The organism is Chromobacterium sp. IRSSSOUMB001 (assembly GCF_023507765.1).
GTDB classification, from domain to species: Bacteria; Pseudomonadota; Gammaproteobacteria; order Burkholderiales; family Chromobacteriaceae; genus Chromobacterium; species Chromobacterium haemolyticum.
The window spans coordinates 57,672-115,194 of sequence record NZ_JALCYU010000011.1 but is presented as its reverse complement, the minus strand read 5'-3'; the positions used below and the strand labels follow the sequence as shown (position 1 = coordinate 115,194).

Sequence of the window (57,523 nt, the reverse complement as noted above, 5' to 3'; positions counted from 1 at the left end):
CTGAACGGCGAGAAATTCCGCCGCCAACAAATAATCGCCCCCTACATCGTCGATTTCGACCACTTCGGGGCGCGGCTGATCATAGAGGCGGACGGCGGCCAACATCATGAAAGCCGCAGCGACGCCGCGCGCGACGCTTGGCTGCAAGCGCAGGGCTTCAGAATCATGCGCTTCTGGAACCACGATATTCTGCGAAATCGAGACACCGTTCTTGAAAGCATATGGCAAGCCCTGAACGCCCGGGCTAAATGAACACAGCGGCAAACACAGGAAAACAAACACATGAACCACCCAGCCCAGATCCGCATCCCCGCCACCTATATGCGCGGCGGCACCAGCAAGGGCGTGTTCTTCCGGCTGCAGGACCTGCCGGAGGCCGCGCGCCAGCCGGGCGCGGCGCGCGACGCGCTGCTGCTGCGGGTGATTGGCAGTCCGGACCCTTACGGCAAGCAGATAGACGGCATGGGCGGCGCCACTTCCAGCACCAGCAAGACCGTGATCGTGTCCTCCTCCTCGCGTCCCGGCCACGACGTCGACTACCTGTTCGGCCAGGTCGGCATAGACAAGGCCTTCGTTGACTGGAGCGGCAACTGCGGCAATCTGTCCGCGGCGGTCGGCCCCTTCGCCATTGCCGGCGGCCTGATCGATCCGGCGCGCATTCCCGCCGACGGCGTATGCGCGGTGCGCATCTGGCAAGCCAATATCGGCAAGACCATCGTAGCCCATGTCCCCATCGTCAACGGTCAAGTGCAGGAGACCGGCGGCTTCGAACTGGACGGCGTCACCTTCCCCGCCGCCGAGGTGCCGCTGGAATTCCTGGATCCGGCCGATGAGGGCGACGGCGATGGCGGCGCGATGTTCCCCACCGGCCAGCTGGTGGACACGCTGGACGTGCCCGGCGTCGGCGTGTTTCCGGCCACGCTGATCAACGCCGGCATCCCCACCATCTTCGTCAACGCCGCCGACATCGGCTACAGCGGCACTGAACTACAGGACGCGATCAATGCCGATCCGGCGGCGCTGGCGCGCTTCGAAACCATACGCGCCCACGGCGCGCTGAAGATGGGCCTGATCAAGACGCTGGACGACATCGCCAGCCGCCAGCACACGCCCAAGATCGCCTTCGTCGCGCCTCCGGCCGACTACCTCTCCTCCAGCGGCAAACCGGTGCGCGCCGCCGACATCGACCTCCTGGCGCGGGCAATGTCCATGGGCAAACTGCACCACGCAATGATGGGCACCGCCGCGGTGGCAATCGGCACCGCGGCGGCGATTCCCGGCACCCTGGTCAATCTGGCCGCCGGCGGCGGCAAACGTCGGATGGTGCGCTTTGGCCACCCGTCCGGCACCTTGCGCGTCGGCGCAGAAGCCCGCCAGGAAGACGGGGCCTGGACAGTAACCAAGGCAGTCATGAGCCGCAGCGCTCGGGTGTTGATGGAAGGCTGGGTGCGGGTGCCGGGCGACGCGCTCTGAGATTGCGTCGCCCTTGCTCGCGGATCGCAAACACGTTCTGAGACCGGCTCAGGCCGGCAAGGCGCGCTGCAAGATCGCGTTGACCTGCAAGCGATTCGCATCCAGCGCGCCGGCCACCCGCCCCCACTGCCCATCGCTCAAACGGCTGGCGACGAAACCCTGCGCCAAGGCCGCCGGCGCATGACGCGTCAGCAGGCAGCCCTGCGCGGTCAGCGCCAGCAATTGTGCAAAGCGCCGGCCCAGGGGCTCCAGCTCGGCCGGCCTGGCGGCCAGCTCTCGCAATTGCGCCAGCGCCGCGGCCAGCGCCGGATCGCCGCCGGACAGAACCGCCAAATCCTCCAATAAAGCCTGCCAGGCTTGTGGCTCGCGCTGCAGCGCCCGGATCACATCCAGACACATCACATTGCCCGAGCCCTCCCAGATCGAATTCAGCGGCGCTTCGCGATACGCGCGCGCCATCGGCCCATCAACATAGCCGTTGCCGCCAAACACCTCCATCGCCTCTCCGCTAAGCTCCACTGCCCGCTTGCACACCCAGAACTTGGCCGCAGGCATGACAATGCGTTTCCACCCCCGCTGCGCCGGCGCGTCATCCCGCTCGAAGGCTTCAGACAGACGCGCCGCCACCTGCAGAGCCGCCTCGCTCTCCAAGGCCAAATCCGCCAGCACCGCGCGCATCAGCGGCTGCTCGGCCAAGCGCTTGCCGAAGGCCATGCGCCGCCGCGCATAGGCCAAGGACTGCACCACCCCCTGGCGCAACAGCGCGGCGCTGCCGATCACGCAGTTGAGCCGGGTGTAGCCGGCCATCTCGATGATGGTGGGAATGCCTCGGCCTTCCTCTCCGATCATCACGCCCCAGGCATCCTGGAATTCCACCTCGCAGCCGGCGTTGCTGCGGTTGCCCACCTTGTCCTTCAGGCGCTGGATCCGCACCGCATTACGCTCGCCATCCGGTCGCCAGCGCGGCACGTAAAAGCAGCACGGCGCGCCGTCGGCGGTTTTGGCCACCACCAGGTGAGCATCGCACATGGGCGCGGACCAGAACCATTTGTGGCCGCGCAGCCGGTATTCGCCGCCTCGGCCTCCGGCGCCCAGCGGCGTCGCCTGCGTGGTGTTGGCGCGCACGTCGGAACCGCCCTGCTTCTCGGTCATGCCCATGCCTATCCACGCCGACGCCTTGCGTTCCAGCGGCAAATCGCGGCTGTCGTGAACACGGCTGAACAACTTGTCTCCCAACAACGCCCACAGCGCCGGCTCGCGCCGCAGCAAGGGAATGCCGGCCTGGGTCATCGTCGCCGGGCATAGACTGCCGGCCTCCACTTGGCCATGCAAATAGATTCCGGCCATCGTCGCGCTCCAGCGGCCTGTCCGTTCGTTGTCGAAAGGCATGCTCACCAAGCCCTGTTCGCGATACAGCGCCAACAACTGGTGCCAGGCCGGGTGGGAGTCCACTTGGTCGACGCGGCGGCCGCGGCGGTCGAAGGCGCGCAACTCCGGCGCATGGCGGTTGGCCTGCTCCGCCAGTTCGAAACTATCCGCCTTCCCCAGGCGCTCGCCGTAAGCGCGCAGCCCGGCCTCGGCCCAGTCCGCGTCGGCGCGCAGCAGAACCTCGCGCAAGGCCGGATCGCTGTCGTACAGCGAGTAGTCCGCCAGTTCTTCGTACTGGTTGCTCACTTCATGGGTTTGCCAGATCATCGTTCCGTCTCCCTCGCGCCGCTCAGCGGCCATGACGAAAGTATAAGGAAAGCGGCGATGCGACATGTTCGGGTTTCCCTTACCGCGGCGCAGCAAGCCGAGCAGGCCGCGCCGGCCACGCGCAGGCGTCCGCGCCAGTCGCGTTCGCGCGCCAGCCTGATCGCGCTGCAGCAGGCCTTTGTTCAGGTTTTGCTGGAACGCGGCTACGCCAAGACCACGGTGCGCGAGGTGGCTGCCGTCGCCGGCGTGGCGGTCGGCACCTTTTATCAATACGTGCGTAATATGGACGGCCTGGCCGCGCTGAGCATCCACCAGCATGTGCACGCGCTAGCCGGCGCGCTGCGCCAATGCGCCGCCGCCCGCCGCGGCGCGGATCGCCGCGATATCGCCGTCGCGCTGCTGGCCTTGCAACTGGACACGGTGCAGCGCCAGGCTGCGGCCTGGAGCGCCTTGTTCCAGTTGGAGCGGAGAGTGTCCCCGCTGGAGGCCTACCGACGCCACTACCAGCAATACGTGGACATCTGGCGCGCCGCCTTGGCCAGCGCCGCCGAGCCGCCACCGCGGCTGGACGCTGCGGCGCGCATGGTCCACTGTCTTTGCTACGGAAGCATTTCTCAGGCCTTGCTGACCCAAGGGCCAACCGCGGATCTCGCGGCGCTACGCCCGGAGCTGGAGGCGGCGCTCAGCGCCTGTCTGGGCTGAAACCGCGGGAAAGGCTGCGCGATAAGGAGTAGAATCGGCCTCAGCCGCCGTCAAGGCGGCCAAGAAGAACAAAGGAAGCAAAATGACAGAACATTGGGGCAAGGTGCTGACCGCCATGGTCACGCCCTTCGACGAGGCCGGCCGGCTAAACCTGGACGCGGCGCGGCAACTGGCCAGACATCTGGCGGCCAACGGCTGCGACGGCCTGGTGGTGGCGGCCACTACCGGCGAAGCGCCGACGCTGAGCGATCAGGAACGGCGCGACTTGGTTCGCGCGGTCAGCGAAGCCGTGACCATCCCCGTGCTGGCCGGCACCGGCAGCAGCCACACCGAACACGCGATCGCGCTGACGCGCGAAGCCTCCGACCTGGGCGCCGCCGGCGTCTTCGTGGTAGGCCCCTATTACAACCGCCCGCCGCAAGCCGGCATCGAAGCTCATTTCCGCGCGGTGGCCGCGGCCACCCGGCTGCCGCTGATGGTCTACGACGTGCCGGGCCGCACCGGCCGCCGCATCGCCGCCGACGTGCTGCTGCGGCTGTTCCGCGAAGTGGACAATATCGTCGCCTTCAAGGACGCCACCGGCGACCCGGCCGCGGCCGCCGCGCTAATAGCCGCGGCCGGCGAGCATTTCGCGCTCTATTCCGGCGACGACGCCCTGACCCTGCCTTTGCTAGCCGTGGGCGCTGTCGGTGTGGTCGGCACCTCCACTCACTGGACCGGGCCAGAGTTCGCGCGCATGATCGCCGCTTTTGAACAGGGCGACACGGCGCTGGCACGGCGCGTCAACACCGGCTTGCAGGAGTCCTTCGTCTTCTCCAACACCGAAGCCTCGGTGTTTTCGATGTCGGTGAAAGCCATGCTGCGGGTGCAGGGCCTGCCGGTAGGGCAATGCCGGCTGCCGTTGCCGCCCACCGGCGCCGCCGAGGAGGAACAGGCGCGGCTGGTATGGGAGCGGCTGCAATTGCGTCGCGCCGCCGCCTATTAAGCGCTGGCCATGAAAAAAGGAGCCGACGGGCTCCTTTTTCACGTCTAACAACAGCGTTCAGTCGCGGAAGTTGTTGAATTGCAGCGGAAAGCCGTTTTCCTTGTCGTCGGCGATTTCCTTGCGCATCAGCGCAATGCACTCCTGCAGCACGTCGCGCTTGGCGCCGGACACGCGCACCGCCTCGCCCTGGATGCTAGCCTGCACCTTGAGCTTGGCGTCCTTGATCAGCTTGACAATCTTCTTGGCCAGGTCGGACTCCAGCCCTTCCTTCACCGTCAGCACTTTCTTCACCTTGTTGCCGCTGACTTTTTCCAGCTTGCCGTACTCCATGCAGCGCACGTCCACGCCGCGCTTGGACAGCTTGTTCACCAGGATGTCGTTGACCTGGTCCAGTTGGAACTCGGCGTCGGCGTACAAGGTCAGCTCCTTGTCGCCGGTTTCGATGCGGGCGTCGCTGCCCTTGAAGTCGTAACGGGTGGACACCTCTTTATTGGCTTGCTCCGCGGCGTTGCGCACTTCCACCTTGTTCACTTCGGACACGATATCGAAAGACGGCATGAAATATTCCTAATAATGCTTGATGACGCCATTTTAGAGGCTGACCTCGCCCTTGTCACTCGACCGCCCCCTCCTCGCCTTCGCCCAGCCGCGCCCGCATCGCTTCCACCTCCTTGAGCCGGCCGCTGATGCGGTCCCAATGCCGCGCGTTCAAGGCGGCGATCACCGCGTCCACCAACATCATCAACGGCGTGTTGCTGTCCCAGCCGGCCGGGCCGGCCGTATGCGCCGCCAGCGTGTAGCGCGCCACCCGCGCCACCGGCGACAGCCATTGGTCTGTGAACAACAGCACGCTGGTCTTGCGCTGCGCCGCCATTTCCGCGATGCGCAGCGCGTCGTCCCAATAACGGCGGATGTCGAAGATCACCAGCACGTCGTGCCGCCCCATGTCCACCAGCGAATCCGCCCAACTCGCCGGCACGCCGCGCAAATGCACCACGTCCGGCCGCACCACTTTCAGGTGATGGCAAAGATAAGCCGCCAGCGGATCGGTCAGCCGCCCGCCCAGCAACCAGATCCGGTGCTTGCGTTCGCCCAGCAGGTCCACCGCGCAGTCGAACTCGGCGCGCGGCACCTGAGCAGCGGTCTGGCGCATCAAATCGGCGATGCGCTCCGCGTGACTGGCCAGAAAATCGTGATCGCCCTGCAGTTGCCCCGGGTCGTGGCGCATTAACGGCGATTGCAGCCGCAGCTCCAGTTCGGCGCGCAAGGCCCCCTGAAAAGCGGCGTAATTGTCGAAGCCCAGCTTGCCGATCAGGCGCAGCACCGTCGGCCCGCTAACGTCGGCGCGCTGCGCCCATTGCGCGATGGTTTCCAGCCCCGCCACCGGGTAGTTGGCCAGCAGTGCCCGCCCCACCTTGCGTTCGGTGGGGGTCAGCGCTTCGAACAGCGCGCGGACTTGCTCCGCGATCGAACGGCTTTGGCTCATTCTGTTGTCCCTTTGGCGATGCCGGCGTTTGCCGTGCCGCGCAGCATAACAGCGCCGGTATAAAAACGGCATTGTGTCATTGTGCCCACACTGCCGGCCCCATTCTAATATCTATTACAAATTTGGCTTGATTCATTTTTTTTTAACGAATAATACTACCCAAACAACATGGCAACGACAAAAAGCAGCCCATAAGGCAGCGATAAACCACTGCCAAAACAGACAGTTGCAAGCCAGACGATGAACGCTCGGCCGGTATCGGGGAAGTCAGACCGCGGCAATCAGGGAGAGACAGCGATGGAAGCACGCGACGTAAAGACAATCGCGGATTTGAAGGTTTTGATCGAAGAACGCCGCCTGAGTCAGATCAAGGTGGGCCTGGTGGACATGGACGGGGTGATGTGCGGCAAATACATGTCGCGCGACAAATTCCTGTGCGCGCTGGAAGGCGGCTTCGGTTTCTGCGACGTGGTGTTCGGCTGGGACGTGGGCGACAAGCTGTACGACAACACCCTGCTCACCGGCTGGGGCCGCGGCTACGGCGACGCCGAGGTGCGGCTGATCCCCGAATCCTGCCGCGACCTGCCGCTGGAAGGCGATATGATCTTCGTTCAGGGCGAGGTGGTGGGCCGGCTGGAAAGCCTCTGTCCGCGCGGCCTGCTGCGCCGGGTATTGGAGCGCGCGCGCGCCATGGGCTTCGACGTGCTGGCCGGCTTCGAGTACGAGTTTCTGGCGGTGGACGAAGACAACGAGGCGCTGCAACAGCGTCTCTATCAGCACCCCAAGCCGTTGGGCAGCGGCGCCTTCGGCTACTCCATCCTGCGCAGCTCGGTGAACACCGACTTCTACCGCGCCTTGCTGGATCTGTGCGAGCGGATGCAGATGCCCATCGAAGGCCTGCACGAGGAGACCGGCCCCGGCGCGCTGGAAGCCGCGCTGTGCGTGGACAACGCCCTGCGCGCCGCCGACAACGCCGTCTGTTTCAAGACCTTCTCCAAGGTGCTGGCGGAAAAACAGGGCCGCATGCTCTGCTATATGGCCAAGTGGCACCAGGAGCAATCCGGCCAGGGCGGCCATATCCACATCTCGCTGCGCCGCCGCGACGGCGGCGACAGCGCCTTCCATCAACCGGGACGCGAACACGCGATCAGCGACGCGATGCGTCATTTCATCGGCGGTATCCAGCGGTTGATGCCGGAGTTCATGAGTCTGGCCGCGCCCACGGTCAATAGTTTCCGCCGGCTGGTGCCCGGTTACTGGGCGCCCACCAGCTCGCTGTGGGGCGTGGACAACCGCACTGTGGCCATCCGGGCGATTCCCGGCAGCGCCAAGTCGCAACGCGTCGAATACCGGCTGCCGGGCGCCGACAGCAACCCCTATCTGGCGCTGGCCAGTGGCCTGGCCGCCGGCCTCTACGGCATTGAACACCGGATCGAGCCGGAAGAGCCGGTCAGCGCCAACGGCTATTTGCTGGAAGCGCCGCCCCATTTGAAACTTCACCGCACCTTGTGGGAGGCCGCCCAGGCGCTGCGCGCCTCCAGCGCCGCCCGCGACTGGTTCGGCGACGATTTTGTCGACCACTTTGCCGCCACCCGCGAGTGGGAAGAACGCGAGTTCCAGCGCCACGTCACCGACTGGGAATTGAAACGCTACTTCGAGATCATTTAAATGAGCGCAAACTACTCCGTCATCACCCCGCTGGACGGCTCCATGCTGTTACAGCGCAGCTATACCAGCCCGGTCCAGACCCAGGCCGCGCTGGACGCCGCCCGCGCCGCCCAGGCGGGCTGGCGCGCCACCCCGCTAGCCGAACGCAAGGCCTTGATCAACCGGGCGGTGGACTGGCTGAACGCCCACAAGAGCGACTGCGCCGACGCCATCACCCGCCAGATCGGCCGCCCCATCCGCCAGTCCCCTGGCGAAATCGGCGGCCTGACCGAGCGCGCCCGCCATATGCTGGATATCGCCGAGGAAGCGTTGGCCGATCTCCACCCCGCGCCCAAGCCCGGCTTTGAGCGTTGGCTGCGCCGCGAACCGCTGGGCACCGTGCTGGTGCTGGCGCCATGGAACTACCCCTTCCTCACCGCCGTCAACACCATCGCGCCGGCGCTGGCCGCCGGCAACTGCGTGCTGCTCAAGCACTCCTCGCAAACCCCCTTGATCGCCGACCTATTCCGCCAGGCGTGCGCCGCCGCCGGCCTGCCCATCGGCGTGTTCCAGACCCTGGAGCTGGACCATGCCGCCACCTTGAAGCTGACGGCCGCGCCCGAGATCGACTTCGTCGCCTTCACCGGTTCGGTGAGCGGCGGCCGCGCGGTGCAGCGGGCGGCCGCCGAGCGCTTCATCGGCGTCGGCCTGGAACTGGGCGGGAAGGATCCGGCCTATGTGCGCGCCGACGCCGACCTGCCGGCGGCGATAGAAAATCTGGTGGACGGCGCCTTTTTCAACTCCGGCCAGTCCTGCTGCGGCATCGAACGCATCTATGTGCAACGCGGGCGCTACCGCGACTTCGTCGATGGCTTCGTCGAGCTGACCCGCGCCTATCGCTTCGGCCATCCGCTGGACCCGGACACCAATCTGGGACCGATGGTGCGCGCCGGCGCCGCCGACTTCGTCCGCGGACAGATCCAGGCCGCGCTGGCCGCCGGCGCGCGCGCCTTGATTCCGGCCGGTCATTTCGCCGCCGACGCGCCCGGCAGCGCCTATCTGGCCCCGCAGGTGCTGGTGGACGTGAATCACTCCATGAGCGTGATGCGCGAGGAGAGCTTCGGCCCGGTCATCGGCATCATGGCGGTGGATTCCGACGAAGAAGCGCTGCGACTGATGAACGACAGCGCCTACGGCCTGACCGCCTCGATCTGGACCGCGGACCGCGACGCCGCCGTCCATCTCGGCCAGCAATTGGAAACCGGCACCGTGTTCATGAACCGCTGCGACTATCTGGACCCGGCGCTGGCCTGGACCGGGGTCAAGGACACTGGCCGCGGCGTCTCCCTGTCCACGCTGGGCTATCAGCAGCTGACCCGGGTCAAATCCTTCCATATCAAGGGGTAAGGCGATGCAATTGCAAGGCAACTGGAACTATCCGACCAGCATCCGCTTCGGCGCCGGCCGCGCCGCCGAACTGCCGGCGCTGTGCCGCGAACTGGGCATGCGCCGCCCGCTGCTGGTCACCGATCCCGGCCTCGCCAGGCTGCCGATGCTGGCGCGGCTGCAAGCCCTGCTGAGCGACGCCGGCCTGGAGACGGCGCTGTTCAGCGATATGCGCCCCAACCCGGTGGGCCGCGACGTAGACGCCGGCGTCGCCGCCTTCCGCGACGGTCGCCACGACGGCGTGGTCGCCGTCGGCGGCGGCAGCGCGCTGGACGTGGGCAAGGCCATCGCGCTGATGTCCGGGCAAAAACGCCCGCTGTGGGACTTCGAGGACGTGGGCGACAACTGGCTGCGCGTCGATCCCGCCGGGGTCGCGCCCACGCTGGCGGTGCCCACCACCGCCGGCACCGGCTCCGAGGTGGGCCGCGCGTCCCTGATCATCGACGAAGCCGCCCACCGCAAGGTCATCATCTTCCACCCCGCCATGTTGCCCAAGCTGGTGCTGGCGGACCCGGAACTGACCGTCGGCCTGCCGCCGGCGCTGACCGCCGCCACCGGCGTCGACGCACTGGTGCACAATCTGGAAGCCTTCTGCTCGCCGTTCTACCACCCCATCGCCCAGGGCGTGGCGCTGGAAGGCATGCGACTGGCGCACGACTGGCTGCCGGCGGCCCACGCCGACGGCGGCAATCTGGAAGCGCGCGCCCAGATGCTGTCCTGTTCCATCATGGGCGCCACCGCCTTCCAGAAAGGCCTGGGCGGCGTGCACGCGCTGGCGCATCCCATCGGCGCGGTGTTCGACACCCACCACGGCCTGGCCAACGCCGTGCTGCTGCCCTATGTGCTGGTGCGCAACCGGCCGGCGATAGCCGAACGGCTGGCCGCCGCCGCCCGCTATCTGGGCCTGGCCGACGCGGACTTCGACGGTTTCCTGGCCTGGGTGCTTCAATTGCGCGCCGGCCTGGGCATTCCTCACACCCTGGCGGAGATCGGCGTCGGCGCGGACGCCGCCGCCGACATCGGCCGCATGGCCAAGGCCGACCCCAGCGACGGCGGCAACCCGCTGCCGCTGTCCGCCGACGACTATCGCGCGATCTTCCTCGCCGCGCAGCAAGGCAGGCTGTGATGAGGCGCCCGCTGATCGGCCTGACCACCTACCCCGCCGCGCCCGAGCACGGCTATCACACGCCGCTGGAATACGTGGCGGCGGTGGTGCGCGCCGGCGGCGCGCCGGTGCAGTTGCCGGCGCTGGGCCCCGACATGGTGGACAGCTGGCTGGACAAGCTGGACGGCGTGGTGCTGATCGGCGGCGGCGACATCGACCCTGCCCGCTTCGACGGCGGCGGCCATCCCACCATTTACAACCTCAGCCCGGAGCGCGACGCCACCGAAACCGCGCTGGCGCGCGCGCTGCTGCAACGCAAGCTGCCGACGCTGGCGATCTGCCGCGGCCTGCAAATCCTCAACACCGTGCTGGGCGGCAGCCTGCACCTGCACCTGCCGGACGTGGTGGGCGAGGCCGTGCCCCATCGCGCGCCACCGCGCGCGCCAACCCCTCACCCGGTGCGCGTCGCCGCCGATTCCTGCCTGGCGGGCCTGATCGGCACCGAAGCCCTCACCCAGTCCTGGCACCACCAGGCGATAGACCGCCCCGGCCAGGGGGTGGTGCCGGTGGCATGGGCGCCGGACGGCGTGATTGAGGCGATAGAAATCGCCGGTTTCCCCCAGCTGATCGCGGTGCAATGGCACCCCGAACTCTCCGCCGAGCGCGATGACGGCCAGCAAAGGCTGTTCGACGCGCTGGTCACCATGAGCGGCAGTCCGCCGCCCGGCTGAGCAAGGCCGCGCCTCGCCTCGCCTCAGATTCAGATATAGACACGAAGCCCGGATCACCGGGCCAGAACCCGGCCGGCTTCCGCCGCCGTTCGGGCGTCGGCGCGTACCCGCGCCTTGGCGGAACAACAGCAGCAAACAGACAAATGAGAGAGGAACATCATGGAACCAGTTCGGCATGAATCCGCGCCCGTGGGCGAGGATGAGAAACTGTTGCACAGCATGGGTTACGCTCAGGAGTTGTCCCGGCGCATGAGCGGCTTTTCCAACTTCGCCATCTCCTTTTCCATCATCTGCGTGCTGGCCGGCGGCATCACCGCCTTCCCGGCCGGACTCAGCGCCGGCGGCGGGGCGGCCATCGGCATAGGCTGGCCGGTGGGCGCGCTGTTCGCCGCCATCGTCGCCGCGGCGATGGCCCAAATCGCCTCCGCCTACCCCACCGCTGGCGGGCTCTACCATTGGGCATCCATCCTGGGCGGCAAGGGCCTGGGCTGGACCACCGCCTGGATCAATCTGCTGGGGCTGATCTTCGTCACCGCCGCGGTCAACTTCGGCGTTTATGATCCCTTCTTCAAAACCCTGGTCGCGCCGCTGCTGGGCCTGAATCCGGAACAGCTGGGCTGGGGCCATCAGACCCTCTTCCTCGCCGTGGTGGCACTGAGCCAGGCCTGGCTCAATCACCTGGGCATCAAGCTCACCACCCGGCTGACCGATCTGTCCGGCTATCTGATCTTCGTCGTCACCCTGGCCTTGGTGGTGTCGCTGCTGATCTACGCGCCCGGACCGCTAGACTTTTCCCGGCTGTGGACCTTCCACAACTTCAGCGGCGCCGACGGCGGCGCCTGGCCGCGGATGGACAATGGCGTGATGGTGTTCCTGGCCGGCTTGCTGCTCACCGTCTACACCCTGACCGGCTACGACGCCTCCGCTCACACCTCGGAGGAGACCCGCGAGGCGGCGCGCAACGTGCCCAAGGGCATCTTGCGCTCGGTGTTGTGGTCCGGCCTGTTCGGCTACCTGATGATCTGCGCCTTCGTGCTGATGCTGCCGGACCTGGGCGCTGGGGTCAAGGCCGGCATGGGCTTTTTCGACCTGCTACTGAGCGCGCTGCCGCCGGCCTTGAAAGCGGCACTGGGCATAGGCATCTTCCTGGTCAACTATCTGTGCGGCCTGGCCTGCCTGACCTCTACCTCGCGCATGATGTACGCCTTCGCCCGCGACGGCGGCTTGCCGGCCTCGCGCTGGCTACGCCAAGTGCATCCACAGCACCGCACGCCAGGCCCGGCGATCTGGGTCAGCGCCGTGCTCGCCATCGCCGCCACCTTGTACGGCGACGCCTTCCTGGTGCTGTCCACCGGCGCCGCGGTGTTTCTATACATTTCCTACATTTTGCCCTCCGCCGCCGGCCTGTTCGCCGAGGGCCGCAGCTGGACCCACAAGGGGCCGTTCGATCTGGGCCGGGCATCCAAACCCATCGCCGCGCTGGCCACGCTGGGCGGCGCGGTGTTGGTCTTCGTCGGCATCCAGCCGCCGAATGAAAAGGTCCTGTACCTGACCATCGCGCTGCTGCTGGTACTGGCCTTGTTCTGGTTCGCCTTAGGCGTGCGCAAGCAGTTCAAGGGGCCGCCCACCGGCCAGCGCATCCAGGGCCATCAGGCGCATATCCGCGAAATCGAAAGCGCGCTGGACGAGGCTGGCTGAACGCGCGGTCAGAACGGGAGGCCGGCGCTGCCGGATAAAGCGCTTGTCTCCCGACGGCAAATGCGGAATCATCCGGACACGAACCACCGCCAGAGAAACCCATGCTCGTCACCCCGGAACAATTGCTCGCCTTCACCGCCGCCGCCATGCTGATCACGCTGTCGCCCGGCCCGGACAATCTGATGGTGCTAAGCCAGGGCATTGCCCGCGGCCGCCGCCAGGGCGTGGCTTTCGGCCTGGGTTGCGCGCTAGGCTGCCTGAACCACACGGTGCTGGCCGCGCTTGGCGTCAGCGCGCTGATCGCCGCCTCGCCGCTGGCCTTCACCCTGCTGAAGTTCGCCGGCGGCGGCTACCTGATCTATCTGGGCTGGCAGGCGCTGCGCAGCCCCGGCGCCAACTTCCGGGCCTCCGCCGGTCAGGACTCCGCGCCCTTGGCCACCACCTTCCGCAAAGGCTTGATCGCCAATGCGATCAACCCCAAGGTGGTGTTGTTCTTCCTCGCCTTCCTGCCGCAATTCGTCAATCCGGCTCAAGGCCCTGCCGGGCTGCAAATCGCCGTGCTCGGCCTGGTCTTCACGCTGCAAGGCGCGTTGATTTTCGGCTGCCTCGGCTATTTCTCCGGCGCCATCGGCCAATGGCTGGCCAAGAGCCGCCGCGCCAGCCAGTGGCTGGACCGCGCCGCCGGCAGCGTGTTCATCGCGCTGGGCCTGAAGCTGATACTGGACCGCGGCCACTAGCGGCCCACACGTTTTCCGTAGGCGATAAAAAAGCCGGCAAGCAAGCTTGCCGGCTGTTCGCGGTATCGCGAGCCTTAGAACGTGTTTACGATCTCGCGAGCCAGAGCGAGACAAGGCGAAAACCGCTGAGAAAGCGGAATGTACAGAGGGTACATGAGCATTTCGAAGTAGTACTCACCGTGCCACGTTTCACAAAGCACAGCAGATCGTAAACAGGTTCTTACTTCTGGATCAGGAACTCCACCAACACATTCTTGAACAGGAAGCCGGACACGCCGAAGCCCAGCACCAGGAACAGGATGAACATGCCCATCTTGCCGGCCTGAGCCTTCTTGCCCAGGTCCCAGATGATGAAGCCCATGAAAATGATCAGGCCGCCCAGGCACACGATCATCGAGATATTGGTGAATTGTTCTTCCGACACTTGTTGTCCTTTGCGTCCACAGCCGATCACGGTCCGGCGGGGTCCTGGCGATGCCGCCCCGCCTAGCGGCTAATAAGATACTCGCCATCGCCCGCCGGCTCAATGCCCGCGCGCTGCTATCGGCGCCAGCGCAGCCGCTGCAGCACCAGGGCGACGCCCAGCGCGGCCAACAGCATACCCACCACCGCCAGCAGGCTCAGCTGTTCGTCAAACAGCCACCAGGCCTGCACCGCAGCCAGGCCCGGCGTCAGATAGAAATAGCTGGCCACCTTGCTGACCTCGCCGTCCTTCAGCATGCGCATCAACAGCAAGATGGCCAGCACCGACAGCGCCAGCACGCTCCAGCCCAGGGCCAGCGCCAGTTGCGCGTTCCAATGGATGGCGTCGCCGCGCTCCAGGCCCAGGGCCAAAACGCCGGTGATCAGGAAAGCCGCCAGATATTGGTGGAAAGCGCCGGTCAGCGGGTTCACCCCCTGGCCGAAGCGCTTCTGGTACAAGGTGCCGGCGGTGATTGCGCACAAGGCCAGCACCGTCAGCCACAGGCCGGGATTGGCGCCGAGCTGCAAGCCCTTGCCGCCCAACACCACCAGCAGCGCGCCGCCAAAGCCTATCGCCAGGCCCAGCCACTGCATCCGGCTCAGCCGCTGCTCGCCCATCAACCAGCTCAACACCGCGGTCAGTATTGGTTGCAGGCCGACGATGAGCGCGGTGATGCCGGCCGGCACCGCCAGCTTAATGCCGGCGAAGCTGGCGCCCAGATAGAGGCCATGCAGCATGGCGCCACATGCCCATTGGTGCTTGGCCGCTGCCAGACCGGGCCAGGCGGGACGGAAGCAGGCAATCAGCGCGCCGAAGCACAGCAGGGTCAGCCCCATCCGTATCGCCAAAAAGGTGAACGGGCCGATGAAAGGCAGGCCTAACTTGGCGCCGATGAAGCCGGTGCTCCACAACAGCACAAAGGCCCAAGGAATCCAGGCGTTGGATCGATTATTGGTTTCCATGTCGAATTTTCATTAAAAAAAGCCCCCAGCGGGGGCTTTTCGGACCAAGCACGGAGCTTTAGCCGCGTTTCAGTTTGGCGTTGCCGGCAATCCGCATCCGCAGCGCGTTCAGGCGGATGAAGCCTGCCGCATCGGCGTGGTTGTAGGCGCCGCCGTCTTCATCGAAGGTGGCGATGGTGGGATCGAACAAGGAATCGGTCTTGGATTCGCGGCCCACCACGATCACATTGCCCTTATATAGTTTCAGCCGCACCCAGCCGTTGACCGTGGCCTGGGAGGCGTCGATCATGCCTTGCAGCATCTGACGTTCCGGGCTCCACCAGTAGCCGGTGTAGACCAGCTGGGCGTACTTGGGCATCAATTCGTCCTTCAGATGCGCCACTTCGCGGTCCAGGGTGATGGATTCGATCGCACGGTGCGCCTTCAGCATGATGCTGCCGCCCGGGGTTTCGTAGCAGCCGCGGGACTTCATGCCCACGTAACGGTTTTCCACGATGTCCAGCCGGCCGATGCCGTGCTTGCCGCCCAGGCGGTTCAGCTCAGTCAACACCTGGGCCGGACTCATCGCCACGCCGTTGATGGCGGTGATGTCGCCCTTCTCATAGCTGAGCTCGATGTATTCGGCCTGATCCGGCGCGTTCTCCGGGCTTACCGTCCACAGCCACATATCTTCTTCCGGCTCCGCCGCCGGATCTTCCAGCACCGTGCCTTCGTAGGAGATGTGCAGCAGGTTGGCGTCCATCGAGTACGGGCTGCCGCCGCCCTTCTTCTTGCTGATGTCGATGCCGTGGGTTTCGGCGTAAGTCAGCAGTTTTTCCCGCGAGAGCAAGTCCCATTCGCGCCACGGCGCGATCACCTTGACGTCCGGCTTCAGCGCGTAATAACCCAGTTCGAAACGCACTTGGTCGTTGCCCTTGCCGGTGGCGCCGTGCGACACCGCATCGGCGCCCACCTGATTGGCGATCTCAATCTGGCGCTTGGCGATCAGCGGCCGCGCAATCGAGGTGCCCAGCAGGTATTCGCCTTCGTAGATGGCGTTAGCGCGGAACATCGGGAACACGAAGTCGCGGACAAACTCCTCGCGCAGATCGTCGATGAAAATGTTTTCCGGCTTGATGCCCAGCGACACCGCCTTTTTGCGCGCCGGCTCCACCTCTTCGCCCTGGCCGATGTCGGCGGTGAAAGTCACCACCTCGCACTGATAGGTGTCTTGCAGCCACTTGAGAATCACCGAAGTATCCAGACCACCGGAGTACGCCAATACCACTTTCTTGATGTCAGACATTTTGTATTCTTTCAAATCCATTGATTACCGGATTCGGCCCGCGCTGCGCGGTCTCGCCGAATCGTTCGAACGGCGGGCGCTCGCCCGCATCGTGAGTTCAGTCGTAACACTGGCCCAGCAGCAGGAACTCGATCAGCGCCTTCTGCACGTGCATGCGGTTTTCCGCCTCGTCCCAAACCACGCTCTGCGGCCCATCTATCACCGCCGCGGCCACTTCCTCGCCGCGATGCGCCGGCAAACAGTGCATGAACAAGGCGTCCGGCTTGGCCAGCTTCATTAGCTCCGGCGTCACCTGATATTCGCGGAAGGCCTCCAGGCGCGCCTCTTTCTCCGCCTCGAAACCCATGCTGGTGAACACATCGGTGGTCACCAAATCCGCGCCGGACACCGCGTGGCTGGCGCTATGGCTGGGTTCGAAATGCTCGGGGCCGTAGTGCTGACCATCCAAAGCCTTGAGTTCGAAGCCCACCGGCGTGGCCACCTTGAGTTTGAAACCCAGGATTTTGGCCGCCTGCAGCCAGGTGCGGCAGACATTGTTGCCGTCGCCTATCCAGGCCACGGTTTTCCCCTTTATCGAGCCGCGCTGCTCGATGAAGGTAAAGATGTCAGCCAGGATCTGGCACGGGTGGTACTCGTTGGTCAGGCCGTTGATCACCGGCACCTTGGAGTGCGCGGCCAGACGCTGCACCAGCGCCTGCTCGTAGGTGCGGATCATGATGATGTCGCTCATCCGGGACAGCACGCGGGCGGTATCCTCGATGGGCTCGCCGCGGCCCATCTGCGAGCTTTGCGAATCCAGGAACATCGCGTGGCCGCCCAGTTGCGCCATGCCCGCCTCGAAAGACACGCGGGTACGGGTGGAATTCTTCTCGAACACCATGGACATCACCTTGCCGACGAGCGGCTGGTACAACTGGCCGTCGCTACGTCGTCGCTTCAGGACCTTGCTGCGCTCAAAGAGGTGGCGATATTCCTCGTGGGTCAGGTCGCTGAATTGCAGGTAATGCCTAGGGGACGTCATGGTGCTCCATTTCAAAAAAAAAGCCACCGCGCGTTCGACACCGTTTCAGTGTCCTTCATGCGCGATGGCACATTACTACACGCTGGTCTCAAGTCATTCACAGGCGTCGCAAACATGTCTACGCAAAGCGCATGATTTACATAATTGCGACAAGAGTTATATTTATCGGAAATCAGCCTGTCTGACAAGCATTCATTTGAACAAGGCGCGTCCCGGCAGTTGCGCCAGCTCCCCTTCCTTGAGCACCCGCAGCAAAAACTCCCCGCCGTCCTCGGCCAAACCGTGCATTTCTATGGATTTCTGGGTTTTTTGCAGTCGCGCCAAATAGGCGAGGATGGTGTCGTCTATCACCTGACCGGGCACCAACACCGGAATGCCGGGAGGATACGGCACAATCTGGTCGCAGCAGACGCGCCCAACCAGCGCCGCGTTGGGACGGCCGTCGTCGTCCAGCAGCGGCAGTCGCTCGCCGGCCTCGTAGAAAGCGTCGCGCGGCAAGCTGGCCAGCCGGGAAAACCGCGGTATCTCCGGCATCCGCCCCAGCGGCCGCGGCGGGCGCTTTTCCTTGGCCAGGCGCAGCATCGCGTCATATAGCCGCGATACCTTGCTGCGGGTGGTGCCCAGGGTCAGCAGCAGCGTGATGGTGCTGAACGTGGATTTCTCCACTTGGATGTTGTAGCGCTCGAACAGCGCCTGCTGCAGCTCGTCCGCCGTGAAGCCGGACTGAGTGATGTCCACGGTCAGCTTGGTGGGGTCCAGTTGGATGCCGTCCTCGCGCACCTCCTCCGGCAGCAAATCCGACAGCTCCAGCACCCGGAAGGCGCCGGTGGAGTTGATCTTGTCGCGCAGCTCCTGCGCCAGCTTCAGCGTGCGATCCAGCAGCCGGTAACCTTCCATCACCGCCTGCTTGCGCGCCACGTCCAGGCTGGCGATCAGGTTGTACTGCGGGCTGGTCGACGCATGCATATTGAAGTTTTCCCGGAACAGGTGGGCGTCGAAGCCGGGATCGTTGACGTGAATCATGCTGGCCTGGGAGAACGCGGACAGCACCTTGTGCGTGCTCTGAGTCACATAGTCGGCTCCGGATTCCAGCGCCGTAGGCCGAAACGCCGGATGAAAGCGGGCGAAGCCGTACCAGGCTTCGTCTACGATGACCTTGATGCCCTGCTCGTGCGCGGCCTCGATGATGGGCTTCAGGTCGTAGCGCAGGCCGTCGTAGGTGCAGGAAGTCAGAATCAGCACCCGCGCGTCGGGATTGGCGTCGATGGCGGCGAAGATGGTTTCCTTGGGCACCGGGCCGAAAATGCCGAACTGCTTGTTGATGGAGGAATCCAGATACACCGGCAGCGCGCCGGACAGGATCACGCCGTGGTGCACCGATTTGTGACAGTTTCGGTCCAACAGCAACTTGTCGCCGGGCGCCAGCAAGGTCTGAAAGATAACCTTGTTGGAGGTGGAGGTGCCGTTAGTGGCGAAGTAAGTGCGCTTGGCGCCGAAGGCCTTGGCCGCCAGCATCTGCGCCTCCTCGATCACGCCGGTCGGGTGCAGCAGCGAATCCAGCATCGGAACCGACACCGACAGATCGGCGCGCAGCATGCTTTCACCGACGAAATCATGAAAATCGCCCACCCAGGGGCTGCCTTTCAAGGAATCGCCGCCGGAATGCCCGGGCGTGTGCCAGGAATCCTTAGCCATGCGCACGTATTGCTTGAGCTTGTCGTAGAACGGCGTCGCCGACTTCTCCGCCAGCTCCGCGGACAGAATGCGGAACCAGCCGTGAAAATCCAGCTCGTCGCGATAGAAATAACCGTCTACCGCGTGGCTGGCCAAGTCCTCCACCAACGCGCGCTCGTCATCGTCGAACAGCAAAACGTAGAGTGAAATTTCCGGACGGAAGGCGCTGATGCGGTTGGCCAATTGGGCCGCCGGCTGGCTGACGCCCTTTTCCTGCAATTGCTTGTCCACCAGCACTACCTGAACATCGCCATCGCGGGCGATCAAATCCAGCGCGTCCTGACTGCGCGCAACGCCGACGAAGGTCAGACCGTAAGGGTTTTCCAGCCGGACCGCGGCGGCGCCCAGTCCGGCCAGCACATCGGCCTGCCATTTGGCGTCGTCGCTGACCACCAGCACTCGGCTAACGGGTGTCATGATTGGGTTTCTCCTGTTGATGTTGCTTTGCGCTGTTATTAATGGATTTGTCTGCCTAAGTCGCTCGCGCACTCGCTTGTTTTTATATTTGCCTATCCTATCCACATCGGCGCGTCGGCGTCATTTTGCAGTCGCACATCAGGGTTTCCCCATATTCAACGCAAGCTCGGCGCAGCCAGACAAGGCCGCCCCCTTGCGGTACAATCGCCGCCATGCTGACCCCTGCTGAAAAAGACGCCATTCGCGACCATTACCGGACCATAGCCGACAACCTGCCGGGCTTTCGCCCGCGCGCCGCGCAACGCCGCATGCTGGCGGAAATCGCCAACGCCCTGTCGCGCAGCAAGGACAAGGAAGGCGACGACTGGCCGGAACGCGCCGGCGAAAGCATCACCGTGATCGAAGGCCCCACCGGGGTTGGCAAAAGCCTGGCCTATCTGCTGGCCGGCGGCGTGATGGCCAAATCCCGCGCCAAAAAGTTGGTGGTCACCAGCGCCACCGTCGCCTTGCAGGAACAGCTGGTCAACCGCGACCTGCCCTTCGTCGTCGAGAACAGCGGCCTGCCGCTCACCTTCGCGCTGGCCAAGGGCCGCGGCCGCTACCTGTGCCCGCAACGCATCTACGCGCTAACCGCTGAAAACGCACAGGGCCAGCTGTTGGACCTGGACCCGACGCTGGCGCTGTGGGACCGCAAGCCGGAGGCCGGCGAAATCGAAACCCTGCGCCAGCTGGCCGACGCCTTCTACTACCGCCGCTGGAACGGCGACCGCGACGCCTGGGACAGCGTGATAGACGACGGTTTGTGGTCCCGCGTCACCAACGACCGCCACGGCTGCCTCAAGGCCGCCTGTCCCAACCGGCCGGAATGTCCGTTCTACCTGGCGCGCGACGTGCTGGAAAACGTGGACGTGGTGGTGGCCAATCACGACCTGATGTTGGCCGACGTGTCCATGGGCGGCGGCGTGATCCTGCCGGCGCCGGAAGAAAGTTACTACTGTATCGACGAGGCGCACCACCTGGCCAAAAAGGCGGTCAACCAGTTTTCCGCCGAACACTCCTTGGCTCAAGCCATGTCCTGGCTGGACAAAGTGGCCGCCGCCGCCATCCGCGTGGAAGCGCTGACCAATAAGGTGGACATCGTCAGTCAGGCGATTGAAGCCGCCAGCGCCTGCAGCGAAACCTTGACCGAATGGCTGTGGCTGCTGGAAGGCGAAGACGCGCTGGCCGCCTCCAGCGACAATCTGGAACCCACCTGGCTGATAGAAGACGGCGTGCTCCCGGAACGCTTCCAGGGCCCCACCGCCAATATGGCCACCTCGGCGCGCTCCCTGTTCAAGCAACTAAGCCAGCTCACCGACGCGCTGGGAGAAGCGCGCAAGGACAAGGGCGGCGAGGCGGCGCAAGTCGACAAGACCGCTTCCGACCTCGGCTTTCTCACCGCGCGCGCCGAGCAGTTGCTGGCGGTGTGGGAGTTGTTCGAGAAGGAAACCGAGCCCACCAGCCCGCCCATCGCCAAATGGATCACCCGCCGCGCCGAAGGCAAGGGGGACTACCTGTTCTCCGCATCGCCTGTCAGCGCCGCCGCCAGCCTGGCCGCCAACCTGTGGCGCCGCGCCGCCGGCGCCATCCTGACTTCGGCCACGCTGCGTTCGCTAGGCGAATTCGAACTGCTGCTGTCGCAAACCGGCCTCAAGTGGATGCCGGAAGTCAGCTGTGTGGCGCTGGATTCCCCGTTCAACTTCGGCGAACAGGGCGAGCTTTATCTGCCCCCCATGCTGGCCAGCCCCAAGGACGCCGGCGGTCATACCCGCGAAATCGTCGAATGGCTGCCCAAACTGATCGACCTCAAGGAGCCGGTCGGCACCCTGGTGCTATTCTCTTCCCGCAAGCAAATGCAAGACGTCGCCGCCGGCCTGCCGGCCGCGCTGCGCGAGCGGCTGCTGATTCAGGGCGAAATCCCCAAGAGCCTGCTGATCGAACAACACCATCAACGACTGAAACAGAGCGAGCCCAGCGTGATTTTCGGCCTGGACTCCTTCTCCGAAGGGCTGGACCTGCCCGGCGAAAGCTGCGTGCACGTGATTATTGCCAAGCTGCCGTTCGCCATGCCGGACGACCCGGTGGGCAAAACCCTGTCTCGCTGGATAGAGAAACGCGGCGGCAACCCCTTCATCGAACTGACGGTGCCGGAAGCCTCGATCAAGCTGGTGCAGGCTGTCGGCCGCCTGATTCGCACCGAGCGCGATTACGGCCGCGTCACCATTTTGGACAACCGGCTGCAAAAACAAAGTTACGGCAAGCGGCTGCTCGCCTCGCTGCCGCCATTCAAGCGCATCTGATTTTCGGGTAAAATACTAAATATTCAGCAACAAACAAAACGCCTGAACATAAAACGCCAAGCGCAAATCGCTTAGCAGACGATAAAAAACAGGCTAAACCAAAAGCAAACACTCCGGTCCACCGCCATGATCTGCAATCCATACGAAATAGTCATCCAGGGCATCACTTCCGAAGGGCGCACCTTTCGCCCCAGCGACTGGGCCGAACGCCTGGCCGGCATCCTAGCCTCCTTCGACGACCAAAAGCTGCACTATCACGCCCATGTCCGCCCGATGATGCTGGACGGCGTGCGCTGTGTGGCGGTGGATAAGAAACTGGAAAAAATCAGCCCGCAGGTGTTTTGCTTTCTGATGGACTTCGCCAAGGACAACGACCTGCGCATCGTCGATTGCCGCACCCTGCTGGACGAGGTCTACCCCAATCAATTCTTGGCGTAATTGCAACACTACCCCTGTCCGAATTGTCTTGATGCAACAACATTGCAACACCCACGTCATATTTTGTGGCTAAACTAATACAAGTGTTGTGGCGATACCGCACTTATCTACCTATAGATATTGCAGGTCCGTCAGCTTCGGCACCTGACTTTTAGTAAAGCAAAAACTGACTTGGAGCATTCAAGATGCAAAAGAAAAATCTGGCAGCCCTGCTTGCCGCAATGTTCGCCTTGCCCGTTGTCGCCCACGCTGACGTAACCATCTACGGTTTCCTGAGCGGCGGCATCGAATCGTCCAAAGCCACCGGCTCCGGCGGTTCCGAGTACAGCAGCCGCACCCGCATCGTCGATCACAACTCCCGCATCGGCTTCAAGGGCTTTGAAGACATCGGCGGCGGCACCAAGGCAATCTGGCAGGTGGAAAACAGCCTCCGCAACTTCGAACAAGGCGGCACCAACGACAAAGGTCAGAGCGCGACCTTCGCCACCCGCAACACCTTTATCGGTCTCGACAACGGCGACTTCGGCCGCGTGCTGCTGGGCCAACACGACTCCGCTTACAAGATGTTCACCGGCAGCAGCAACAGCGCGCTGGGCACCGACCTGATGGTCAATACCACCGCCGACAACTTCGGCAGCAGTTCGGTCAACAGCCGCGGCGAAGCGCGTATGGCTAACTCGGTTCACTACTTCTCCCCGAGCTGGGCCGGCTTCAAGCTGGGCGCGTCTTGGGGCGTGGACGAGAGCCGCGTGTCCGGCAACGACTCCAAACGCATCTCCCTGGGCCTGGGCTACACCTGGCAAGGCCTGAACCTGGCCGCCGCCTGGGATCGCCAGTACGATACCGCCGTTATCGCCAATACCAACTCGTACAACAACTCCAGCCCTGCGGTCCTGTCGCTGAACTCCGGCAAGAACGTCACCTTCTACGGCCTGGCCGCCAGCTATAAGTTCGACACCGGCACCTTCGTCGGCGGCAACTACGAGTGGGGCACTTACGACCAGGTAGGCGGCGGCCAAGTTAAGCAAGACGACTGGCTGATCGCTCTGGGCCAGGACTTCGGCGCGGCTTCGGTCAAGCTGTCCTACGGCCAGTTGGGCACCTTGAAAAATGTCGGCGCCGGCGTCAACGGCGACGACTTCAAGGCTAAGCAGTGGACTCTGGGCGGCACTTACAACCTGTCCAAGACCACCCAGGTGCTGGCTTACTACACCAAGATCAGCAACAACGCCAAAGCCAAGGCCAACTTCGCCAACAACCCGGTATACGATAGCAACCTGGGCGCCAGCAACGCTTCGTTGACCGCCGGCAACGACCCGCAAGCCTTCGGCGTGGGCTTCAAGATCGCTTTCTGATCCTGAACGACTGCCGTTCCAATCACGCCGCCGGCCTTGCCGGCGGCGTTTTTCATTTGCACAGGCTGGCGCGCAGCGCCTCAATCGCATAGCGCACTTTCGCAGGCTGGATATCGCGGCGCGGCGTCACCGCGTAGATCGCCAGCGGCGGCAGGCTCCACTCCGGCAATACCCGCAGCAGGCGACCGTCGGCCAACTCTTGCCGTATCTCCGGCTCCGGCTGCACCGCCACCCCCATGCCGGCCAGCACGAACTGGCGCGCGGCGACGATGTTGTTGCTGACCAAGCGAGCGTCCGGCTCGGCGGTGAAGCGGCTGCCGTCCGCGTGCTCGAAGGCCAGCCAACCCAGTTTGCGATCCGATAAAGCCACCCATTGCAACGAGGACAGTTGCTCCGGCCGCGTGATCGCCGGCTGGCGGGCGAGATAAGCCGGCGACGCGCACAGCACGTTCGGCCAGTCAGCCAGATGGCGCGCCACCAGGCTGGAGTCCTTGAGCACTCCGGCACGCAGCGCCAGATCGATGCGGTTGTCCACCAGGTCTATCATCTCGTCGTGGAAAAACAGCCGCAGCTTCAGACCCGAGTGCGCGCTCAATAAAGGCGTCAGCGCCTCGCTCAATAAGGCGCCGGCAAAGCCGGTGGGCGCGGCGATGCGCAGCTCGCCCACCGGCGCGTCTCGCAGCTCCAGCAGCCGCTGCTCGGCCAGCTGCGCCGCCGCCAGCATGTCGGCGCAGCCCTGATAGAACAGGCTGCCGGCCTCGGTCAACGTCAACTTGCGGGTAGTCCGGTGCAGCAGACTGACGCCATGCTGCTGCTCCAGCTTGCTGATATGCTGGCTCACCGCCGATGGCGTCATGCCCAGCTCGCGGGCCGCGCCGTTCATCGACCCCTTATCCACCACCATGGCGAAAACCGCCATGCGTCGTAATGCATCCATTTATTAAGCCCAACTAAACTATCAATGCTATTTTTGCTGGATTATCGCTCTATAATCAAGCTGCTATTCTGAACGCCATCAAACTTCATTATGTTTGGGGCCCTCGTAAAACCATTACGTCAGGGTTTTCGGCCCCCTGTTTATCGCGAAAAGGAATCCCCATGAAAATCGCACTGATCGGCGCCAGCGGCTTTGTCGGCTCGGCCATCTTGCAAGAACTGCTGTCCCGCAACCATCAAGTCAGCGCCATCGTCAGCAATCTGTCCAAACTGCCGCAACACCCGCAGTTGAGCGGCGTCGCCGCCGATGCCTACCAAGCCGGTCAGATCGCCGCCGCCGTAGCCGGCCACGACGCCGTGGTCAGCGCCTTCAACCCCGGCTGGAACAAGGCCGATATCCAGGCGCTGGCGGTGAAGGGCCACGACGCCATCGTCGCCGGCGTCAAGCAAGCCGACGTCAAGCGCTTCCTGGAAGTGGGCGGCGCCGGCAGCCTGGAAGTGGCGCCCGGCGTGCAACTGGTGGACACCCCGGAATTCCCGGCGGAATGGAAAGAAGGCGCGCTGGGTGTGCGCGAAGCATTGCGCCGCCTGCGCGAGGAAAGCACGCTGGACTGGACCTTCGTCTCGCCGCCGGCCTTCCTCCATCCCGGCGAGCGCAGCGGTAAATACCGCTTGGGTGGCGATCAATTGCTGTTCAACGGCGACAAGCCTGCTGATATCAGCGTGGAAGACCTGGCCGTGGCCATCGTCGACGAGCTGGAAAAACCACAACATCTGCGCCGCCGCTTCACCGCCGCCGCAGTCTAAACCCCAAGCCCGGCTCGCCCGGGCTTTTTCATGCCCGGCCCCCTCCTCGCCTTGCGCAAAGGGCCTCCCGTCCGCCCGGCCATGCCGTCCGAATGCGAAGCGGTTTCAACTCGCCGAACCCCCAACGCAACTTAGTCCTGACTCTATAATTCTAAATTGACAGCGGCCTCCAGCTTGTCTAGATTGCCCGGCTGCCGCAAGATGGCGGTGCGCTGGCACGCCCGGCGCCCCAGCCATGTGAAACCATGACAACGACAATAATAAGGACGGCCCAGGCCATCCTCACAACAACCCGGTTACCGGGACACAGCCCTTAAAGAGAAGCATTATGGCCATCAGTGTTTTTGATTTGTTCAAGATAGGCATCGGCCCATCCAGCTCCCACACAGTTGGACCGATGCGCGCCGCGCGCCAATTCATCGCCCGGCTGGAAAAAGACGAGTTGCTCACGCAAACCGCCAGTGTGCGCGCCGAAATGTTCGGCTCGCTGGGCGCGACCGGCAAGGGCCACGGCACCGACGTTGCGGTGTTGCTGGGCCTGCAGGGCGAGCAGCCCGACCTGGTAGACACCGACGCGGTGGACGGCATGCTGGCCGCCATTCGCGCAAGCAAGGCCATCGCGCTGCTGGGCAAGCACACCGTGCCCTTCGTCGAGGGCGAGCACCTGATCCTGCACAAGAAGAAAACCCTGCCTTATCACCCCAACGGCATGATTTTCGAAGCCTTCGACGCCGCCGGCGCCAGCCTGTCCAAGCGCGCTTATTATTCTGTGGGCGGCGGCTTCGTGGTCGACGAGGCCGCCATCGACGCCGGCTTTACCCCGCCGGGGGTCACCGAGCTCAAACACCCATTCAAGAGCGCCGCGGAATTGCTGGCCCTGTGCCAGCGCCACGGCAAATCCATCAGCCAGATCATGCTGGAGAACGAACTGGCCTGGCGCAGCGAGGAACAAGTGCGCGCCGAGCTGCTGAAAATCTGGCAAGTGATGCAGGACTGCGTCAAGCGCGGCTGCGAGCGCGAAGGCATCCTGCCCGGCGGCATGAAAGTCAAACGCCGCGCCGCCGACATGCACCGCAAACTGCTGGCCTCGCCGGAAGCAGCGCTGCGCGACCCGCTGACGGTCATGGACTGGGTCAATCTGTACGCGCTGGCGGTCAATGAGGAAAACGCAGGCGGCGGCCGCGTGGTGACCGCGCCCACCAACGGCGCGGCCGGCATCATCCCGGCGGTGATGCACTATTACGCCCGCTTCGTGCCCGGCGCCAGCGACGACGGCATCGTGCGTTTCCTGCTCACCGCCGGCGCCATCGGCGTGCTGTTCAAACTCAACGCCTCCATCTCCGGCGCCGAAGTAGGCTGCCAAGGCGAGGTGGGCTCGGCCTGCTCGATGGCCGCCGGCGCCTTGGCCGAAGTGCTGGGCGGCACCCCGGAACAGGTGGAAAACGCCGCCGAGATTGGCATGGAACACAATCTGGGTCTGACCTGCGACCCGGTGGGCGGCCTGGTGCAAGTGCCCTGCATCGAGCGCAACGCGATGGCCTCGGTCAAGGCCATCAACGCGGCGCGCATGGCGCTGCGCGGCGACGGCCAGCATTTCGTGTCGCTGGACCGGGTGATCAAGACCATGCGCGACACCGGCATGGACATGAGCACTAAGTACAAAGAAACCGCTCGCGGCGGCCTGGCCATCAACGTCATCGAAGTGCCGGTGAATATTGTTGAGTGCTGAGCCGCTGGCCTGTTAGCATCAAAGCCGATGGCGCTTGCGCGCCGTCGGCTTTTTTTACGACCTCATCCCGTGAAACACGAACCCGCCATGCATCACATCGCCACCGCCAGACTGCAACTGCGCCCGCTGCACGCCAGCGACGCCCCTTTCATGCTCAAGCTGCTGAACGAGCCGGCCTTCATCGCCAATATCGGCGACAAAGACGCCCACGACCTGCTCGGCGCGCTGCGCTATATCGAGGAGGGTCCGCAAGCCAGCTATCGTAAACACGGCCACGGCTTGCTGCTGGTGGAGCGGTTGGACGATGGCGTTCCGGTCGGCATCTGCGGCTTGGTCAAGCGCGAAGGCCTGGGCTATCCGGACATCGGCTACGCCTTCCTGGAACAATTCTGGGGCAGCGGCTACGCGAGCGAAGCCGCGCAGGCCGCCATAGAACATGGCCGCGAGCAGCTGGGGCACGCGGTGGTAGTGGGCATCACCGCGCCGCACAATCACGCGTCCATCCGCGTGCTGGAGAAAATCGGCCTGCTTTACCAGGGCCGGATCGAACTGCCCGGCATCGAAGGCGACAACTGTTACTTTGTCCCGCCGGCCCTGTTGAAAGATCAGCCCGCCTGAACTGGCGCCGCCGGCCGCAACCAGCGCCGGCACAGCAACACGCCCAGCACGGCGGCGGCCGTCGACATCGCGAACGTCGTCGCCATGCCGCCATGCGGCCACGCCAGCCCGCCGATCAGACCGCCGGCGCTGCCGCCGACGCCAAACGAGGCGATGATGTACAGACCCTGGGCGCGGCCGTGGTGATGTTGGTCGAACATGCGGTGGATCAAGCCCACCGAGGCGGCGTGGTGCAGGCCGAAAGTCAGCGCGTGCAACAGCTGCGCGCCTATCGCCACCCAGGCCAGCTCGGCCGCGGCGGCGATCAAGGCGAAACGCAGCGCCGCAGCCAATAGCGACGCCAACATCAGCGTTTCCAAGCGCGTGCGCGCCATGATCTTGGGCATCAGCAGGAATACCGCCACCTCGCTGACCACGCCCAGGCCCCACAGCATGCCGATCGCGCCTTGCTCGTAGCCCGCCTGTTTCAAGCCGATGGAAAAAAAGGTGTAGTAAGGCCCGTGAGCGAAGGCCATCAGGAAACAACAGCCAAACAGGGCCATCACCTCAGGCCGCCGCAGCGTAGCGGCCATTGATGTCGACTGCCCGTTCTTGCGTTCAGCGGCCACCTCCGGCACCCGCCAGGCCACCGCCGCCACCAGCCCCAACAACGCGCAGAGCGCCCACGGCAGATTGCCGATGCCGATGAGGTCCAGCAGCAAGCCGCCGCTCATCGCCAAACAAACAAAGCCTATCGAGCCCCAGACCCGCACCCGGCTGTAACGACCCGGCTGCGCACGCGTCAGGTGGGCTGTACTGGCCTCCACCAGGGGCAGCGCCGCCGCCCAGAAAAAATGCGACACGGCCAGGCTGACGAACACCCACCAGAAGGCGCGGTCCAGCCCTACCAGCAGGAAGGCCGCCGCCGACAACAGAGAAGTCGTCAAGATGATGGCGCGCCGGCGTCCGCGCCGATCCGCCAACCAGCCCCAAAAGCCCGGCGCGGCAATACGCGCCAACGTGGACAAGGCCATCAAAACCGAGATCTGCCAGGCAGAGAAGGACAGCGACTCCAGATACAGCCCCCAGAACGGGCTGAATAGGCCCTGAAAGGCGAAATAGCTGAAATAGAACAGGCTGAACGGCAACAGGGATACAGCAGGTGACGCGGAAGACGGCATGATGTGAAGCTCGGCCCTTAAACGGACTCCTGGTTGAAAACCTAAAACGGCGCGCGGAATAGCACAGCAGACTTTGAACAGGCTCTCAGAACTGCCCTTTGAACTTGCCGATCTCCCGCCGCGCCTTCTTGGTGGGGCGGCCCTCGCCATGCGGAAAGCTGGCGCGCTCGGCCTTCAGCAGCAGCAGTTGCTCGTCGCGCGCGCGCTGCGAAGCCTCGTCCTCGCGGTAGAGCAGCCGCGCCTCCTGCGCCGGGCGGCGCTGGGTGCTCAGCGCCAGCACCTCGACTCGGTACTCCAGCTGATTGATGCGCATCACCAGTTGGTCGCCCTCCTTGACCACCCGCGACGCCTTGACTCTGTCGCCGTTGACCTGCACCCGCCCCAATTCCAGCGCTTCGTGCGCGAGTTGCCGGGTCTTGAAGAAACGAGCCGCCCACAACCATTTGTCGAGACGGACCTTGCCAGCGTCCTCGCCCGAGGCCGCCATCTAGAGCACGCTCCATTCGGCGGAGGCCAATCCATCCAGCGTCAAACTAAGCTTGTCGCCGGAACGCACCGCCGCCACGCCTTCCGGCGTGCCGGTATAGATCAGATCGCCGGCTTGCAGGCCGTAGATTCGCGACAGATAGGCGATGATGGCCGCCACCGGGAACAACATCAACCCGGTATCGCCTTGCTGACGCAGCGCCCCGTTAACGCGCAACTCGAAGCTCAGCCGCTGCGGGTCGGCCACCTGAGCCGCCGGTGTCAGCCGGGACAGGCAGGCGGCGGTGGGAAAGCCCTTGGCCTTGGTCCAGGGATGGCCCTTGCTCTTGGCCGCCGATTGCACATCGCGCGCCGTCATGTCCAGACCAATGCCGTAGCCGGCCACATGATCCAGTGCTTCCGATTCCGCAATATCGCGGCCGCCCTTGCCTATCAGCAACACCAGTTCGCACTCGTGGTGCACATCGCTGGAATAGTCGGGCAGACGCAACGGCTCGCCCTCGCCGGCCAGCGCCGAAGTGGGTTTCAAGAACACCAGCGGCTCCTCTTCCAGCGGGTTGTTCAACTCCGCCGCGTGCGCGGCGTAATTGCGCCCAATGCAGAAGATGTTGCCCACCGCGACGTCCTCTTCGCCCAAGCGCGCCTTGAATGCCGACATGACCATCCTTTCCCGTTCAGTCCAACGTCAATTTAATCTTCGCGATTATCCCATAATTTCCATCCTCCCGGCATGCCAGGCCGAAAGGACAGCTAGGCAGATTGTGCACTGCGGCAACAAGATGCGGCTTTCGACGCGCCTTATCGTCCTCCTCCCGGTGAAAATGTCATGCAACCCTGTTACAGTCATGGCGTACCTTGCGACCGCACATTTTGTTGGAACCCGTTCAATGCCTTGAACAGCTTCTTAACTCGGTCCAATGCAGGAAAGCTTCGATAACGCTTCGGCACGTTTCAGGAGACAGCTTTGACCCAAGAAAGTACAAACCCGCTGGATAGTTTCTTCGCCAGCCTATCCGAGGCTAACCAACAATGGATGCAGCAGTTCGTCAACAACCTGCCGCTGCCCCCGCAACCTGGAAATGCTGAATTGCCGCTGGCCAACGCCTGGGGCGCCATGCTCAGCAACGCCGGCCAGTTGTTCGCCTGGCAAAGCAGCCTGTATCAGCAGCAGATGAATCTGTGGTCTCAGTTCCTGGGCCAGGCGCCCGCCGCCAACGGCGACGCCTCGGCGAAAAAGGGCGACCGCCGCTTCGCCTCTCCGGAATGGGACGAACACCCGTTCTATCACTTCCTCAAGCAGGGCTATCTGCTCACCAGCAAGTGGATGACGGAGCTGGTGGACAACGCCCAGCTGGAGGAAGAGGCCAAGGACAAGCTGGCCTTCGCCACCCGCCAATACCTGGACGCGGTCTCCCCCAGCAACTTCATGCTGACCAACCCGGACGTAATGAAACGGGCGATAGAGACCAAGGGCGAAAGCCTGGTCGACGGCATGAAGAACATGCTGGAGGACTTCCAGAAGGGGCACATCTCGATGTCGGACGAAAGTCAGTTCGAGATCGGCAAGAACATCGTGGTCACCCCGGGCCAAGTGGTGTTCCGCAATGAATTGATCGAACTGATCCAGTACACCCCCACCACCGGCCAAGTCTACGAAAAGCCGCTGCTGATCGTGCCGCCCTGCATCAACAAGTACTACCTGATGGACCTGCAGCCGGACAACTCCATGGTGCGCCACTTCGTGGCCCAGGGTTACCGCGTGTTCCTGATCAGCTGGCGCTCGGCGGAACCGGAGATGAAGCATTTCACCTGGGAAAGCTATATCGAGAAAGGCGTGATAGCCGCGGCGGAAACCGTGCGCAAGATCAGCAAGCAGGACAGCATGAACGCGCTGGGCTTCTGTGTCGGCGGCGTCATCCTGACCACCACCCAGTGCGTGCTGCAGGCCCGCGGGCTCAAGTATTTCGACTCCACCACCTTCATGACTTCGCTGATAGACCACGCCGAGCCGGGCGAGATCTCCTACTTCATCGACGAGAACCTGGTGGCCAGCCGCGAAGCCAAAATCGCCGCCGGCGGCATCATCAGTGGCAAGGAAATTGGCCGCACCTTCGCCAGCCTGCGCGCCAACGACCTGGTGTGGAACTACGTGGTCAACAACTACCTGCTGGGCAAAACGCCGGCGCCGTTCGACCTCCTATACTGGAACAACGACGCGGTGGACCTGCCGCTGCCGATGCACACCTTCATGCTGCGCCAGTTCTACATGAACAACGCGCTGACCAAACCAGGCTCCATCACCTTGTGCGGCGTGCCCATCGACGTTTCCAAGATCGACATCCCGGTCTACATTTTCGCCGCGCGCGAAGACCACATCGTGCTGTGGAGCTCCGCCTACTCCGGCATCCACTACTTGACCGGCGCGCCGTCCCGGCGCTTCGTGCTGGGCGCCTCCGGCCACATCGCCGGCTCGATCAACCCGGTGACCAAGGACAAGCGCAATTACTGGGTCAACGACAAGCTGCCGGAACACGCGGACGCCTGGCTGGAAACCGCGGAAAGCCGCCCCGGCAGCTGGTGGAAGGACTGGGACGCCTGGCTGGCTCCGCAATCCGGCAAGAAAGTCGCCGCGCCCAAGAGCCTGGGCAGCAAAGACTTCCCGCCGCTGCAAGCGGCGCCGGGCAGCTATGTGCTGGCCAAGGCCATGCCCAGCGTGGTGGCCAGCCTGCAGTAAACGCTTGTTTACGATCGGCAACGCGTCGGCGGGATAGGGTCAAGAAACTAGAACACCGCCCAAGCCGACGCGCCTTGCCACAGCCGTAAAACCGAGTTTTGTCAGTCATTCCAAAGACGCGCCGCCGACCGCTTCCAACGCCGGCGGCGCGTTGGCCGACACACCGACCTTCGCGGTCACATTGAAGAGAGACGGAGAAAAACATGGAAGTCGTGATTGTCGCAGCAACCCGCACCGCCATCGGCAGCTTTGGCGGCGCGCTGGCCAAGATCCCGGCCCCGGAACTGGGCGCCACCGTCATCAAATCGCTGCTGGCTCAAACCGGCCTGAAACCGGAAGACGTCAGCGAAGTCATTCTCGGACAAGTGCTGACCGCCGGCAGCGGCCAGAACCCGGCTCGCCAGGCCTTGATCAAGGCCGGCCTGCCCGTCACCACTCCGGCCACCACTCTCAACGTAGTCTGCGGCTCCGGTCTGCGCGCCGTTCACTTGGGCGCTCAGGCCATCGCCAACGGCGACGCCGACATCGTCATCGCCGGCGGTCAGGAAAACATGTCCTTGTCGCCGCACATCCTGCCCGGCTCGCGCGATGGTTTCCGCATGGGCAACGCTCAACTGATCGACACCATGGTCAACGACGGCCTGACCGACGCCTACAACGCCTATCACATGGGCATCACCGCCGAAAACGTGGCAGAGAAGTACGGCATCGGCCGCGAAGAGCAGGACGCGCTGGCGCTGGCCTCGCAGCAACGCGCCGCCGCCGCGCAGAAAGCCGGCAAGTTCAAGGACGAGATCACCCCGGTACTGGTGCCGCAGCGCAAAGGCGATCCGGTCGCTTTCGACAACGACGAGTTCATCAAGCACGACGCCAGCGCCGAAGGCTTGGCCAAACTGCGCGCCGCCTTCAAGAAAGAAGGCACCGTCACCGCCGGCAACGCTTCCGGCATCAATGACGGCGCCGCCGCGGTGCTGCTAATGTCGGCGCAGAAGGCCGACCAGCTGGGCCTGAAGCCGCTGGCCGCGATCAAGGCTTACGCGCTGACCGGCTGCGCGCCGGAAATCATGGGCATAGGCCCGGTGGCCGCCACCCGCAAGGCACTGGACAAGGCCGGCTGGACGGTGGAAGAGCTGGACCTGGTGGAAGCCAACGAAGCCTTCGCCGCCCAGGCGCTGGGCGTGGCGCGCGAACTGGGCTGGGGCCCGGACAAGGTCAACGTCAACGGCGGCGCCATCGCGCTGGGCCACCCGATCGGCGCTTCCGGCTGCCGCGTGCTGGTCACCCTGCTGCATGAAATGCAGCGCCGCGACGCCAAAAAGGGCCTGGCCACGCTGTGCATCGGCGGCGGCATGGGCGTGGCGCTGGCGGTGGAACGGCGCTAAGCCGTTTCGCGCAAACAAAAAACCCACCGGCTCCGGTGGGTTTTTTGTACTCGCGGGCAGGTTCAGCCCGAGCGCGCATTGTCGCCATGCTGGAGCAGGAATGCCATATTCAGTTCCAGCGGCGCGCCCAGCCACATGGCGAAATCGCTGTGATCCTCTACATCGTCGCCAGTCAGCGGATGCAGCAGCACGCTCAGCCCCTCCCGGTTCAACATCAGCCACGGCACGATTTGGCCAAACAAAGCCGGCGCGAAAGCGATCTGGTAAGCGCCCACCGGGTGCGGCCCGTAAGCCTGCTCGCGCCAGCGCCCCAGTTCCACCTCGAAGCGCTGCGCCACCGCCTCGCGCAGCCGCCGCGCAGCCGGCTGTTGCGCCGCGTCATAATAAACATGGGCGTGATAGCCCGTTACCTCAATCGCCTGTTGCATCGCTCGCCCTTTGTCCCTTGCCCGCTCGCGGCGGACCGGCCCCGAATAAAGCCAGTGAAGCTATCGTCTCCACCGCAAAAAATCAAGACAGCATATTCCTGCCGCGCGCGCCGAAACCTCCCGCGCCAAACAAAAACCTCCTGGCCGCGATGGCAGGAGGTTTGGGCGATTGACCGGCCCACTGGCCGGTGTAGACGGTCGGATCGACCGTGGAGAGGAACAACGCGCGAATTGAAGCCAACGGCACGATCGGCACATCAAGGCTGCCGCATCGCCGCGGCGCTCGCCTTAGTGGGGAACAATGATGGGGGCGCCGTCCGGCCCATGTTTCTTCTGATGCTTGGCCGCCCGTTTCTCCTTGGGCGTCATCAACGGCTGCTTCTTGGCTTCCTTGCTGCTGTGTCTTGATTTACTCATGATCAGCTCCTTGGCATGCATCGGCGGTGCCGATGCCGGCTCCAGTATAGACCTGTCCGCGGCGCTTGTGCCGACTCAAGAAATGACATGGCAATCATCAGCTATGCTCATACTCTTGCGCCTCGGTTTCATTAGCCACAGAATGCATGGCATACATCCCCCGGAGCCGGCATGAACACCCTCGCAACCCCTCAACTGGACACCATTCCGCAACGCATCGCCACCCTGCGCGCCGCCATGAAGAACGCCGGAGTCGACGCCTGTCTGGTGCCCTCGTCCGATCCCCACCTGTCGGAGTATCTGCCGGCGCGCTGGCAAGCCCGCCAATGGCTGTCCGGCTTCACCGGCTCCATGGGCACGCTGATCGTCACCCACAACTTCGCAGGCGTCTGGGCCGACAGCCGGTACTGGGTGCAAGCCGAGGCCGAACTGGCCGGCAGCGGCATTCAGCTGGTCAAGATCGTCAGCGCAGCCAGCGCCGACCACCTTGGCTGGATCTCCAAGACACTGAGCGCCGGCCAAACGCTGGCGGTGGACGGCGATTCGCTGGGCCTGGCCGCTGCCAAAGCGCTGCAAGCCGCGCTGGAACAGGCTGGCGCTCGCTTGCGCACCGATCTGGACCTGATAGACGTCATCAACTCGCAGCGCCCGCCGCTGCCGGACGCGCCGGTGTATCAACATGAGGCGGCGTTCGCGCCGCAAAGCCGCGCCGACAAGCTGACGCGCTTGCGCGCCGCCATGGCCGAAGCCGGCGCCGATTGGCACTTCCTGTCCACGCTGGACGACATCGCCTGGAGCTTCAATCTGCGCGGCAGCGACGTCAACTACAACCCGGTGTTCATCAGCCATGCGCTGCTGGGCCGGCAACAAGCCACCCTCTTCGTCGGCGAAGGCAAGGTTTCCGCCGAACTGCGCGCCCAACTGGCGGCCGACGGCGTCGAAGTCCAGCCCTACGCTCAGGCCAAGCCGGCGCTCGGCGCGCTGCCGGCCGGCGCCAGCCTGCTGCTGGACCCGCGCCGCGTGACCCTGGGCCTGCGCCAGGCAGTCAATTCAGCCGCCCGTGTGATCGAGGCGATCAATCCCAGCACCTTGTTCAAATCCTGCAAAACGCCGGAAGAAGCCGCCCACATTCGCGGCGCGATGGAACAGGACGGCGCGGCGCTGTGCGAGTTCTTCGCCTGGTTCGAAAGCGAGGTTAACCGCAGTCGCGTCACCGAGCTGACCATAGACGCGGAAATCACCGCCGCGCGCGCGCGCCGCCCCGGCTTCGTGTCCCCCAGCTTCGGCACCATCGCCGGCTTCAACGCCAACGGCGCATTGCCGCACTACCACGCCACCGAGGCCGCCCACAGCGAGATCAAGGGCGACGGCCTGCTGTTGATCGACTCCGGCGGCCAATATCTGGGCGGCACCACCGACATCACCCGCGTGGTGGCGGTCGGCGCGCCGTCCGCCGAGCAGAAGCGCGACTTCACCCTGGTGCTGAAAGGCACCATCGGCCTGTCCATGGCCCATTTCCCGCGCGGCACCCTGTCGCCCATGCTGGACGCGCTGGCGCGCGCCCCGCTGTGGCAGCAGGACATCGACTTCGGCCACGGCACCGGCCACGGCGTCGGCTACTTCCTCAATGTGCACGAAGGCCCGCAGAGCATTTCCCGCGCGGTGCCGGACGCCAATATGGCGATGCAGGAAGGCATGGTCACTTCGATCGAGCCCGGCGTCTACCGCCCCGGCCGCTGGGGCGTGCGCATCGAAAACCTGGTGCTGAACGTGGCCTCGTCGCAGAATGAGTTCGGCGACTTCCTGCGCTTCGAAACCCTGACCCTGTGCCCGATCGACACCCGCTGCCTGGACTTCAACCTGCTGTCCCGCGCCGAGGTGGACTGGCTGAACCAGTACCACGCCGAAGTGCGCGCGCGGCTGCTGCCGCTGGTGGACGGCGCGGCGCGCGAATGGCTGCTGTCCAACACCGAAACCATTTAAACCCCTCGCCGCCCGGGCGCGTCCGCGCCTGGGCCGTTTCTGCCCGATGCTAGACCGACTCAACGACCTCCGCCTCTTCCTCGACGCCGCCCAGCTGGGCAGCTTCTCCGCCGCCGGCCGCAAACAGGGCCTGTCGCCCGCCGCCGCCAGCGCCTGCATCCAGCGGCTGGAAGCCGCGCTGGACAGCAGGCTGTTCCAGCGCACCACCCGCCAGCTGCGGCTGACCGAGGCCGGCGAGATATTCCGCGACCACTGCCAGCGCGCGCTGGACACCCTGCAGCAAGGCCAGGACCGGCTGCAGCGGGAGCAAAGCGAACTCAGCGGCCTGATCCGGCTGTCCGCGCCGTCGGATCTGGGCCGCCACGCCTTGCTGGACTGTCTGGACGAATTCCGCCGCCTGCACCCGGCGGTGCATTTCGCCCTGCAATTGGACGACACCCCGGCCGATTTGATCGGCGAAGACATCGACATCGCCATCCGCTACGGCCAGCCGGCGGACAGCGGCCTGATCGCGCGCGAGCTGGCCGCCAGCCGCCGCGTGGTCTGCGCCGCGCCGGCGCTGCTGGCCCGCACCGGCACGCCGCGCCATCCGCGGCAGCTGGCCGAGCTGCCGACGCTGACCCTGGTCACCGGCGACGGGCCCATGCATGAATGGCCTTACCGCGAGCACGGCCAGCGCCGCGCGCTGCGGCTGGAGCGCGCGCAGCAAAGCAACGACGGCGAGGTGATCCGCCGCTGGGCGCTGCAAGGCCAGGGCTTCGCCTACAAATCGCTGTTGGACATCGCCGACGATCTGCGCCAGGGCCGCCTGCTCACGGTGCTGGACGACTACTTCACCGACAGCGCGCCGCTGCACCTGCTCTATCCCGGCCAGCGCGGCCAGCCGCTGCGCATCCGCCGGCTGATCGATTTCCTGCGCGAGCGGCTGTCGGCGCTGCCGGCCACCGCGCTGCTGCCGGAGGCCGGCGCCCAATTGTAAGAACCTGTTTACGATCTGCTGCGCGTCGGCGATACGGCGTTGAAGCCGAGCTCAAAATGCTCATGTACCAACCGTACATTCCGCTTTCTCGCTCGTTTTCGCCTTGTCTCGCCTTAGCTCGCGAGATCGTAAACAGGCTCTAAGAAAACCGCGGCGCGGCCAATGGCCGTCCCGCGGTTGTGGAACGCAACTCAAAAACTCAGTCCGCCGGCACCTTGTCCGCCTGCAGCGCGAAGCGCGCGATCTCGTCCTTGCGCATGAAGGCGACGCCGGCGTGGCTTTGCGCGTAGCGGATGAACTGCTCCAGCGCCTTGACCCGCGCAGGCGAGCCGGAAATGCGGTCGTGGGTGCTGATCGACATCATCCGCCGCCGCGAACCCGCCTCGGCGTAGAGCAGATCGAACTCGGCCTTCAGATCGGACAGATAAGCCTCGTTGCTCAAGGCCGGCGAATCGAAGCGCACGATGTCGTTGTTGCGCAAGGTATAGGGCACCACCACGAAGGGCTTGCCCTTGACCGGCACCGTGAACGGCTCGTCGCGGCTGACGTTGTCGATGTGATAGAGAAAGCCCAGCTGCTGCAGAATGCCCAGGGTATTGGGCGTGCCGCGCAGCCAGAAGGCGTTGAAGCCCACCGGACGCGCGCCGGTGGCGCACTCTATGCTGGCGATATTGGCGCGATAGGCCGCCTTTTCCTGCGCCGGCGACATCGGGTACTGCGGCTCCCAGGTCTGGCCGTGCGCCGCCGCTTCGTGGCCGCGCGCCACGATCTCGCGCGCTAGCTGAGGGCTGCGGTCCACCGCCTGCCCCACCATGTGCGAAGTCACCTTCACGCCGGTGCGATCCCACAGGTCCAACAACCGCGGAATGCCCTCCTTCACGCCGTAGTCGTACCAGCTTTGCATCGGCAGATCCGCGTACTTGGGGTCCAGCGGCGGGAACGGCCCGCTGGCGCCGCGCTCCGGCTGCGCGCCGGCCTCGAACTGCATGGAAATCGAAATCGCCAGGCGCGCGCCATTCGGCCAGAAGGCGCCGCCGCTTGCTGTGTTTGCCGTCATCTTGCTTGCTCCAGTCGCCGCCAGCGCCGCGCCGTGCGCCAGCATCAGCGCGGTGCCGCCCGCGGCCGCGCCGGCCAGGAACTGGCGACGATTGATGGGTAGGGTATCGGACATCTCGAGTCCTCTTGTTCTCTTCGGCGCGGCCTACAACAAGGCCCCACCCTCCACGTCCAGCACCGAGCCGGAGATGAAACCATTGGTCATCGCCAGCAGATAGGCTTGCGCCAGTTCCGGCGGCTGGCCGACGCGGCCGACGGGCAGGCCCTGCCCGATGCGCGCCAGCGTCGCCTGGCGCGCGGCGGAACCGGCCTCGCCCCACAACTCGGTGTCCACCACGCCGGGGCTGACCACGTTGACGCGGCGCGGCGCCAGCTCCTTGGCCAGATTCTTGGCCGCCGCCTCCAGCGCGGCGTTGACCGTGCTTTTCAGCAGGCCACCGCTGGAAAATTTGCGCGCCAGCAGGCCGGAAGTGAAAGTCACCGACGCCCGCTCCGTCAGATAGGGCAAGGCCTCGCGCACCGCCAGCAGACTGCCGAACAGCTTGACGTCGAAAGTCTGCCGCAGCGCTTCCTCGCTCAGCTCGGCCAACGCCGGCGCGCCAACCCGCGCGCCGGCGGTCAGCACCAAGTGATCGATGCGGCCGATGTCTGCGAAGGCCCGGGCCAATGTCAGACTGTCGGTCATGTCCGCCTGAATCCCCTCACGGTCCTCCTCGGATTGGACGGTACGCCCCAGCACATAGACCCGGGCCCCGGCCGCCGCGGCCGCATCCGCCACCGCCCGGCCGATGCCGGAGCCGCCGCCCAGCACCGCCACGGTCTGGCCGTGGAAAGAAAAGGTCGCCGCGTTCATGGCTTCACCACGCCCAATTGCTGCATCAGGGTCAGATTGTCTTCCAGATGCCAGTTCTCGGCGATGCGGCCGTTCTTGACGCGGTACAGGTCGAAAGCCTGGAACTCCACCGGCTGCCCCTGGCCTTGCACGTCGCCGAAGCGGCCGCTGAAATGCCCCTGGAAATGCAGGCGCAGCGCGACGCGGTCGCCGGCCAGCACCATGTCGGTGACGTCCACCTTCAAATCCGGCACCGCGGCGCGGAACTGGCGCGAAGCCTGCAAGGGACCGGCCACGCCCTGCTGGCGGCCGGCGGGCAAGGTGCGGTCGACAAAGTCGGGGTCCAGCGCCAGCTCGGCGTAGCGCGAATCGCCGCTGTTCCAGAACGCCGCGTAGCGCAGCGCGGCCAGTTTCATCGCCGCCGCGCTGCCGGCCGGACGGTCCGCCCACACCCGCGCCGGCTGCGGCAGGTTTTCCGCCGCGCCGGCGAAGGCCGCGGTCAAGGCCAGGCCGAAGCCCAGCGCCAAGGTCAAAGCTTTCATCATCGTCTCCCGATTGCGGCGTCACCAACACAGCGACACCGGACCAGCGCATTGTGTCGCCGGCCATGGAATTTGATAATTGGCTTTATATTTGGATGATCTGCTTGTTGAATTTGAAAATAGGCGCAAAAAAAGGCGAAGCGCAGGCGCTTCGCCTTTCTCAAACACAAGCCGCAGCGGATCGTGAACGGGTTCTTAGAACGTGTTTACGATCTCGCGAGCTAAGGCGAGACAAGATAAAAACAAGCGAAAAAGCGGAGTGTACACACGGTACATGAGCATTTTGAGTTTGTTTTTAACGCCCCTTTCTACTCATCCCGCCGACGCGCAGCAGATCGTAAACAGGTTCTTAGCCGCCGGTGCCGCCCACGGTCAAACCGCCGTCTATGCGCAGCGTAGGCTGGCCCACGCCCACCGGCACGCTCTGCCCTTCCTTGCCGCAGACGCCAACGCCCTGATCCAACTGTAGATCGTTGCCTATCATGCTGACGTAGTTGAGCACGTCGGGGCCGTTGCCTATCAGGGTGGCTCCCTTGACCGGGTAGCTGAGCTTGCCGTTTTCGATGCGCCAGGCTTCCGACGCCGAGAACACGAACTTGCCGCTGGTGATATCCACCTGGCCGCCGCCAAAGTTGACCGCGTACAGGCCGTCCTTGACCGAGGCGATGATTTCCTGCGGATCGTGCTGGCCGGCCAACATATAGGTGTTGGTCATCCGCGGCATCGGAATGTGGGCATAGGACTCGCGGCGGCCATTGCCGGTGGCGCCCACCTGCATCAGCCGCGAATTCATCGCGTCCTGCATATAGCCCTTAAGCACGCCGTCCTCTATCAGCACGGTGCGCTGGGTGGGGTTGCCCTCGTCGTCTATCGCCAGCGAGCCGCGGCGCTCTTCCATGACTCCGTCATCCACCACCGTGACGCCCGGCGCCGCCACACGCTGGCCGATCTTGCCGGAGAAGGCGGAAGTGCCCTTGCGGTTGAAGTCGCCTTCCAGACCATGGCCTATCGCCTCGTGCAACAGCACGCCGGGCCAGCCCGGGCCCAACACCACGGTCATCTGCCCCGCCGGCGCCGGACGCGAATCCAGGTTGGTCAAGGCCTGATGCACCGCCTGGCGCGCGTAGCGCTCCAACACCTCGTCGTCGAAGTAGGCCAGGTCGAAGCGACCACCGCCGCCGCTGGAGCCCTGCTCTCGTCGGCCGTTTTGCTCCGCGATCACCATCACCGACAGCCGCACCAGCGGCCGCACATCAGCCGCGCGCACGCCGTCGTGGCGCGCCACGTAAACCACATCGTATTCGCTGGCCATGCCGGCCATCACCTGGATCACCCGCGGGTCCAGCGCCCGAGCCATCCGTTCCACCTTTTCCAGCAAGGCCACCTTGGCCGCCGCCTCCAGACTGTGACAAGGGTCCAGCGCCGGATACAGCGGTTTAGGCGCTCGCGGCGTTTGCCGTCCGGCGGAACCATCGCCGCCCGCCTGGCCGATGGCGCGCACCGCGTCGGCGGAACGGCTCAGCGCCTCCAGGCTGATGGCGTCGGAATAGGCGAAGGCGGTCTTGTCTCCGGCCACCGCGCGCACGCCCACGCCTTGGTCGATACTGAAGCTGCCGGACTTGACGATGCCCTCTTCCAGGCTCCAGGCCTCGCTGCGGGTGTATTGAAAATAGAGGTCGGCGTAGTCGATGGCGTGGTGGCGCATGCGCGCCAGCGTGGCCTCCAAAGCCGCCTCGTCCAGGCCGTAAGGCTTGAGCAGCAGGCTGTCTGCCGCGGAGAAAGCATCTTGCATCATGTCGGGTTCTTTCACGCGAGTACGCGGTGCGCCAGCGCCGGCAGGCGGGTGCGCACCGACTGGATCAATGTCGGGTCGATTTCGGCGAGGATCACGCCCTCGCCCTTGTCTATTTCAGCCAGCACGCGTCCCCATGGATCGATGATCATCGAATGACCATGGGTCTTGCGGCCGTTGTCGTGTTCTCCGCCCTGCGCGGAGGCCAGCACATAGCTCTGGTTCTCGATCGCGCGCGCGCGCAGCAGCGGCTCCCAATGCGCCTCGCCGGTGGTGGCGGTGAAGGCCGCCGGCAGAATCATCAGATCATAGGGCGACAGCTGGCGGAACAGCTCGGGGAAACGCAGATCGTAGCAGATACCGAAGGCCATCTCGGCAAAGCCGAGGTCCGCCTTCACCGGCTGCTCGCCCGGCCGGATGGTATTGGATTCGCAATACGTCTCTCCCAGGCCGGAAAAGCCGAACAGGTGGATCTTGTCGTAGCGGGCCCGTACCTCGCCATTCGGGTCGAACAGCAAGGTGGTGTTCAGCACCCTCTGCGGCTCCGGGCTGCGCAAGGGCACGGTGCCGGCCGCCAGCCACACGCCGTTCTCGCTCGCCATCCGCGCCAGCGCCCGCTGGATGGGGCCGTCGCCGTAGGCCTCGCACACAGCCACCTTGTCGGTTTCCTGTTTTCCCATCAGGCAAAAGTACTCGGGCAAGACCACCAGCCGCGCGCCTTTGGCGGCGGCTTCCGCCACCCAATGCGCGGCGCGCTGCAAATTGGCCGTCACGTCGGAGCCGGACACCATCTGCACCGCCGCCGCCAGGAATTTTTGCTTCATGGTTTTCCCCCTTTGTTCTGATGTATCGGACCGATCGCCGTGCGCACCACTTTAGGATCCCGCAGCGAACCGCTCACTTCGTAATCCACCGACAAGATGCGTCCCACCGGATCGCGCAGCACTTTCTGCGCCGCCAGCGTGGCGATGCCCACCACCGGATTGAGCAAGGCCGCGCCCGCCGCCAACGCCACGCTTTCCGCCAAGCGCGGCATTACATGAACTTTCAGCGTCTGGGTTTCCTTGCCCAGATCCAGCTCTCCGGAAATCGCCACGTCGGCGCCCGGCCCCTTCATTTCCACCTTGGGAGATGTGAACAGGCCGTTCCGCGCCTGCGCCTCGCCTTTCAGGCTATCAAAGGCGAAACCGTCGCTGAACACATCGGTGAAGTCCAAACGGATGCGGCGCGGCAGCGATTGCAGGCTGAGCGCGCCCAACAGCTTGACCACGCCCGGATCCACTTTGGCGAAGCGCCCATCCTTGAAGTCTAGCGCCAATTCGCCGGACACCTTGGCCAAATCCAGATCGCCCAAGCCCCCGGGCCAATTCAAGCGGCCGCTGAGCACACCTTGGCCGTTGCGGAAAATCTCGCCCTGGCCCAGCCGCGCCAGCAGCTTGCCGGCGTCGCCGACATTCAGTTCGAAGCGGGCGTCGACATTGCCGGCGCCGCGCGCGTCCGAACGCACCGTGGCCTTCAGCGTGCCGTCGTTGGTCGTCAGCCGCAAGGGCGCCATCTGCCAGACGCTGCCTTCGCGGCGCGCCTCCAGTTCCAGCCGGCCCACCGAACGCCCCTGCAACACCAGTTCGCCAACGCGCACCTTCATCTCGGGCAGCTTGCGGTTCAGCACCGAGGGCTCGCCGCCGGCCTTGGCCTCGGTCGCGCCCTCCTTCTTGTCCGCCGGCAGCGTCAAGGCCAGCCGGCTCAGATTGGCTTGCAGCAAACCGTTGCCTTCCGGCCGGTAGCTGGCGTCGCCGCTCATCTCGTTGGAGCGCAGCTGTATGGTCCAGGCCTTGGACAGTTCGCGGTTGCCCAGCCGGGCATTGACCTTGTGCAGGCTCAGGCCCGGCAATACCAATTCCGGCGTTTCCAACTCCAGCTGCAAGGCCGGCAAAGCCGACAAGGCCCCCGCCCCCCCTCCGCCACTGGATTGCGTGGCGCCGTCCGCCAGCTTCAACCAATCATCCAACACCACTCTGGGTTGCGCCACCCGCACCGTCAGGCCGGACGCCGCCGGCTCGCCCGGCGCGCGTCCCACGCCCAAGGCGCCGGCCTGCAAGTCGCCGTGCTCGTTCAAACGCAAGCGTCCGCCTAGCATGCCGTCCAGGCTGAAATCCAGCCGCAGGGTCTGCGCGCCGCGCATCTGCTGCGGCCGCAACTGTAGTTGCAGCGGCAAAGCCGTCGCCGCGGCCTTGGCCAAGGGCGGCGGCAAGTCGAAGGCGGTGCCCTGCAGGTCCGAGACCACCGTCAGGCTCTCAAGACCTTGCTTGACGACGAACTGCGCGCGATAGCCGGACTTGCCCGCCGCTTGCTCCGCCAGCGCCGGCAGATATTGCTTCAACACTTGGCGCGAATCGGCCTGGCCGGCTAGTTCGAAGCGCATGCGCCTGTCGGCTCCGGTGTTGGCCTTCAACTGGAACGCGCCGCCGAAGCCGCTGAACTGCAGACCGGGGCTGTCCACGCCGCGTTCGGTGAAGGTCAGTCGGCCGCGGGCCTTGCTCAGCGGCGGAATCGGCAAGGATTTGAATTGCAAGGCGTTGTCGGCGAAGTGAAGATCGCCGCGCACCGCCACGCCTTGTTCTCCGGCCAGCGGTATCGCCAACTTCAGATCCAGGCTGGCATTCCCGCCGGCTTCGATCTGGCCGGTAAAGCCGTCCAGCCAGCCGTCCACCGGGCTTTGCGTGGTGAAGGCCAGCATGCGTTGCAGGCGGTCGGCCGCGCGGCCCTCCACCGTCAGCATGGGCACATTGGCGCCCAAATTGTCTATCACCGCCTTGACGCCGCTCAGCGGCACGCCCACCGTCGTGGCGCGGCGCGCGTTCACTTCCATCCGCTCGTTGCGGAACAGCAGTTGGGCGTCGATGTCGTCGATGCGAGGCCAGCCGGGCTGGTAACTGAGGCGCGCCCGTTCCACCTCGGCCTCCACCAGAAACTCGCCGCCCTTGCCGCCCTCAAAAGGGAACTGGTCCAGATCGCCGCGCAGCTTCATCGTAGCCTGACGCAGCCGCCCGCCTTGCAAGGCCTGGCGCAGCCAGCGCAAAGTGTGCTCGCCCACTTCATGCGGCAGGTACTCCGCCACCCTGGCCGCCGGCACCCCGGCGATGCTGGCGCGCAGATCCGCGATGCCTGCGCCTCCGCCCTGATGCCGATAGCTGCCTTGCAGGCTGCCGGATAGATCCGCGTTGGAGAAGGCGACCTGACGGAAGTCCAAAGCCACCGCCTGCCCCTGCCGCTGCCAGCCCACATCGGCGGTCAGTTTGTCGAAAGCCAGCGGCGCGACGAACACCGACGGATAGCTGACCTGGGACTTCCCGGTATCCAGCTGCAAGCGGCCGCCCTTTTCATCAAAGCTGATCGCGCCGCTGACCCCGGCCACGCCCGGCAGTTCGTCAAACGGCTGCCAAGCCAGCTTTTCAAAACGGGACTTGAGTTTGAAGGCCCTGGGCGCTTCCAGCGCGCCTTTCCAGCTGACGGTCAGGTCGCGCAAGGCGCCGCTGGGCGAAAAGCGCGCGAACAGCGGGTTGCGATCGGCGCCCAGCGCGTGGATGAAGGGCGTTAGATGGCTGAGGTCGACGTTGTCCAGCGTCAGTTGTCCGAAGCCCTGCTCGCCGTAGCGCCACTCGCCGTCGATATTGGAGTTGTCGAAAGCCAGCCCGCTGGCGCTGGCCAGGCTCAGCCGGCTGGCCTTGACCTTATAGCTGCCGCTGAGCTGACGCGTCAGCTGCAACTCGCCTTGCAGACGCGGCAACACCAGTTCGTGCGAATCCGGGGGCGTGTAGGCGGCGTCGTGGACGTTGACGCTGGCTTTCAAGGCGTCGATGGCGCCGTCGGAGAAGGACATTTCCACCGTGCCGCTGCCCTCTCCGCTGCGCAGCATGCCCAGCTGCTGCAAATAGCGCGTCCACGAACCCGCCCGGGCGCCGTCCAGCGCCACTTTGATCGAGCCCGACCACTGCTGCCAGGCGGCGATGTCGTCGCCGCGCCAGGAAGCGGTCAGATCGAAACCCTTGCCCAGTGACGCCGCCGGCTGGCCGGAGAGCTTCAGTCCGTGGCCGAACAGACCCGCGCTCAGTTTGAGCTGGCCCTGACTCAGGTCCAGCCTCGGCAGCCCCAGCAGTTCATCCTGCCAGCTCAGCCGCGCATCGATGATCTCCAGGCTGGACTGGCGCAGCAGCCAGTTGCCAAGACCGCTGCCCGCGGGGCCGGAACTCAGGTCGAAGCCGTTGAGATAGATCACGCCCTGGCGCGAACGCAGCAACTCTACCGCCGGCCCCTTGACCACCACGCTGGACAAGCGCGGCTCCAGCGCCAGCAGCGAACGCCACGACGGTTCCAGCGATACCTGGCGCAAGGTCAGCGCCTTGCCGTCCTGCGGATTGGCGATGGTGACACCGCCCAGTTCAAAGCGCGGACCGACGGTCAGCCACTCGCCGGACAGGGCCGCCACCTGCACCGGCCGTCCCAGCGACTGACTCAGATAACGCTCCAGCGGCTGGCGAAACTGGTTCAGATTGGGCAATAACCAAAAAGTGAACGCGCAAAAAGCCGCCAGCAGCAGTGTCAAGGCGGTGGCGACGGCCATTCCCAACAGCGCACAGGTCCGTTTCAGGACCTTGACCACATGGATATGGGACAGAACGGAGAATAGCTTTTCCAAATGCGGCAAACCGTTACAATGTGGCCATCAAGAATTGACATGCCGTAGGGGCCTATTATGCCAGCAAACACGGCCGCTGCCATTGCCCGCAGCCGCGAGTTCTCTCACTATCTGCAACGTTTGCTGACCGCCCAGCCCGCCGAGCTGGCCAGGCTGGAAAGCCGGCTGAGCCACCGCTTCGATGCCGCGGAGATGAACGCCTTCGCCGATTGGGAAGCGCTGACCGATGCCGAAAGACTGGCCCCGGCGCTGCGGCGGCTGCGGCAGGCCGTGGTGGCGCGACTGATCTGCCGCGACCTCAACGGCCTGGCGGATCTGGACGAGGTGGTATCCACCATTAGCGCGCTGGCCGATTTCGCCGTCCAACGGGCCCTAGCCTCCGCGCGCGCCGGCCTCGCCCACTACGGGGAGCCGATAGGCGAGGATAGCGGCGAGGTCCAGCAACTGATCGTCATCGGCATGGGCAAACTGGGCGGGGGCGAGCTCAACGTCAGTTCCGACATTGATCTGATCTTCATCTACCCGGAAAGCGGCGACACCGACGGAGCCTCCCGCGGCGGCCGCTCCATCAGCAACCACGAATACTTCACCCAGGTGGGCAAGCGGCTGATCGCCCTGCTCAACGACGTCACCGCCGATGGCCAGGTATTCCGCGTCGACATGCGGCTGCGGCCCTACGGCGATTCCGGCCCGCTGGCGATGAGCTTCGCCGCCCTGGAAAACTACCTGCTGAGCCAGGGCCGGGAATGGGAACGCTACGCCTGGATCAAGGCCAGGCCGCTCAGCGGCGACGCGGCGGCGCTGGCCGACACGGCGCGCCCCTTCGTTTACCGCAAATACCTGGATTACAGCGCCTACGGCGCGATGCGCGACCTGCACGCGCAAATCCGCCGCGAAGTGGCCCGCCGCGATATGGCCGAAAACATCAAACTGGGACCGGGCGGCATCCGTGAAGTCGAATTCATCGCACAAGTATTCCAGCTGATACGCGGCGGCCGCGACCGCAGCCTGCAACTGCGCGGCACCCGCGAAACCTTGCGCCGGCTGGGCGAGCTGCGGCTGTTGGAGCCCGCCGCCGTCGACGAACTCCTGCAGGCTTACGCCTTCCTGCGCAATCTGGAACATCGGCTGCAATACCTGGACGACCAGCAAACCCAAACCCTGCCCGCCGGCGCCGACAACCGCGCCCGCATCGCCGCCAGCATGGGCTGCGCCGACTGGGACCAGTTCATGAACCGGCTTAACCAGCAGCGCCGCAAAGTCACCCGCCACTTCGAGCAAGTGTTCATCCTGCCCACCGAGGGCGCTACCGACCACCCCCTGGCCGATCTGTGGCGCGACATCGCAGAGGAGTTGCCGGTGGAGCGGCTGCGGCGGATGAGCTTCGCCGAACCGGAACAAGTGGCGCGCCAGTTGCAAAGCCTGGCCCAAGGACAGCGCTACCAGCAGATGCCGTTAAACGGCCGCAAGCAGTTCGACCAACTGATGCCCGCCTTGATCGAGGTCGCCTCCCGCTTCGACAACGCCGACGCCACGCTGACGCGCATCATCGCCTTGATGGAGGCGATCAGCCGCCGCGCATCCTACCTGGCGCTGCTGACCGAATACCCGCAAACCCTGCAACGGCTCGCCTCGCTTTATTCGTCCAGCGCCTGGGTCTCCGGCTACCTGACCCGCCATCCCATCCTGCTGGACGAACTGTTGGACGCGCGCGTGCTCTACGCCACGCCGGACTGGCCGCAGCTGGCGGAACAGTTGGAACAACAGCTGCGCCAGGCTGACGGAGACGTGGAAGCCAAGATGGACGCGCTGCGCCACTTCCAGCACGCGCAATCCTTCCGCCTGGTGGCGCAGGACTTGGCCGGCATGTGGACGGTGGAGGCGCTGTCCGACCAGCTTTCGCTGCTGGCCGACATCGTGCTGGCCGCCACGCTGCGCCACGCCTGGCTGGACATCCCCAGCCGCCACTGCGACACGCCGCGTTTCGCCATCATCGGCTACGGCAAGCTGGGCGGCAAAGAGCTGGGCTACGCTTCGGACCTGGACCTGATCTTCCTCTACGACGACGAGCACCCGGACGCCGCCGAACTGTACTCGCGGCTGGCGCGCAAAATGTCCACCTGGCTGACCAGCGCCACCGCCGCCGGCGTGCTCTACGACATCGACCTGCGGCTGCGCCCCAACGGCGCCAGCGGCCTGCTGGTCAGCTCGGTCAACGCCTTCCGCCAATACCAGGAACAGCAAGCATGGGTCTGGGAACACCAAGCGCTGACCCGCGCCCGCTACGTGGCAGGCGACGCAGACGTCGGCGCCCAATTCGAGCAGGAACGCCACGCCATCCTCACCCGCCGGCGCGAGCTTAGCGTGCTGCGCGACGAAGTGCTGGCGATGCGCCAACGCATGCTGGACAGCCACCCCGCCCGCGACGAAGACCCGAAGAACGCGCGCGGCGGCATCATAGACATCGAATTCATTGTCCAATACCTGATTCTGGCCCATGCCCACGCGCTCCCGGCGCTGACCGCCAACGCCGGCAATATCGCCTTGCTGGCCACAGCAGCCGAGGCCGGACTGATCCCCGCCGCCGACGCCGAAGCGGCGCGCAACGCCTATCGTCACTATCGCCGGCTCCAGCACGCCGCCCGGCTCAACGAAAAACAGACGGTCACGCCGGACGCGGCTTTGCAGCAGGACTACAGCCTATGCCGATCGCTGTGGCGGCTAGTATTCGAGCAAGCGCTCAATTTTTCCTGACAAACGGTTCACAGCGTCATAAGGGCGAGATAAACTCATTGGATACGGTCGGACAAGATCCGGCCCCATCCCAAAGCGAAAACACAATATTGGAGAACACCAAGATGTCGATGGCTGATCGTGACGGAAAAATCTGGTATGACGGCGAAATGGTGGACTGGCGCGACGCCACCACCCACGTTCTGACCCACACCCTGCATTACGGCATGGGCGTGTTCGAAGGCGTGCGCGCTTACGAAACCCCCAGGGGTCCGGCCATCTTCCGTCTGGAAGACCATACCGCGCGGCTGTTCCGCTCCGCCAAGATCCTGGGCATGGCGCTGCCGTTCACGCCGGAACAGATCAGTCAGGCCCACCTGGACGTGGTCAAAGCCAACGGCCTCAAGTCCTGCTATTTCCGCCCCATGGCCTTCTACGGTTCCGGAAAACTGGGCGTAGCGCCGCTGAAGAACGATGTCCGCGTAATCGTGGCTGCCTGGCCCTGGGGCGCCTACCTGGGCGACGAAGGCCTGGAAAAAGGCATCCGCGTGAAGACCTCCTCCTTCACCCGCCACCACGTCAACATCACCATGTGCAAGGCCAAGGCCAACGGCAACTACATGAACTCCATCCTGGCCAACAACGAAGCCACCGCCGACGGCTACGACGAGGCCTTGTTGCTGGATGTGGACGGTTTTGTGGCGGAAGGTTCCGGCGAAAACATCTTCATCATCCGCAAGGGCAAACTGTACACTCCGGACCTGACAAGCGCGTTGGAAGGCATCACCCGCGACACCGTGGTGCAGATCTCCAAGGAAATGGGACTGGAACTGATAGAAAAGCGCATCACCCGCGACGAAGTCTACAGCGCGGACGAAGCCTTCTTCACCGGCACCGCCGCCGAAGTCACCCCGATCCGCGAACTCGACAGACGCGCGATCGGCGACGGCAATCGTGGTACCATCACCGCCGAAATCCAGAAGCGCTACTTCGACATCGTCAAAGGACTGGATGCCGAACACCAGCACTGGCTGACCTACGTCAACTAAGCAAGACGAGCCGCCCGCGCGGCGGCTCCGCAAGGAATACAGAATGGCTGAACAGAAAGAAAACACTCAACGCGTGATCGAAGTCACCCAGCACGACCTGCCGCTGCATTGCCCGATGCCGGACATGGTGTCCTGGAACTCCCACCCGCGCGTGTTCCTGCCCGTGCACAAGACCGGCGAAGCGCTGTGCCCCTATTGCGGCACCCGCTACAAACTGAACGGTCCGGCAGGCGGCCACCACTGAGCCTGGCCCCGCGCCGGCAACGCAGCTAAGGTGTGGCGCGAGCCGCACCTTTTTTGCTTGCCCGCCCGCCTCCGTCTGCAAACCCAAGCCGGGCCGCCGCGACCCGGTTTCGGTTTGCAATCGGAACATCTGCAATGAAGAAGAAAATCCTCGTCATCGGCCCCTCTTGGGTCGGCGACAGCGTCATGGCGCAACCGCTGTACCAAAGACTGCACCAACGCCACCCCAATCTAGAGTTGCACGTATTCGCGCCGGCCTGGACCCTGCCGCTGCTGGCGCGGATGCCGGAAGTGGCCAAGGCCCACCTCAACCCCTTCGGCCACGGCGCCCTGCGCCTGGGCGAACGCTGGAAGGTGGCCCGCCAGCTGGCGGCCGAACGCTTCGACCAAGCCATCGTGCTGCCCAACTCGCTGAAATCCGCCTTGATCCCTCTGTTCGCCGGCATCCCCTTGCGCACCGGCTTCCTAGGCGAATCGCGCTACTGGATCCTCAATGACGCGCGCGAACTGGACGAACAGGCGCTGCCGATGATGGTGGAGCGCTTTTGCGCGCTGGCCGAAGACAAGGGCGCGCCGCTGCCGCGGCCGCTCAGCCATCCTCGGCTGGCGCTGACCAATGCCAGCCAGCAAGCGGCGCTGGACAAACTGAAGCTCGACGCCAGCCGCCCTGCGGTCGCCTTCTGCCCCGGCGCCGAGTACGGCCCGGCCAAACGCTGGCCGGCCCGACACTTCGCCGAGCTGGCGCGCCGCTTCGACGCCGCCGGTTACGCGGTATGGTTGTTTGGCTCCGGCAAGGACCGCGAAGTGGGCGACGACATCAGCCGCCTCTCCGGCGGCCTGGCCGTCAACCTCTGCGGCGCCACCGGTCTGGAAGAAGCGATAGACCTGATCGGCCTGACCCGGCTCGCCGTCTGCAACGATTCTGGCCTGATGCATGTGGCGGCGGCGCTGGACAAACCGCTGGTGGCGCTGTACGGCTCCTCCAGCCCCGATTTCACGCCGCCGTTGTCGACGCGGGCCGCCATCGTCTCCCTCAACCTGGATTGCAGCCCCTGTTTCGAGCGGACCTGTCCGTACGGTCATACCGATTGCCTGGAAAAAATGGAGCCGGATCGGGTCTGGCAAGCCGCGCTTCCGCTGCTGCCCGTCCACACCCAAGAAAAAACACAATAATGAGCACAGACAACACCACACCCGTCGAAGAAAACAGCCGCCGCATGGAACTGGTCCGCGCCGCGGCGATGCTGTTCCGCGACCAGGGCTACGAACGCACCACAGTGCGCGACCTGGGCAACGCGGTCGGCATGCAATCCGGCAGCCTGTTCTACCACTTCCGCACCAAGGAAGAAATCCTGGTCGCGGTGATGGCTCTGGGCATCACCAGCACCACCGAGCAATTAAAGCGCGCCCTGGACGAAGCCGGATCGCCGCGGGCCAAGCTCGCAGCGCTGTTCCGCGTCCATCTCAATTCGCTGCTGGGAGACAATCAGGCGGCGCTGGAAGTGATGCTGTACGAATGGCGCAGCGTGTCCGCCGCCGCCAGGCCCGGCCTGATCGTGCTGCGCGACCGCTACGAAGCGCTTTGGCAACAAGCGCTGGACGAGGCCGCCGCCGCCGGCCTGGTCAAATCCGACACCGCGCTGCTGCGCCGCACCTTGCTGGGCAGCTTGCATTGGTCGGTGCAGTGGTACCGCTCCGAAGGCCCGCTGAGCGTGGATCAATTGGCCGAACGCATGCTGGATTTGGTATTACTGCCACAAACCTGACCATTGGATCAGAAAAAATTCGGCAATCCACCGAAAAAGATTCTAGAATCAGCGATATAGGGCAACTGGGCTCTATACCGTCCTGGGCGACGGCAACGGCATCCACGGTTTGGAGAGAGCGATATGGCAAGCACCGGCAGCATAGGCAGCCTCAACTCTCTGCAGCAATTGCAATCGCTGCAGAACACGCGGCCTGAGCAAAAGACGCTGGAAGAACCGCGGTCCGCCACTCCTGCGGTTTCACAGCAAAACGTCAGCCAGACCGCTGTCCGGCAAAACCCCGACACCGCCCGCGTCGAGCAGCAACTGCAACGCCAGTTGAACACCGCGCAGGCCAATGCCGCGCAAACCCGCAACGGCGAACAGCAACGAGTTAGCCAGGAACAGGCCCAAACCGCCGCCCTGGCCAGCACAGCCGCTCCGGCCGCCGCAGCCAACGACACCCCGCGGGCTCAACAACGCGCCGCGGAAACGGCAAGCGCCAATCGCGCCGCCAGCGCCGCGCCGGCGACGCCCCCGCGTCCAAGCACCGTGCCGGCGGCCAATGAGCAGCAAACCGCCAACAATCAGGCCGAACAACAAACCAACCAGACCAACAACAACGCAGTGGCCCGCTCCCAGCAACAGAACGCCAGCGGCCAACTAGCGGTTACTCAGTACCAGACCACCCAGTCCCTGCTGCAGAACAGCACTTACCGGCCGCGGGTCTCGGAAGTGGCCTGACGCCACCTTCACAAAAAAACGGCAATCCCAAAGGATTGCCGTTTTTTTTGCCGAATCGTCCTGCTTAGACTGCGCCGGTTTTGCGCCCCGGCCGCCACAACACGTCTGGTTCGCCGGCCTGGCGGTTCAGATAACGCGACAGAACAAACAGCAGATCGGACAAACGGTTCAGATAGCGGCGCGCGGCGTCGGACACCGTCTCCTGCTGCGCCAGCGCCACCACCGCGCGCTCGGCGCGACGACACACTGATCGCGCTTGGTGCGACAAGGCGGCCGCCCGGCCGCCTCCGGGCAGTATGAACTCCTTCAGCGGCGGCAAATCCTCGTTGAGGAAGGCCACCACGGCCTCCAGCGCCTGCACGTGCTCGGCGCCCAAAGCGCTGTAGCCGGGCACAGCCAACTCCGAGCCCAGATCGAACAAATCGTGCTGGGTCTCGGACAGCCAAGCCCTGGCCTCGTCCGGCAGCGTTTCCGCCAGCAAGACCCCCAGCACCGAGTTCAATTCGTCCACCTCGCCCAACGCGCGGATGCGCAAGCTGTCCTTGCCCACCCGGCTGCCGTCGCCCAGACCCGTGCTGCCGTCGTCGCCGGTGCGGGTGACTATATGCGATAGTCGATCACTCATCGCGTCTATCTTCCTTTTCAATCTTGCCCAGGCTGTTGATGGTCTGGCGCAAGCTTTCCTTCAAGGCTTCACCGAACAACATCTCGTAGTCTTCTTTGAGTTGGTGCATCACTCCGGACAACATCTGCTTGGCCTGCAACTCTAATGCGTCCTGCAACCACAGCGACAACTCCACCTTCATCCGCGGCAGCATCTGCTCATACATCGACTGCAACAAAGCCTGCTCGTCTATCACCGCCACCGTGCCCGACGGCGCATTCACCGCCTGCGGCGTCATCATCGCGGCAGCCGCGGCGGCCGAAGCCAACTCGGATACTTTCAAGACCTCCACTCCGCGCGCCGCCGGCGCGTCGGAAACGGCTTCCCGCTCGGACTCTCCCGACGACGCCGCGCCAGCGGCCAGCGCCCGGCCAGCGGCGGCCAGCGCCCCGGCTCCCGCCGCCAACTCCGCGGTCCCCATCCCATCCGCCTCGGTCTCGGACTCCAGCGCCGTCAGTTCGGGAATCTCGCCCTCGGCCAGGGCCAGCGACTCGGGCTCGGCGTCAGCCAAGGGCATTGCTGGCTCGGCTGCTTGCGGCTCCAGCATTTGATCCAATACAGGCTCGGCTACCGCTTCGGCTTCCTCCGGTTCGGCAAACGCAGCGTCCAGATGCGGGACTTCCGGTTCGGCGGCTTGCGATTCCAGCGCCTCATCCAGCACAGGCTCGGCTACCGCTTCGGCTTCCGCCAGCTCGGCAAACACAGCGTCCAGCTGCGGAACATCCAGTTCAGCAACTTGTGGTTCCAACGCCTCGTCCAACACCGGCTCTGCCGCTGCTTCGGCTTCCTCCGGTTCGGCAACCGCAGCGTCCAACTGCGAGGCTTCCGGCTCGGCGGCTTGCGGCTCCAGCACCTCGTCCAGCACAGGCTCGGCTTCCGCCGGCTCGCCAAACACAGCGTCCAACTGCGGGACATCCAACTCGGCGATTTGCGGTTCCAGCGCCTCGTCCAACAAAGGCTCGGCCGCCGCTCCAGCAATCGCGGCATCCATCATTAGCTCATCCGCCGCAGCCGGAGGCTCATGCGCCTCCGCCTCAACGGCCTCCGGCATCGCCATGGCAGGCGCCGTCTGCAAACCCTCTAGAGCCTGGTCGATCTCGGCCAGCAAGGGCTCCTCTTCCGGTTCGGAAAGCTCCGGGACCGCGACGAACTCCGGCGACATCATCTCATCGGGAAGCGCCATCGCCGATTCAAACACCGCCTCGGGCGCTGCCGCCGGCGCATCGTCAAACGCCGGCACGGGTTCCTGCGCCAACGCGGCCAGTTCATCCGCCTCAGGCTGCGCCAGGAAGGGGTCGACGGCGTTCTCGCCCATAGGCGGCGCAAATGGCTCCAGGCCTTCCGCCGCCGCTTCCGGCGCGCCGACGGATGGCGCCTCGGCAGGCTCCGGCGCAGCGCTCTCCGGCCAACTTGGCAACAAGCTGTCCACCTGGGTTTCCGGTCCGACTCCGCCGCCCAGGACGCCTGTGGGCAGGCTATCCAAGGAAATGGAAGTGAAAGGCGTCGGCGCGGACGACGCGGCGGTTGGTGCCACCGCGTCCGGAATCTCAATGCCAACAGGCTCCGGCTCAGCGGCCTCAAGCGCGGCTCCCATTGCCGGCTCAGCCTCGGCAACTAGCGGCTCGGCAACGGGTGCCGGAGCAGGATCCGCGGTCGGCGGTTCTTCCTCGATGGACGCGAACTCGTCGGCCAAAGCCTCCGCCGGCGGCTCCTCCCCGGCCGGCTGCAGCGAAAATTCGAAATCGCCGGCTTCCGCCGTCGGCAGCGCTACTTCCGGCAAGGCCACGGCGGGGTTCCAGCCGGGCAGCACTTGCTCGATGCCCAGTTCGGAGGCCGGCATCTCGTTCAGATCCAGCGACGGCAGCGAAGCCAGGTCCAGCAGGGGCTCTTCGCCGGGAGCCGGAGCGGCGATCAGCTCTTCCAGGCTTAGTTCGGGAATTTCCAGCTCGGCGGGCAATTCCTGCGGCGGCTCGCCCAACTGGTCGGCCAGCGCGTCGAGTTCGCTGGAGAAATCAAAATCAGGGATGTCGATGACTTCGTCGCCCAAGGTGGGCACCTGCGACTCATCCACCACCTCGGTCAACACCGGCAGGTTGAGGCCGGACCAGTCAGGCTCTTTGGGCTTTGACGGCTCGCTCATGGTCACTTGTTGCTCATGTCGTGATGTTCGATTGCATAACCGCGCTCGCGATACGCCTTGAACCGCAGGCGCGCCGTCTCTAGCGACGCTTCGTCGCGTCCGACTATTTCCAGAATACGATCAAAGCGCTCCATCCGCTCCGGCAAATTCGAACCCAGATTCAACAGAACCGGGTGCTCCAACGCATCCGGCAGGCGCGCGGTCAGCCAGATCGGCGTGTCCGCCGCCTCGTCAGCGCCCAGCCGGCAGTGCGGCACGAAGCGGGTATCGCCAAAACTCCACAGCTGTCGGCTGAAGGTATCGAGCTGCTGCTCGCTGTCGAACCAGACCAGCAGCCGCTCCCCCTTGCGCATCACCGTGGCCGCCAGCAGGCAGGCGAAGCCCTGCGGATCGGCCACTTTGGTGTAAAAATCAATCCTGCTCATCGTCCACCGTTTCAGGGGTTTCACGGCGCGGACGGCCGCGTCGCACCACATTGCCCAACGCGATGTCCGCGCGGTCTTGCAGGAACTGCACCAGCAAAGGCACCGGACGCGCGGTGGCGCCCTTGTCCTTGCCGCCCTTCCAGGCGGTGCCGGCGATATCCAAATGCGCCCAATCGTAAGCCTTGGCGTAGCGCGACAGGAAGCAGGCTGCGGTGATGCTGCCGCCCGGACGTCCGCCGATATTCGCCATATCGGCGAACGGGCTCTTCAACATGTCCTGGTACTCGTCCCACAGCGGCATATGCCAAGCGCGGTCGGCTACTTCCTCGCCGGCGGCCAGCAGCTCGCGCGCCAGGCTGTCCTGGTTGCTGTACAACGCGGTGGCGATATGGCCCAGCGCGACCACGCAGGCGCCGGTCAGCGTGGCCACGTCGATCACGGTGGCCGGGTCGAAACGCTCGGCGTAGGTCAGCGCGTCGCACAGAATCAGCCGGCCTTCGGCGTCGGTGTTCAGAATCTCGATGGTCTGGCCGGACATCGAGGTGACAATGTCGCCCGGCTTCAACGCGTTGCCGTTGGGCATGTTTTCGCAAGTGGGCACGATGGCAACCAGGTTCAGCGGCAGGTTCATTTCCACCGCGGCGCGGAAAGCGCCCAGCACGGTGGCCGCGCCGCACATATCGTACTTCATCTCGTCCATGCCCTCGCCCGGCTTCAGCGAGATGCCCCCGGAATCGAAGGTGATGCCCTTGCCCACCAGCACGATGGGCTTGTCGCCTTTGTCTTTGGCGCCATGATGGCGCAGCACGATCAGCCGCGCTTCTTCAGTACTGCCCTTGGCCACGGACAGGAAGGAGCCCATGCCCAGTTCGGCTATTTCCTTGGGCCCCAGGATTTCGGCGTCCGCGCCGAAAGCGGCGGCCATCTGGCGCGCTTCTTCGCCCAGATAGCTGGGAGTGCAAACATTGCCCGGCAGATTGCCCAGGTCCTTGGCCAGCCTCATGCCGCTGCCGATGGCCAGGCCGCGCTGCAGGCCCTTTTCACCGTCGGCGAGATCGCTGCGACGCGGTACCGCCAGCGTCAGCTTGCGCGGCTCGCGCACGGATTCGTCCATCTTGCTCTTGAAGCGGTCGAAACGGTACAAGGCGTCCAGCGTCACCACCGCCGCCTGCTCTATCATCCACTCTACATCGTGCTTCTTGACTGTCAGTTCGCTCAGGTAGCTGACCGCTTCCACCGCGGAAGTCTGGGTCAAGGCCTTGATCGAGGCCCGCACCGCCTCGCGGTATTCCTTCGCGCGGAACTCCCGCTCCTTGCCCAAGCCCACCAGCATCACCCGGTCGCACAAGGTGTGCGGCACCGAGTGCAGCACCAGCGTGCTGCCCAACTTCCCTTCCATGTCGCCGTGGCGCAGCACGTCGCTGATGAAGCCGTTGGAGATGCGATCCAGCAGATCCGCTGCAAAGGTCAGCTTGCGGGATTCG

49 protein-coding genes and 1 pseudogene (2 of these 50 only partly in view) are annotated in these 57,523 nt (G+C 64.7%); 26 read left to right on the top strand and 24 right to left on the bottom strand.

Translation table 11 applies throughout. From position 1 onward, the window contains the following. Positions 1-252, top strand: a pseudogene (locus tag MOV80_RS15680) (DUF559 domain-containing protein); it begins 88 nt to the left of the window's first position. Between the two features lie 30 nt (positions 253-282). Continuing rightward, on the top strand, positions 283-1,473 hold the full coding sequence (gene prpF, locus MOV80_RS15675) for a 2-methylaconitate cis-trans isomerase PrpF (protein WP_081574040.1): 1,191 nt from the start codon (positions 283-285) through the stop codon (positions 1,471-1,473). 48 nt (positions 1,474-1,521) lie between these two features. On the opposite strand, the gene MOV80_RS15670 is transcribed toward prpF, so the two are convergent. Then, complete coding sequence (locus MOV80_RS15670) at positions 1,522-3,168, bottom strand: acyl-CoA dehydrogenase family protein (RefSeq protein ID WP_249605289.1); 1,647 nt, start codon at positions 3,166-3,168, stop codon at positions 1,522-1,524. Positions 3,169-3,225: 57 nt separating this feature from the next. Between MOV80_RS15670 and MOV80_RS15665 the strand changes: the two genes are divergently transcribed. Both MOV80_RS15665 and dapA read left to right on the top strand, forming a co-directional pair. Then, entirely contained in the window at positions 3,226-3,870 is a 645-nt protein-coding gene (locus tag MOV80_RS15665) for a TetR family transcriptional regulator (RefSeq protein WP_019101192.1), read from the top strand. An 82-nt stretch (positions 3,871-3,952) separates the two neighbouring features. Next, positions 3,953-4,855: a 4-hydroxy-tetrahydrodipicolinate synthase gene (gene dapA, locus MOV80_RS15660; RefSeq protein WP_107732362.1), complete on the top strand. Its 903-nt coding sequence runs from the start codon at positions 3,953-3,955 to the stop codon at positions 4,853-4,855. 57 nt (positions 4,856-4,912) lie between these two features. On the opposite strand, the gene MOV80_RS15655 is transcribed toward dapA, so the two are convergent. Continuing rightward, positions 4,913-5,413 carry a YajQ family cyclic di-GMP-binding protein gene (locus MOV80_RS15655; RefSeq protein ID WP_249605288.1) on the bottom strand — a complete coding sequence of 167 codons (501 nt, stop codon included), beginning with the start codon at positions 5,411-5,413 and terminating at the stop codon, positions 4,913-4,915. A gap of 55 nt (positions 5,414-5,468) precedes the next feature. Continuing rightward, positions 5,469-6,341, bottom strand: coding sequence for a MurR/RpiR family transcriptional regulator (locus MOV80_RS15650; RefSeq protein ID WP_019099885.1), 873 nt, complete (start codon positions 6,339-6,341; stop codon positions 5,469-5,471). Between the two features lie 297 nt (positions 6,342-6,638). Between MOV80_RS15650 and MOV80_RS15645 the strand changes: the two genes are divergently transcribed. The 6 genes from MOV80_RS15645 to MOV80_RS15620 all read left to right on the top strand — a co-directional run bounded on the left by MOV80_RS15645 (position 6,639) and on the right by MOV80_RS15620 (position 13,705). Beyond that, positions 6,639-8,009 carry a glutamine synthetase gene (locus tag MOV80_RS15645; RefSeq protein ID WP_118267170.1) on the top strand — a complete coding sequence of 457 codons (1,371 nt, stop codon included), beginning with the start codon at positions 6,639-6,641 and terminating at the stop codon, positions 8,007-8,009. Beyond that, entirely contained in the window at positions 8,010-9,395 is a 1,386-nt protein-coding gene (locus MOV80_RS15640) for an aldehyde dehydrogenase family protein (RefSeq protein ID WP_118267167.1), read from the top strand. It begins immediately after the preceding gene. A gap of 4 nt (positions 9,396-9,399) precedes the next feature. Next, the gene (locus MOV80_RS15635; RefSeq protein ID WP_043592148.1) at positions 9,400-10,560 is read left to right on the top strand and encodes an iron-containing alcohol dehydrogenase; all 1,161 of its coding nucleotides are present in this window, start codon (positions 9,400-9,402) and stop codon (positions 10,558-10,560) included. Next, complete coding sequence (locus tag MOV80_RS15630; protein ID WP_043592147.1) at positions 10,560-11,270, top strand: gamma-glutamyl-gamma-aminobutyrate hydrolase family protein; 711 nt, start codon at positions 10,560-10,562, stop codon at positions 11,268-11,270. The genes MOV80_RS15635 and MOV80_RS15630 overlap by 1 nt, the downstream gene beginning before the upstream one ends. Before the next feature lie 159 nt (positions 11,271-11,429). Next, entirely contained in the window at positions 11,430-12,968 is a 1,539-nt protein-coding gene (locus MOV80_RS15625) for an amino acid permease (RefSeq protein ID WP_205422992.1), read from the top strand. A 101-nt stretch (positions 12,969-13,069) separates the two neighbouring features. Continuing rightward, complete coding sequence (locus tag MOV80_RS15620) at positions 13,070-13,705, top strand: LysE family translocator (protein WP_118267165.1); 636 nt, start codon at positions 13,070-13,072, stop codon at positions 13,703-13,705. Positions 13,706-13,925: 220 nt separating this feature from the next. On the opposite strand, the gene MOV80_RS15615 is transcribed toward MOV80_RS15620, so the two are convergent. From MOV80_RS15615 to MOV80_RS15595, 5 genes are all read right to left on the bottom strand, one after another. Continuing rightward, positions 13,926-14,129, bottom strand: coding sequence for a DUF2788 domain-containing protein (locus MOV80_RS15615; protein ID WP_019099892.1), 204 nt, complete (start codon positions 14,127-14,129; stop codon positions 13,926-13,928). 116 nt (positions 14,130-14,245) lie between these two features. Continuing rightward, on the bottom strand, positions 14,246-15,130 hold the full coding sequence (locus MOV80_RS15610) for a DMT family transporter (protein ID WP_043592144.1): 885 nt from the start codon (positions 15,128-15,130) through the stop codon (positions 14,246-14,248). A gap of 58 nt (positions 15,131-15,188) precedes the next feature. After that, entirely contained in the window at positions 15,189-16,415 is a 1,227-nt protein-coding gene (locus MOV80_RS15605; protein WP_081556203.1) for an argininosuccinate synthase, read from the bottom strand. A gap of 97 nt (positions 16,416-16,512) precedes the next feature. Beyond that, complete coding sequence (argF, locus tag MOV80_RS15600; protein WP_161523568.1) at positions 16,513-17,436, bottom strand: ornithine carbamoyltransferase; 924 nt, start codon at positions 17,434-17,436, stop codon at positions 16,513-16,515. A gap of 192 nt (positions 17,437-17,628) precedes the next feature. Further along, positions 17,629-19,587: an aminotransferase class I/II-fold pyridoxal phosphate-dependent enzyme gene (locus tag MOV80_RS15595; RefSeq protein ID WP_039755757.1), complete on the bottom strand. Its 1,959-nt coding sequence runs from the start codon at positions 19,585-19,587 to the stop codon at positions 17,629-17,631. A gap of 212 nt (positions 19,588-19,799) precedes the next feature. On the opposite strand from MOV80_RS15595, the gene dinG reads away from it, so the two are divergent. The 3 genes from dinG to MOV80_RS15580 all read left to right on the top strand — a co-directional run bounded on the left by dinG (position 19,800) and on the right by MOV80_RS15580 (position 23,719). Continuing rightward, positions 19,800-21,926 (top strand): ATP-dependent DNA helicase DinG, encoded by a 2,127-nt coding sequence (gene dinG / locus MOV80_RS15590; protein WP_019102916.1) that lies wholly within the window; start codon positions 19,800-19,802, stop codon positions 21,924-21,926. 126 nt (positions 21,927-22,052) lie between these two features. Then, positions 22,053-22,364 (top strand): DUF3579 domain-containing protein, encoded by a 312-nt coding sequence (locus MOV80_RS15585; RefSeq protein WP_019102917.1) that lies wholly within the window; start codon positions 22,053-22,055, stop codon positions 22,362-22,364. 185 nt (positions 22,365-22,549) lie between these two features. Next, complete coding sequence (locus tag MOV80_RS15580) at positions 22,550-23,719, top strand: porin (RefSeq protein ID WP_019102918.1); 1,170 nt, start codon at positions 22,550-22,552, stop codon at positions 23,717-23,719. Between the two features lie 52 nt (positions 23,720-23,771). Here the strand turns inward: MOV80_RS15580 and MOV80_RS15575 are convergent, their stop codons facing one another. Next, on the bottom strand, positions 23,772-24,656 hold the full coding sequence (locus MOV80_RS15575; RefSeq protein ID WP_118267159.1) for a LysR family transcriptional regulator: 885 nt from the start codon (positions 24,654-24,656) through the stop codon (positions 23,772-23,774). A 161-nt stretch (positions 24,657-24,817) separates the two neighbouring features. Between MOV80_RS15575 and MOV80_RS15570 the strand changes: the two genes are divergently transcribed. The 3 genes from MOV80_RS15570 to MOV80_RS15560 all read left to right on the top strand — a co-directional run bounded on the left by MOV80_RS15570 (position 24,818) and on the right by MOV80_RS15560 (position 27,809). Further along, entirely contained in the window at positions 24,818-25,462 is a 645-nt protein-coding gene (locus MOV80_RS15570; RefSeq protein ID WP_118267157.1) for an NAD(P)-dependent oxidoreductase, read from the top strand. A 328-nt stretch (positions 25,463-25,790) separates the two neighbouring features. Then, positions 25,791-27,191 carry an L-serine ammonia-lyase gene (locus MOV80_RS15565; RefSeq protein ID WP_081556189.1) on the top strand — a complete coding sequence of 467 codons (1,401 nt, stop codon included), beginning with the start codon at positions 25,791-25,793 and terminating at the stop codon, positions 27,189-27,191. 69 nt (positions 27,192-27,260) lie between these two features. Then, positions 27,261-27,809: a GNAT family N-acetyltransferase gene (locus MOV80_RS15560; RefSeq protein ID WP_240333866.1), complete on the top strand. Its 549-nt coding sequence runs from the start codon at positions 27,261-27,263 to the stop codon at positions 27,807-27,809. Here MOV80_RS15560 and MOV80_RS15555 read toward each other — a convergent pair. The 3 genes from MOV80_RS15555 to MOV80_RS15545 all read right to left on the bottom strand — a co-directional run bounded on the left by MOV80_RS15555 (position 27,797) and on the right by MOV80_RS15545 (position 30,113). Beyond that, positions 27,797-28,969 carry an MFS transporter gene (locus MOV80_RS15555; protein ID WP_249605287.1) on the bottom strand — a complete coding sequence of 391 codons (1,173 nt, stop codon included), beginning with the start codon at positions 28,967-28,969 and terminating at the stop codon, positions 27,797-27,799. The genes MOV80_RS15560 and MOV80_RS15555 overlap by 13 nt on opposite strands. Positions 28,970-29,054: 85 nt before the next feature. Continuing rightward, a complete protein-coding gene (locus MOV80_RS15550) occupies positions 29,055-29,456 on the bottom strand; it encodes an RNA-binding S4 domain-containing protein (RefSeq protein WP_107732369.1) in 402 nt (133 codons plus the stop codon). Further along, on the bottom strand, positions 29,457-30,113 hold the full coding sequence (locus MOV80_RS15545; RefSeq protein WP_107733094.1) for a fumarylacetoacetate hydrolase family protein: 657 nt from the start codon (positions 30,111-30,113) through the stop codon (positions 29,457-29,459). It abuts the gene before it with no gap. Positions 30,114-30,419: 306 nt separating this feature from the next. On the opposite strand from MOV80_RS15545, the gene phaC reads away from it, so the two are divergent. Both phaC and MOV80_RS15535 read left to right on the top strand, forming a co-directional pair. Then, positions 30,420-32,189, top strand: a complete 1,770-nt coding sequence (gene phaC, locus MOV80_RS15540; RefSeq protein ID WP_043641555.1) for a class I poly(R)-hydroxyalkanoic acid synthase — start codon at positions 30,420-30,422, stop codon at positions 32,187-32,189. Between the two features lie 203 nt (positions 32,190-32,392). Beyond that, positions 32,393-33,571, top strand: coding sequence for an acetyl-CoA C-acetyltransferase (locus tag MOV80_RS15535; protein WP_107732370.1), 1,179 nt, complete (start codon positions 32,393-32,395; stop codon positions 33,569-33,571). Positions 33,572-33,633: 62 nt separating this feature from the next. Here MOV80_RS15535 and MOV80_RS15530 read toward each other — a convergent pair whose 3' ends face one another. Continuing rightward, positions 33,634-33,999: a DOPA 4,5-dioxygenase family protein gene (locus MOV80_RS15530; RefSeq protein ID WP_019104052.1), complete on the bottom strand. Its 366-nt coding sequence runs from the start codon at positions 33,997-33,999 to the stop codon at positions 33,634-33,636. Positions 34,000-34,287: 288 nt separating this feature from the next. Next, positions 34,288-34,416 (bottom strand): hypothetical protein, encoded by a 129-nt coding sequence (locus tag MOV80_RS23465; RefSeq protein WP_254894653.1) that lies wholly within the window; start codon positions 34,414-34,416, stop codon positions 34,288-34,290. A gap of 195 nt (positions 34,417-34,611) precedes the next feature. On the opposite strand from MOV80_RS23465, the gene MOV80_RS15525 reads away from it, so the two are divergent. Both MOV80_RS15525 and MOV80_RS15520 read left to right on the top strand, forming a co-directional pair. Further along, entirely contained in the window at positions 34,612-36,399 is a 1,788-nt protein-coding gene (locus MOV80_RS15525; protein WP_211104364.1) for an aminopeptidase P family protein, read from the top strand. A 46-nt stretch (positions 36,400-36,445) separates the two neighbouring features. Further along, a complete protein-coding gene (locus tag MOV80_RS15520; RefSeq protein ID WP_107732372.1) occupies positions 36,446-37,378 on the top strand; it encodes a LysR family transcriptional regulator in 933 nt (310 codons plus the stop codon). 199 nt (positions 37,379-37,577) lie between these two features. Here MOV80_RS15520 and MOV80_RS15515 read toward each other — a convergent pair whose 3' ends face one another. The 6 genes from MOV80_RS15515 to MOV80_RS15490 form a co-directional block, all read right to left on the bottom strand. Continuing rightward, the gene (locus MOV80_RS15515; protein WP_107732373.1) at positions 37,578-38,549 is read right to left on the bottom strand and encodes a polysaccharide deacetylase family protein; all 972 of its coding nucleotides are present in this window, start codon (positions 38,547-38,549) and stop codon (positions 37,578-37,580) included. A gap of 30 nt (positions 38,550-38,579) precedes the next feature. Then, positions 38,580-39,287 (bottom strand): SDR family oxidoreductase, encoded by a 708-nt coding sequence (locus MOV80_RS15510; RefSeq protein WP_107732374.1) that lies wholly within the window; start codon positions 39,285-39,287, stop codon positions 38,580-38,582. Continuing rightward, positions 39,284-39,808, bottom strand: a complete 525-nt coding sequence (locus tag MOV80_RS15505; RefSeq protein ID WP_232060551.1) for an ester cyclase — start codon at positions 39,806-39,808, stop codon at positions 39,284-39,286. Before MOV80_RS15505 ends, MOV80_RS15510 begins: the two co-directional genes overlap by 4 nt. Positions 39,809-40,157: 349 nt before the next feature. After that, entirely contained in the window at positions 40,158-41,600 is a 1,443-nt protein-coding gene (gene tldD, locus MOV80_RS15500; RefSeq protein WP_107733095.1) for a metalloprotease TldD, read from the bottom strand. 14 nt (positions 41,601-41,614) lie between these two features. After that, positions 41,615-42,424, bottom strand: coding sequence for a carbon-nitrogen hydrolase family protein (locus MOV80_RS15495; protein WP_081573986.1), 810 nt, complete (start codon positions 42,422-42,424; stop codon positions 41,615-41,617). Then, the gene (locus MOV80_RS15490; RefSeq protein WP_161523558.1) at positions 42,421-46,296 is read right to left on the bottom strand and encodes a YhdP family protein; all 3,876 of its coding nucleotides are present in this window, start codon (positions 46,294-46,296) and stop codon (positions 42,421-42,423) included. Before MOV80_RS15490 ends, MOV80_RS15495 begins: the two co-directional genes overlap by 4 nt. Positions 46,297-46,353: 57 nt before the next feature. On the opposite strand from MOV80_RS15490, the gene glnE reads away from it, so the two are divergent. The 6 genes from glnE (at position 46,354) to MOV80_RS15460 (ending at position 52,810) form a co-directional block, all read left to right on the top strand. Next, on the top strand, positions 46,354-49,050 hold the full coding sequence (gene glnE, locus MOV80_RS15485; protein WP_019104041.1) for a bifunctional [glutamate--ammonia ligase]-adenylyl-L-tyrosine phosphorylase/[glutamate--ammonia-ligase] adenylyltransferase: 2,697 nt from the start codon (positions 46,354-46,356) through the stop codon (positions 49,048-49,050). Positions 49,051-49,154: 104 nt separating this feature from the next. Next, on the top strand, positions 49,155-50,078 hold the full coding sequence (locus tag MOV80_RS15480) for a branched-chain amino acid transaminase (protein WP_019104040.1): 924 nt from the start codon (positions 49,155-49,157) through the stop codon (positions 50,076-50,078). Between the two features lie 43 nt (positions 50,079-50,121). Beyond that, complete coding sequence (locus tag MOV80_RS15475) at positions 50,122-50,322, top strand: zinc-finger domain-containing protein (protein ID WP_019104039.1); 201 nt, start codon at positions 50,122-50,124, stop codon at positions 50,320-50,322. 134 nt (positions 50,323-50,456) lie between these two features. After that, a complete protein-coding gene (gene waaF / locus MOV80_RS15470) occupies positions 50,457-51,494 on the top strand; it encodes a lipopolysaccharide heptosyltransferase II (RefSeq protein ID WP_019104038.1) in 1,038 nt (345 codons plus the stop codon). Beyond that, positions 51,494-52,087, top strand: a complete 594-nt coding sequence (locus MOV80_RS15465; protein ID WP_249605286.1) for a TetR/AcrR family transcriptional regulator — start codon at positions 51,494-51,496, stop codon at positions 52,085-52,087. The genes waaF and MOV80_RS15465 overlap by 1 nt, the downstream gene beginning before the upstream one ends. A gap of 123 nt (positions 52,088-52,210) precedes the next feature. Then, positions 52,211-52,810 carry a hypothetical protein gene (locus tag MOV80_RS15460; RefSeq protein WP_019104036.1) on the top strand — a complete coding sequence of 200 codons (600 nt, stop codon included), beginning with the start codon at positions 52,211-52,213 and terminating at the stop codon, positions 52,808-52,810. Positions 52,811-52,874: 64 nt separating this feature from the next. On the opposite strand, the gene MOV80_RS15455 is transcribed toward MOV80_RS15460, so the two are convergent. The 4 genes in view from MOV80_RS15455 to MOV80_RS15440 are tightly spaced (at most 2 nt apart) and all read right to left on the bottom strand, a layout consistent with a single transcriptional unit that may run on beyond the window. Next, positions 52,875-53,435, bottom strand: coding sequence for a cob(I)yrinic acid a,c-diamide adenosyltransferase (locus MOV80_RS15455; protein ID WP_107732377.1), 561 nt, complete (start codon positions 53,433-53,435; stop codon positions 52,875-52,877). Next, positions 53,428-55,614, bottom strand: a complete 2,187-nt coding sequence (locus MOV80_RS15450) for a hypothetical protein (RefSeq protein ID WP_107732378.1) — start codon at positions 55,612-55,614, stop codon at positions 53,428-53,430. Before MOV80_RS15450 ends, MOV80_RS15455 begins: the two co-directional genes overlap by 8 nt. Positions 55,615-55,616: 2 nt before the next feature. Continuing rightward, positions 55,617-56,039: a DNA polymerase III subunit chi gene (locus tag MOV80_RS15445; protein WP_039756731.1), complete on the bottom strand. Its 423-nt coding sequence runs from the start codon at positions 56,037-56,039 to the stop codon at positions 55,617-55,619. Beyond that, positions 56,026-57,523: the 3' portion of a leucyl aminopeptidase gene (locus MOV80_RS15440; protein WP_019104312.1), read on the bottom strand. 68 nt of this gene lie beyond the right edge of the window; only the last 1,498 of its 1,566 coding nucleotides appear in the window; its start codon lies off the right edge, out of view; it ends in the stop codon at positions 56,026-56,028. Before MOV80_RS15440 ends, MOV80_RS15445 begins: the two co-directional genes overlap by 14 nt.

Bases quoted from the DNA above. Each gene is read 5' to 3' on its own strand.
- prpF (WP_081574040.1), top strand. From the start codon at position 283: ATGAACCACCCAGCCCAGATCCGCATCCCCGCCACCTATATGCGCGGC.
- MOV80_RS15670 (WP_249605289.1), bottom strand. From the start codon at position 3,168: ATGATCTGGCAAACCCATGAAGTGAGCAACCAGTACGAAGAACTGGCG.
- MOV80_RS15665 (WP_019101192.1), top strand. From the start codon at position 3,226: ATGCGACATGTTCGGGTTTCCCTTACCGCGGCGCAGCAAGCCGAGCAG.
- dapA (WP_107732362.1), top strand. From the start codon at position 3,953: ATGACAGAACATTGGGGCAAGGTGCTGACCGCCATGGTCACGCCCTTC.
- MOV80_RS15655 (WP_249605288.1), bottom strand. From the start codon at position 5,413: ATGCCGTCTTTCGATATCGTGTCCGAAGTGAACAAGGTGGAAGTGCGC.
- MOV80_RS15650 (WP_019099885.1), bottom strand. From the start codon at position 6,341: ATGAGCCAAAGCCGTTCGATCGCGGAGCAAGTCCGCGCGCTGTTCGAA.
- MOV80_RS15645 (WP_118267170.1), top strand. From the start codon at position 6,639: ATGGAAGCACGCGACGTAAAGACAATCGCGGATTTGAAGGTTTTGATC.
- MOV80_RS15640 (WP_118267167.1), top strand. From the start codon at position 8,010: ATGAGCGCAAACTACTCCGTCATCACCCCGCTGGACGGCTCCATGCTG.
- MOV80_RS15635 (WP_043592148.1), top strand. From the start codon at position 9,400: ATGCAATTGCAAGGCAACTGGAACTATCCGACCAGCATCCGCTTCGGC.
- MOV80_RS15630 (WP_043592147.1), top strand. From the start codon at position 10,560: ATGAGGCGCCCGCTGATCGGCCTGACCACCTACCCCGCCGCGCCCGAG.
- MOV80_RS15625 (WP_205422992.1), top strand. From the start codon at position 11,430: ATGGAACCAGTTCGGCATGAATCCGCGCCCGTGGGCGAGGATGAGAAA.
- MOV80_RS15620 (WP_118267165.1), top strand. From the start codon at position 13,070: ATGCTCGTCACCCCGGAACAATTGCTCGCCTTCACCGCCGCCGCCATG.
- MOV80_RS15610 (WP_043592144.1), bottom strand. From the start codon at position 15,130: ATGGAAACCAATAATCGATCCAACGCCTGGATTCCTTGGGCCTTTGTG.
- MOV80_RS15605 (WP_081556203.1), bottom strand. From the start codon at position 16,415: ATGTCTGACATCAAGAAAGTGGTATTGGCGTACTCCGGTGGTCTGGAT.
- argF (WP_161523568.1), bottom strand. From the start codon at position 17,436: ATGACGTCCCCTAGGCATTACCTGCAATTCAGCGACCTGACCCACGAG.
- MOV80_RS15595 (WP_039755757.1), bottom strand. From the start codon at position 19,587: ATGACACCCGTTAGCCGAGTGCTGGTGGTCAGCGACGACGCCAAATGG.
- dinG (WP_019102916.1), top strand. From the start codon at position 19,800: ATGCTGACCCCTGCTGAAAAAGACGCCATTCGCGACCATTACCGGACC.
- MOV80_RS15585 (WP_019102917.1), top strand. From the start codon at position 22,053: ATGATCTGCAATCCATACGAAATAGTCATCCAGGGCATCACTTCCGAA.
- MOV80_RS15580 (WP_019102918.1), top strand. From the start codon at position 22,550: ATGCAAAAGAAAAATCTGGCAGCCCTGCTTGCCGCAATGTTCGCCTTG.
- MOV80_RS15575 (WP_118267159.1), bottom strand. From the start codon at position 24,656: ATGGATGCATTACGACGCATGGCGGTTTTCGCCATGGTGGTGGATAAG.
- MOV80_RS15570 (WP_118267157.1), top strand. From the start codon at position 24,818: ATGAAAATCGCACTGATCGGCGCCAGCGGCTTTGTCGGCTCGGCCATC.
- MOV80_RS15565 (WP_081556189.1), top strand. From the start codon at position 25,791: ATGGCCATCAGTGTTTTTGATTTGTTCAAGATAGGCATCGGCCCATCC.
- MOV80_RS15555 (WP_249605287.1), bottom strand. From the start codon at position 28,969: ATGCCGTCTTCCGCGTCACCTGCTGTATCCCTGTTGCCGTTCAGCCTG.
- MOV80_RS15550 (WP_107732369.1), bottom strand. From the start codon at position 29,456: ATGGCGGCCTCGGGCGAGGACGCTGGCAAGGTCCGTCTCGACAAATGG.
- MOV80_RS15545 (WP_107733094.1), bottom strand. From the start codon at position 30,113: ATGTCGGCATTCAAGGCGCGCTTGGGCGAAGAGGACGTCGCGGTGGGC.
- MOV80_RS15535 (WP_107732370.1), top strand. From the start codon at position 32,393: ATGGAAGTCGTGATTGTCGCAGCAACCCGCACCGCCATCGGCAGCTTT.
- MOV80_RS15530 (WP_019104052.1), bottom strand. From the start codon at position 33,999: ATGCAACAGGCGATTGAGGTAACGGGCTATCACGCCCATGTTTATTAT.
- MOV80_RS23465 (WP_254894653.1), bottom strand. From the start codon at position 34,416: ATGAGTAAATCAAGACACAGCAGCAAGGAAGCCAAGAAGCAGCCGTTG.
- MOV80_RS15520 (WP_107732372.1), top strand. From the start codon at position 36,446: ATGCTAGACCGACTCAACGACCTCCGCCTCTTCCTCGACGCCGCCCAG.
- MOV80_RS15515 (WP_107732373.1), bottom strand. From the start codon at position 38,549: ATGTCCGATACCCTACCCATCAATCGTCGCCAGTTCCTGGCCGGCGCG.
- MOV80_RS15510 (WP_107732374.1), bottom strand. From the start codon at position 39,287: ATGAACGCGGCGACCTTTTCTTTCCACGGCCAGACCGTGGCGGTGCTG.
- MOV80_RS15505 (WP_232060551.1), bottom strand. From the start codon at position 39,808: ATGAAAGCTTTGACCTTGGCGCTGGGCTTCGGCCTGGCCTTGACCGCG.
- tldD (WP_107733095.1), bottom strand. From the start codon at position 41,600: ATGCAAGATGCTTTCTCCGCGGCAGACAGCCTGCTGCTCAAGCCTTAC.
- MOV80_RS15495 (WP_081573986.1), bottom strand. From the start codon at position 42,424: ATGAAGCAAAAATTCCTGGCGGCGGCGGTGCAGATGGTGTCCGGCTCC.
- glnE (WP_019104041.1), top strand. From the start codon at position 46,354: ATGCCAGCAAACACGGCCGCTGCCATTGCCCGCAGCCGCGAGTTCTCT.
- MOV80_RS15480 (WP_019104040.1), top strand. From the start codon at position 49,155: ATGTCGATGGCTGATCGTGACGGAAAAATCTGGTATGACGGCGAAATG.
- MOV80_RS15475 (WP_019104039.1), top strand. From the start codon at position 50,122: ATGGCTGAACAGAAAGAAAACACTCAACGCGTGATCGAAGTCACCCAG.
- waaF (WP_019104038.1), top strand. From the start codon at position 50,457: ATGAAGAAGAAAATCCTCGTCATCGGCCCCTCTTGGGTCGGCGACAGC.
- MOV80_RS15465 (WP_249605286.1), top strand. From the start codon at position 51,494: ATGAGCACAGACAACACCACACCCGTCGAAGAAAACAGCCGCCGCATG.
- MOV80_RS15460 (WP_019104036.1), top strand. From the start codon at position 52,211: ATGGCAAGCACCGGCAGCATAGGCAGCCTCAACTCTCTGCAGCAATTG.
- MOV80_RS15455 (WP_107732377.1), bottom strand. From the start codon at position 53,435: ATGAGTGATCGACTATCGCATATAGTCACCCGCACCGGCGACGACGGC.
- MOV80_RS15450 (WP_107732378.1), bottom strand. From the start codon at position 55,614: ATGAGCGAGCCGTCAAAGCCCAAAGAGCCTGACTGGTCCGGCCTCAAC.
- MOV80_RS15445 (WP_039756731.1), bottom strand. From the start codon at position 56,039: ATGAGCAGGATTGATTTTTACACCAAAGTGGCCGATCCGCAGGGCTTC.